At 70.3% G+C, this 57,671-nt stretch carries 48 protein-coding genes (2 of these 48 cut by a window edge); 33 read left to right on the forward strand and 15 right to left on the reverse strand.

Annotated features, from left to right (window positions below):
* From ACFY0T_RS11950 to ACFY0T_RS11975, 6 genes are all read left to right on the forward strand, one after another.
* Positions 1-297, forward strand: partial view of a carbohydrate ABC transporter permease gene (locus tag ACFY0T_RS11950; RefSeq protein WP_388867762.1) — the 3' end only. It extends 735 nt beyond the left edge of the window; the window shows 297 of its 1,032 coding nt (coding positions 736-1,032); the start codon falls outside the window, past its left edge; its stop codon occupies positions 295-297.
* Positions 294-1,184 carry a carbohydrate ABC transporter permease gene (locus ACFY0T_RS11955; RefSeq protein ID WP_388867764.1) on the forward strand — a complete coding sequence of 297 codons (891 nt, stop codon included), beginning with the start codon at positions 294-296 and terminating at the stop codon, positions 1,182-1,184. Before ACFY0T_RS11950 ends, ACFY0T_RS11955 begins: the two co-directional genes overlap by 4 nt.
* A 43-nt stretch (positions 1,185-1,227) precedes the next feature.
* Positions 1,228-3,486 carry a glycoside hydrolase family 3 N-terminal domain-containing protein gene (locus tag ACFY0T_RS11960; protein ID WP_388867767.1) on the forward strand — a complete coding sequence of 753 codons (2,259 nt, stop codon included), beginning with the start codon at positions 1,228-1,230 and terminating at the stop codon, positions 3,484-3,486.
* 195 nt (positions 3,487-3,681) lie between these two features.
* Positions 3,682-4,734 (forward strand): LacI family DNA-binding transcriptional regulator, encoded by a 1,053-nt coding sequence (locus ACFY0T_RS11965; RefSeq protein WP_388868281.1) that lies wholly within the window; start codon positions 3,682-3,684, stop codon positions 4,732-4,734.
* A gap of 120 nt (positions 4,735-4,854) precedes the next feature.
* Positions 4,855-6,219, forward strand: coding sequence for an endo-1,4-beta-xylanase (locus ACFY0T_RS11970; RefSeq protein WP_388867770.1), 1,365 nt, complete (start codon positions 4,855-4,857; stop codon positions 6,217-6,219).
* Positions 6,220-6,331: 112 nt separating this feature from the next.
* Positions 6,332-7,399, forward strand: coding sequence for an LCP family protein (locus ACFY0T_RS11975; protein ID WP_388867773.1), 1,068 nt, complete (start codon positions 6,332-6,334; stop codon positions 7,397-7,399).
* 428 nt (positions 7,400-7,827) lie between these two features.
* On the opposite strand, the gene ACFY0T_RS11980 is transcribed toward ACFY0T_RS11975, so the two are convergent.
* On the reverse strand, positions 7,828-8,538 hold the full coding sequence (locus ACFY0T_RS11980; RefSeq protein ID WP_388867775.1) for a TetR/AcrR family transcriptional regulator: 711 nt from the start codon (positions 8,536-8,538) through the stop codon (positions 7,828-7,830).
* A gap of 44 nt (positions 8,539-8,582) precedes the next feature.
* On the opposite strand from ACFY0T_RS11980, the gene ACFY0T_RS11985 reads away from it, so the two are divergent.
* From ACFY0T_RS11985 to ACFY0T_RS12000, 4 genes are all read left to right on the forward strand, one after another.
* On the forward strand, positions 8,583-10,064 hold the full coding sequence (locus ACFY0T_RS11985) for an MFS transporter (protein WP_388867778.1): 1,482 nt from the start codon (positions 8,583-8,585) through the stop codon (positions 10,062-10,064).
* Positions 10,065-10,129: 65 nt separating this feature from the next.
* The gene (locus ACFY0T_RS11990; protein ID WP_388867781.1) at positions 10,130-10,486 is read left to right on the forward strand and encodes a YciI family protein; all 357 of its coding nucleotides are present in this window, start codon (positions 10,130-10,132) and stop codon (positions 10,484-10,486) included.
* A gap of 44 nt (positions 10,487-10,530) precedes the next feature.
* Complete coding sequence (locus tag ACFY0T_RS11995; protein ID WP_388867784.1) at positions 10,531-11,796, forward strand: RNA polymerase sigma factor; 1,266 nt, start codon at positions 10,531-10,533, stop codon at positions 11,794-11,796.
* 136 nt (positions 11,797-11,932) lie between these two features.
* Positions 11,933-12,565 carry a Uma2 family endonuclease gene (locus ACFY0T_RS12000; RefSeq protein WP_388867787.1) on the forward strand — a complete coding sequence of 211 codons (633 nt, stop codon included), beginning with the start codon at positions 11,933-11,935 and terminating at the stop codon, positions 12,563-12,565.
* Here the strand turns inward: ACFY0T_RS12000 and ACFY0T_RS12005 are convergent, their stop codons facing one another.
* Positions 12,566-12,856 (reverse strand): hypothetical protein, encoded by a 291-nt coding sequence (locus ACFY0T_RS12005; protein WP_388867789.1) that lies wholly within the window; start codon positions 12,854-12,856, stop codon positions 12,566-12,568.
* Between ACFY0T_RS12005 and ACFY0T_RS12010 the strand changes: the two genes are divergently transcribed.
* Positions 12,840-14,045, forward strand: coding sequence for a cell wall-binding repeat-containing protein (locus tag ACFY0T_RS12010; RefSeq protein ID WP_388867792.1), 1,206 nt, complete (start codon positions 12,840-12,842; stop codon positions 14,043-14,045). The two genes, ACFY0T_RS12005 and ACFY0T_RS12010, sit on opposite strands and share 17 nt — an antisense overlap.
* Here the strand turns inward: ACFY0T_RS12010 and ACFY0T_RS12015 are convergent.
* On the reverse strand, positions 14,023-15,285 hold the full coding sequence (locus tag ACFY0T_RS12015) for a methyltransferase domain-containing protein (protein WP_388867794.1): 1,263 nt from the start codon (positions 15,283-15,285) through the stop codon (positions 14,023-14,025). The two genes, ACFY0T_RS12010 and ACFY0T_RS12015, sit on opposite strands and share 23 nt — an antisense overlap.
* Before the next feature lie 63 nt (positions 15,286-15,348).
* Between ACFY0T_RS12015 and ACFY0T_RS12020 the strand changes: the two genes are divergently transcribed.
* From ACFY0T_RS12020 to groL, 4 genes are all read left to right on the forward strand, one after another.
* Positions 15,349-16,338 (forward strand): polysaccharide deacetylase family protein, encoded by a 990-nt coding sequence (locus ACFY0T_RS12020; RefSeq protein ID WP_388867797.1) that lies wholly within the window; start codon positions 15,349-15,351, stop codon positions 16,336-16,338.
* A complete protein-coding gene (locus ACFY0T_RS12025) occupies positions 16,335-17,087 on the forward strand; it encodes a polysaccharide deacetylase family protein (RefSeq protein ID WP_388867800.1) in 753 nt (250 codons plus the stop codon). Before ACFY0T_RS12020 ends, ACFY0T_RS12025 begins: the two co-directional genes overlap by 4 nt.
* A gap of 283 nt (positions 17,088-17,370) precedes the next feature.
* Entirely contained in the window at positions 17,371-17,679 is a 309-nt protein-coding gene (groES, locus tag ACFY0T_RS12030) for a co-chaperone GroES (protein ID WP_388867802.1), read from the forward strand.
* A gap of 110 nt (positions 17,680-17,789) precedes the next feature.
* On the forward strand, positions 17,790-19,418 hold the full coding sequence (gene groL, locus ACFY0T_RS12035) for a chaperonin GroEL (RefSeq protein ID WP_388867805.1): 1,629 nt from the start codon (positions 17,790-17,792) through the stop codon (positions 19,416-19,418).
* A 104-nt stretch (positions 19,419-19,522) separates the two neighbouring features.
* On the opposite strand, the gene ACFY0T_RS12040 is transcribed toward groL, so the two are convergent.
* From ACFY0T_RS12040 to ACFY0T_RS12050, 3 genes are all read right to left on the reverse strand, one after another.
* Positions 19,523-20,230 carry an ester cyclase gene (locus ACFY0T_RS12040; protein ID WP_388867808.1) on the reverse strand — a complete coding sequence of 236 codons (708 nt, stop codon included), beginning with the start codon at positions 20,228-20,230 and terminating at the stop codon, positions 19,523-19,525.
* A 158-nt stretch (positions 20,231-20,388) separates the two neighbouring features.
* A complete protein-coding gene (locus ACFY0T_RS12045; RefSeq protein ID WP_388867811.1) occupies positions 20,389-21,162 on the reverse strand; it encodes an SDR family NAD(P)-dependent oxidoreductase in 774 nt (257 codons plus the stop codon).
* A 96-nt stretch (positions 21,163-21,258) separates the two neighbouring features.
* Positions 21,259-21,927, reverse strand: coding sequence for an MOSC domain-containing protein (locus tag ACFY0T_RS12050; protein WP_388867814.1), 669 nt, complete (start codon positions 21,925-21,927; stop codon positions 21,259-21,261).
* An 80-nt stretch (positions 21,928-22,007) separates the two neighbouring features.
* On the opposite strand from ACFY0T_RS12050, the gene ACFY0T_RS12055 reads away from it, so the two are divergent.
* The gene (locus ACFY0T_RS12055) at positions 22,008-22,904 is read left to right on the forward strand and encodes a LysR family transcriptional regulator (protein ID WP_388867816.1); all 897 of its coding nucleotides are present in this window, start codon (positions 22,008-22,010) and stop codon (positions 22,902-22,904) included.
* Between the two features lie 150 nt (positions 22,905-23,054).
* Here the strand turns inward: ACFY0T_RS12055 and ACFY0T_RS12060 are convergent, their stop codons facing one another.
* Positions 23,055-23,384, reverse strand: coding sequence for a WhiB family transcriptional regulator (locus ACFY0T_RS12060; RefSeq protein ID WP_388867818.1), 330 nt, complete (start codon positions 23,382-23,384; stop codon positions 23,055-23,057).
* Between the two features lie 390 nt (positions 23,385-23,774).
* Between ACFY0T_RS12060 and ACFY0T_RS12065 the strand changes: the two genes are divergently transcribed.
* The 4 genes from ACFY0T_RS12065 to ACFY0T_RS12080 all read left to right on the forward strand — a co-directional run bounded on the left by ACFY0T_RS12065 (position 23,775) and on the right by ACFY0T_RS12080 (position 28,591).
* On the forward strand, positions 23,775-24,386 hold the full coding sequence (locus tag ACFY0T_RS12065; RefSeq protein WP_003948568.1) for a response regulator transcription factor: 612 nt from the start codon (positions 23,775-23,777) through the stop codon (positions 24,384-24,386).
* A gap of 268 nt (positions 24,387-24,654) precedes the next feature.
* The gene (locus ACFY0T_RS12070; RefSeq protein WP_060901477.1) at positions 24,655-25,230 is read left to right on the forward strand and encodes a sigma-70 family RNA polymerase sigma factor; all 576 of its coding nucleotides are present in this window, start codon (positions 24,655-24,657) and stop codon (positions 25,228-25,230) included.
* Positions 25,231-25,820: 590 nt separating this feature from the next.
* Entirely contained in the window at positions 25,821-27,329 is a 1,509-nt protein-coding gene (gene guaB / locus ACFY0T_RS12075) for an IMP dehydrogenase (protein ID WP_388867822.1), read from the forward strand.
* 137 nt (positions 27,330-27,466) lie between these two features.
* Positions 27,467-28,591 (forward strand): GuaB3 family IMP dehydrogenase-related protein, encoded by a 1,125-nt coding sequence (locus ACFY0T_RS12080; RefSeq protein WP_388867825.1) that lies wholly within the window; start codon positions 27,467-27,469, stop codon positions 28,589-28,591.
* Between the two features lie 119 nt (positions 28,592-28,710).
* On the opposite strand, the gene ACFY0T_RS12085 is transcribed toward ACFY0T_RS12080, so the two are convergent.
* Positions 28,711-29,265 (reverse strand): hypothetical protein, encoded by a 555-nt coding sequence (locus ACFY0T_RS12085; RefSeq protein ID WP_388867828.1) that lies wholly within the window; start codon positions 29,263-29,265, stop codon positions 28,711-28,713.
* 162 nt (positions 29,266-29,427) lie between these two features.
* A complete protein-coding gene (locus tag ACFY0T_RS12090) occupies positions 29,428-30,636 on the reverse strand; it encodes a nucleotide sugar dehydrogenase (RefSeq protein ID WP_388867831.1) in 1,209 nt (402 codons plus the stop codon).
* A gap of 270 nt (positions 30,637-30,906) precedes the next feature.
* Between ACFY0T_RS12090 and ACFY0T_RS12095 the strand changes: the two genes are divergently transcribed.
* Entirely contained in the window at positions 30,907-32,613 is a 1,707-nt protein-coding gene (locus ACFY0T_RS12095) for a glycerol-3-phosphate dehydrogenase/oxidase (RefSeq protein WP_388867834.1), read from the forward strand.
* Between the two features lie 195 nt (positions 32,614-32,808).
* On the opposite strand, the gene ACFY0T_RS12100 is transcribed toward ACFY0T_RS12095, so the two are convergent.
* Positions 32,809-33,918, reverse strand: a complete 1,110-nt coding sequence (locus ACFY0T_RS12100; RefSeq protein ID WP_388867836.1) for a serine hydrolase domain-containing protein — start codon at positions 33,916-33,918, stop codon at positions 32,809-32,811.
* Between the two features lie 252 nt (positions 33,919-34,170).
* On the opposite strand from ACFY0T_RS12100, the gene ACFY0T_RS12105 reads away from it, so the two are divergent.
* From ACFY0T_RS12105 to ACFY0T_RS12125, 5 genes are all read left to right on the forward strand, one after another.
* Complete coding sequence (locus ACFY0T_RS12105) at positions 34,171-36,393, forward strand: serine/threonine-protein kinase (protein WP_388867839.1); 2,223 nt, start codon at positions 34,171-34,173, stop codon at positions 36,391-36,393.
* A 169-nt stretch (positions 36,394-36,562) separates the two neighbouring features.
* Entirely contained in the window at positions 36,563-39,448 is a 2,886-nt protein-coding gene (locus ACFY0T_RS12110; protein ID WP_388867842.1) for a protein kinase, read from the forward strand.
* 210 nt (positions 39,449-39,658) lie between these two features.
* On the forward strand, positions 39,659-41,395 hold the full coding sequence (locus tag ACFY0T_RS12115) for a protein kinase (protein ID WP_388868284.1): 1,737 nt from the start codon (positions 39,659-39,661) through the stop codon (positions 41,393-41,395).
* Positions 41,396-41,453: 58 nt separating this feature from the next.
* On the forward strand, positions 41,454-43,139 hold the full coding sequence (locus ACFY0T_RS12120) for a serine/threonine-protein kinase (protein ID WP_388867845.1): 1,686 nt from the start codon (positions 41,454-41,456) through the stop codon (positions 43,137-43,139).
* Between the two features lie 164 nt (positions 43,140-43,303).
* Positions 43,304-44,953 carry a serine/threonine-protein kinase gene (locus tag ACFY0T_RS12125; RefSeq protein ID WP_388867848.1) on the forward strand — a complete coding sequence of 550 codons (1,650 nt, stop codon included), beginning with the start codon at positions 43,304-43,306 and terminating at the stop codon, positions 44,951-44,953.
* Positions 44,954-45,023: 70 nt separating this feature from the next.
* Here ACFY0T_RS12125 and ACFY0T_RS12130 read toward each other — a convergent pair whose 3' ends face one another.
* Entirely contained in the window at positions 45,024-45,872 is an 849-nt protein-coding gene (locus ACFY0T_RS12130) for a hypothetical protein (RefSeq protein ID WP_388867851.1), read from the reverse strand.
* A 246-nt stretch (positions 45,873-46,118) separates the two neighbouring features.
* Between ACFY0T_RS12130 and ACFY0T_RS12135 the strand changes: the two genes are divergently transcribed.
* A complete protein-coding gene (locus ACFY0T_RS12135) occupies positions 46,119-46,568 on the forward strand; it encodes a hypothetical protein (RefSeq protein ID WP_388867854.1) in 450 nt (149 codons plus the stop codon).
* Here the strand turns inward: ACFY0T_RS12135 and ACFY0T_RS12140 are convergent, their stop codons facing one another.
* Together ACFY0T_RS12140 and ACFY0T_RS12145 are read right to left on the reverse strand one after the other, a co-directional pair.
* Complete coding sequence (locus tag ACFY0T_RS12140; protein ID WP_388867857.1) at positions 46,569-46,748, reverse strand: DUF397 domain-containing protein; 180 nt, start codon at positions 46,746-46,748, stop codon at positions 46,569-46,571.
* A 13-nt stretch (positions 46,749-46,761) separates the two neighbouring features.
* Positions 46,762-47,613, reverse strand: a complete 852-nt coding sequence (locus tag ACFY0T_RS12145; RefSeq protein WP_388867859.1) for a helix-turn-helix domain-containing protein — start codon at positions 47,611-47,613, stop codon at positions 46,762-46,764.
* A gap of 239 nt (positions 47,614-47,852) precedes the next feature.
* On the opposite strand from ACFY0T_RS12145, the gene ACFY0T_RS12150 reads away from it, so the two are divergent.
* The 4 genes from ACFY0T_RS12150 to ACFY0T_RS12165 all read left to right on the forward strand — a co-directional run bounded on the left by ACFY0T_RS12150 (position 47,853) and on the right by ACFY0T_RS12165 (position 52,652).
* Entirely contained in the window at positions 47,853-48,332 is a 480-nt protein-coding gene (locus ACFY0T_RS12150) for an ATP-binding protein (protein ID WP_388867861.1), read from the forward strand.
* 38 nt (positions 48,333-48,370) lie between these two features.
* The gene (locus tag ACFY0T_RS12155; RefSeq protein WP_388867864.1) at positions 48,371-48,952 is read left to right on the forward strand and encodes a Uma2 family endonuclease; all 582 of its coding nucleotides are present in this window, start codon (positions 48,371-48,373) and stop codon (positions 48,950-48,952) included.
* A 138-nt stretch (positions 48,953-49,090) separates the two neighbouring features.
* Positions 49,091-50,809: a succinic semialdehyde dehydrogenase gene (locus ACFY0T_RS12160; protein WP_388867867.1), complete on the forward strand. Its 1,719-nt coding sequence runs from the start codon at positions 49,091-49,093 to the stop codon at positions 50,807-50,809.
* A 37-nt stretch (positions 50,810-50,846) separates the two neighbouring features.
* On the forward strand, positions 50,847-52,652 hold the full coding sequence (locus tag ACFY0T_RS12165) for a GMC oxidoreductase (RefSeq protein WP_388867870.1): 1,806 nt from the start codon (positions 50,847-50,849) through the stop codon (positions 52,650-52,652).
* 162 nt (positions 52,653-52,814) lie between these two features.
* Here ACFY0T_RS12165 and ACFY0T_RS12170 read toward each other — a convergent pair whose 3' ends face one another.
* A complete protein-coding gene (locus ACFY0T_RS12170; protein ID WP_388867872.1) occupies positions 52,815-53,813 on the reverse strand; it encodes an LAETG motif-containing sortase-dependent surface protein in 999 nt (332 codons plus the stop codon).
* Between the two features lie 215 nt (positions 53,814-54,028).
* On the opposite strand from ACFY0T_RS12170, the gene ACFY0T_RS12175 reads away from it, so the two are divergent.
* A complete protein-coding gene (locus ACFY0T_RS12175) occupies positions 54,029-55,171 on the forward strand; it encodes a hypothetical protein (protein ID WP_388867875.1) in 1,143 nt (380 codons plus the stop codon).
* A gap of 679 nt (positions 55,172-55,850) precedes the next feature.
* Here ACFY0T_RS12175 and ACFY0T_RS12180 read toward each other — a convergent pair.
* Positions 55,851-56,135, reverse strand: coding sequence for a chorismate mutase (locus tag ACFY0T_RS12180; RefSeq protein WP_388867878.1), 285 nt, complete (start codon positions 56,133-56,135; stop codon positions 55,851-55,853).
* 449 nt (positions 56,136-56,584) lie between these two features.
* Between ACFY0T_RS12180 and guaA the strand changes: the two genes are divergently transcribed.
* Positions 56,585-57,671 carry the 5' portion of a glutamine-hydrolyzing GMP synthase gene (guaA, locus tag ACFY0T_RS12185; protein ID WP_388867881.1) on the forward strand. The gene runs 494 nt beyond the window's last position, so 1,087 of the gene's 1,581 nt are visible here — the first part of the coding sequence; its start codon is at positions 56,585-56,587; its stop codon lies beyond the right edge, outside the window.

Here is a 57,671-nt window from a genome sequence, read left to right on the forward strand (position 1 = left end):
ATCACGCTGCCGCTGCTCGCGCCGACCCTCCGAATCAGCGCGTTCCTCTCCGTTGTCTACTCCATCCAGCTCTTCGACCTGGTCTGGGTCATCACCACCGGCGGCCCTGACCACGCCTCCGAGACCATGGCGATCAGCATGGTCCAGTACGGCTTCAAGCGCTATCAGATGGGCTACGCCAGCGCCCTCAGCGTCGTGATGTTCCTGATCAGCCTGGTCTTCGCCCTCGCCTACCAGCGCTTCGTGCTGCGCCGGGACACCGAAGGAGCCATCACCACCATGCGAGGAAAACGATGAGCGCCACGACGGAGACGGAGACGCGGGAGGGCGCCGCGGCGGAGCTGCGGAAGAGCAGGCTGCGGCGCCGACGGCTGCGCAGCCTCCCCGTGTACGTGACCCTCTGGGCGGTCGGCGTCTTCATGGTCACCCCGCTGCTCTACGCCCTGATCTCCGGCTTCAAGTCCACCGACCAGCTCTCCTCCAACCCGTTCGGGCTGCCCTCGCCGTGGGTGACCTCGAACTACACCTCGCTGCTCGGCTCGGGCTCGTTCTGGCGGTCCATCGGCAGCAGCACGGTCATCGCGGTGGGCGCCACCGCGCTGACGGTGGCGACGGCCGCCCTGGCGGCGTTCGCGCTCGCCCGGTTCGCCTTCCGTGGGCGGGAGTTGATGTTCACCCTGTTCACGATGGGGCTGATGTTCCCGTTCGCGGTGGCGATCCTGCCGCTGTTCATCCTGCTGCGCACCTTCGGGCTGCTGGACAACCCGTGGGGTGTGATCCTGCCCGAGGCGGCCTTCGGACTGCCGGTGACGATCATCATCCTGCGCGGCTTCTTCCGGGAGATCCCGGGGGAGTTGGAGGAGGCGGCGACCCTCGACGGCTGCACCCGCTTCGGGTTCTTCTGGCGCATCCTGCTGCCGCTGGCCCGGCCCGCGCTGGGCACGGTCTCCGTCCTCGCGATCGTGAGCAGCTGGAACCAGTTCCTGCTGCCGCTGCTCGTCTTCAGCGAACCCACCTGGTGGACGATCCCGGTCGGCATCCAGCAGTTCCAGGGCCAGTACGCCTCCGACGTGGCCCGCATCTTCGCCTACCTGGTGCTCGCCATGGTGCCCGCCCTCGCCTTCTACGCGGTCGCCGAGCGGCAGCTGATCGGCGGCATCACGCTCGGCGCGACCAAGGGCTGACCGATCTCCGGGGACCGATCCCCCTCTCCACGTGAGGAGTTACATGACCCACCCCTGGCAGGACCCCGCTCTGCCCGCCGCCGTCCGCGCCGCCGACCTGCTCGCCCGTATGACAACCCAGGAGAAGATCGCCCAGCTCTACAGCGTCTGGCCCGGCTCGAACGAGACCCCGGGCGGGGACATGGCGCCGCTCCAGCACGCCCTGTCCGAGGAGATCGACCTGACGGAGCTACTCCCGCACGGACTGGGCCAGTTGACCCGCCCCTTCGGCACCGCGCCGGTCGATCCGTCGGAGGGCGCGGCCCGGCTCGCCTCCCTCCAGGAACGCGTACGCTCCGCGAACCGCTTCGGGCTGCCTGCCCTCGCGCACGAGGAGTGCCTCACCGGCTTCACCGCCTGGCAGGCGACGATCTTCCCGACCCCGCTCGCCTGGGGCGCGAGCTTCGACCCCGCCCTGGTGAAGGAGATGGCGTCCTCGATCGGCGCCACCATGCGCTCCGTCGGCATCCATCAGGGTCTGGCCCCCGTCCTCGACGTCGTACGGGACGCGCGCTGGGGCCGTACGGAGGAGTCGATCGGCGAGGACCCCTACCTCGTGGCGACCGTCGGCACCGCCTACGTCCAGGGGCTGGAGTCGGCGGGCGTCGTCGCCACGCTCAAGCACTTCGCCGGGTACTCGGCCTCGCGCGGCGCCCGCAACCACGCGCCCGCGTCGATCGGCCCGCGCGAACTGGCGGACGTCATCCTGCCGCCGTTCGAGATGGCCGTCCGGGAGGGCGGCGCACGCTCGGTGATGGCCGCCTACAACGACCTCGACGGTCTGCCCGCCCATGCGCACCACCCTCTCCTCACCCAACTCCTGCGAGAGGAATGGGAGTTCACCGGAACGGTCGTCGCCGACTACTTCGGCGTGTTCTTGCTGGAGTCGGCGCACGGACTCACCGACTCCCCGTCGGGAGCGGCCGCGCTCGCCCTCGCGGCGGGAGTGGACGTCGAACTCCCCGCGGTGCGCTGCTACGGTGCCGGCCCCCTCGACGAGGAACTCGTGAACCGGGCCGCCCTGCGGGTCCTCACCCAGAAGTGCGAACTCGGCCTGTTGGACCCGGACTGGGCATCGCCCGCGACCGCGTCCGCCGCGACTGCCGCCGGCTCCGCGGTCGCCCCTGTCGACCTCAACCCGCCCCATATGCAGGCGCTGGCACGCCAGTTGGCCGAGGAATCCGTCGTGCTGCTGGCCAACACCGGGGACGCGCTGCCGCTCGCGCCCGATGTGCGCCGGATCGCCGTTCTCGGCCCCCTCGCCGACGACCCGGCGGCCATGCTCGGCTGCTACACCTTCCCCCGCCATGTCCTGCTGGACTACCCCGAGGTCCCGACGGGGGTCGCGGTACCGACGCTGCTCGAAGCGCTGCGCACGGAGCTGCCGGACGTGGACTTCACGGCCGACCCGGCGGCGGGCGACGTGTGTGTGGTCGCGGTCGGCGATCGCTCGGGACTGTTCGGGCGCGGTACGTCGGGCGAGGGCTGCGACGCGGCCGACCTGGAACTGCCCGAAGATCAGGGCGAGTTGGTGGACAGGGCGCTGGCCTCCGGGACACCGGTGGTGCTGGTGCTGCTCTCCGGCCGCCCGTACGCGCTCGGGCGCTGGGCGGACCGGTGCGCGGCGGTACTGCAGGCGTTCTTCCCAGGCCAGGAGGGCGGCCCCGCGGTGGCCGGGGTCCTGTCGGGCCGCGTCAACCCGTCGGGGCGCCTCCCGGTGAGCGTGCCGCGCGATCCCGCCGGGCAGCCGTGGACGTACCTCGCCCCGCCCCTCGGGCGGCGCCATGAGGCGAGCACCCTCGACCCGACGCCGCTGTTCCCGTTCGGGCACGGAATGTCCTACACGTCGTACGCCTGGCAGCCGCCGTCTGTCGACGACAGCGCGTTCCCGACGGACGGCGAGACGACACTGCGGCTGACCGTCCGCAATACGGGGGAGCGGGCCGGTACCGAGGTCGTGCAGCTCTATCTCCACGACCCGGTGGGCAAGGTGGCGCGCCCTGTGGCCCGACTGGTCGGCTACGCACGGGTGCCGCTGGAGCCGGGGGCGTCGACGGAGGTTCACTTCACGTTCCCGGCGGACTTGGCCGCGTACACCGGCCCGGACGGCGACCGGATCGTCGAACCGGGGGAGCTGGAGCTGCGGTTGGCGGTGTCCAGCGCCGAGGGCGACATCCGGTACGCGGTGCCGGTGACGCTGACCGGAGCGGAGCGGGTGGTGGGGCGGGAGCGGCGGATGCGGTGCGAGGTGCGGTTGAAGTGAGACGGACCCTGCCCCCGGCGAGAGCGAGGCTGCTCCAGGGGGCAGGGAAGTCCCCACCCCGGGGCCGGGAGCGGCCCGAATGTTTCGAGCCGCACGACGAATCTTCTGAAAGGAATGTGGCGTCAAAGGGGGTTCGACGCGCGCAGACGCAGGGCTACGATCGCGCCCATGAATCCCGCGAAGCCGTCAAAACCCATGGGAACACAGGGAACACGCACGGCGTCGCGCTCGACCGCGCGGTCGACGCAGACCGCGACCCTCGCCGAGATCGCCCGCGAGGCCGGCGTATCGGCTCCGACTGTTTCGAAGGTGCTCAACGGCCGCGCCGACGTGGCCCCGGCGACCCGCACCCGTGTCGAGGAGCTGCTGCGCGCGTACGGCTACCGGCGGCGCAGGGCCGAGGCGACCCGTTCGCCCCTCATCGACCTGGTCTTCCACGAGCTGGAGAGCGCCTGGGCGATGGAGGTCATCCGGGGCGTCGAGAACGTCGCCCGGGACGAGGGGCTGAGCGTGGTCCTCTCCGAGAGCGCGGGCCGGCTGACCCCCGGCCGCACCTGGGCGGACCAGGTCGCGGCGCGCCGTCCGTACGGTGTGATCCTCGTGCTGTCCGGTCTCGACGAGCCCGGACGGGCGGTGCTGACCAGCAGGTCCATCCCGTTCGTGGTGATGGACCCGGCCGGCGACCCGGGCGACGACGTGCCGTCCATCGGCGCCACCAACTGGCATGGCGGGCTGGCCGCGACGCGCCATCTCGTCGAGCTGGGCCACACCCGGATCGGCGCGATCAGCGGGCCGTCGCGGATGATGTGCAGCCGCGCCCGGGTCGACGGCTATCGCGCCGCGCTGGAGACGGCGGGGCTGCCGGTCGACCCGGCGCTGATCCGACCGGGGAACTTCCACCACGACAGCGGGTATCGCGCGGGGCTGGAGCTGCTGCGCCTGCCCGACCGGCCCACCGCCGTCTTCGCGGGCAACGACCTGCAGGCCCTCGGCCTGTACGAGGCCGCGCGCGAGCTGGGGCTGCGCATTCCGGAGGACCTGAGCGTGGTCGGGTTCGACGATCTGCCGGTGGCGCGCTGGGTCGGGCCGCCGCTGACGACCGTACGGCAGCCGCTGACCGAGATGGCGGAGGCGGCGGCGAAGCTGGTGCTCGAACTGGGGCGCGCGGAGGGGGCGTCGGCGGCAACCCGAGTGGAGTTGGCGACGACTCTGGTGGTGCGGAGCAGTACGGGGGCACCCGCGGCGTGAGCCGTGGGGTGCGGGGGTCCCTGTTGGCTCGAAGTTGACGTATTGACGGGTGAGGTGTCCCGCTCCACACTCCTCCGAAGTCAATCGGTTGCACGACCGAAACTTTCGGAGGCACCCGCAATGAGAACCTCCAGAACCTCGTTACGTTCGCGCTTGACCGCCCTGTTCACGGGCGCCGCGGCAATGGGCGCGCTCCTCGCGGCCGGTACGACGGCCCACGCCGCCGACACCCCCCTCCGCGACCTCGCCACCGCCAAGGGCAAGGTCATCGGCACCGCCGTCACCGGCTCCAAGCTCACGGGCACATACGGCGACATCGCCGGAGCCCAGTTCAACTCGCTGACCCCGGGCAATGCCATGAAGTGGGGCTCCGTCGAGCCCACCCGGGGAAGTTTCAACTGGGCCGAGGCCGACCAGATCGTCGCCTTCGCGCAGGCCCACAACCAGCAGGTGCGCGGCCACACGCTGGTCTGGCACAGCCAGAACCCGAGCTGGCTGACGAACGGCACCTGGACGTCCGCCGAGCTGAGCGGCCTGCTCCAGGACCACATCACCACCGAAGTCACCCGCTACAAGGGCAAGTTGGCCGCCTGGGATGTGGTGAACGAGCCCTTCAACGAGGACGGCACCTACCGCTCGACCCTCTGGTACAACGGCCTCGGCGCCGACTACATCGCCCAGGCCCTGACCTGGGCCCACGCGGCCGACCCGAGCGCCAAGCTCTACATCAACGACTACAACGTCGAGGGGGTGGGCGCGAAGAGCACCGCCCTGTACAACCTGGTCAAGTCGCTGAAGGACCGCGGCGTCCCGATCGACGGCGTCGGCCTCCAGGCCCACCTCATCCTCGGCCAGGTCCCGTCCACATTCCAGCAGAACATCCAGCGCTTCGCCGACCTCGGCGTCGACGTCTCGATCACCGAGCTGGACATTCGTATGCAACTCCCCTCCGACAGCACCAAGTTGACGCAGCAGGCCGCCGACTACAAGGCCGTGCTCGGCGCGTGCATCGCGGTCACCCGGTGCGCCGGTGTCACCGTCTGGGGGTTCACCGACTCCGACTCCTGGATCCCGGACGTCTTCTCGGGGTACGGCGCGGCGACACCGTACGACGAGAACTACGCGCCGAAACCGGCGTACTACGCGATCGCGACCGCGCTGGGCGGGACGACGACGACGCCTCCGCCCACGGGCGCCTGCACGGCGACGTACAGCGTCACGAACCAATGGAACACGGGCTTCACGGGCCAGGTGAGGATCGCCTGTTCGGGGGCGGCGCTGTCGTCGTGGAAGGTGAACTGGACGTACGGCGCGGGCCAGCAGATCACGCAGGCATGGAACGCGACCTGTACGCAGTCCGGCGCGGCGGTGACGTGCACGAACGCGTCGTACAACGGGACGGTCCCGAGCGGCGGCTCGGTGACCTTCGGCTTCAACGCGTCATGGAGCGGGAGCAACCCGGTGCCGACCGTGACACTGGGATGAAACCCCTGGTGGAACGTGGAACGCTGAAGTCCGCCTGAGAAAGGTGAGATTTTCCGAAGGAAACCCGAGAAGAGGTTCCTGCTCGTAATAATTCGGACTTACGTTCCTCCGCGTGACTGCCGCAGACGAGTACGGGGATGAGCGCGAGGACGCCGCGAGACGCGGTGGCCGGCGGCGAGTCCTGCTGAAGGCCGCCGGCATCGCGCTCGCCGGCGTCCTCGTGCTCTCCGCCGCGGGGGCGGGCTGGGCGTACTGGCATCTGAACCAGAACATCAAGAGCGTCGACATCAACAGCGCGCTGGGCGACGACCGTCCGGCGAAGGTGGTGTCGACGCCGTCGGTGTCCGCGTCGGCCTCCGCGACCCCACTGCCGAGCGGCGCCCTGAACATCCTGGTCCTCGGCTCCGACTCGCGCAGCGGCACCGAGAACGCGACGCTCGGCGGCGGCAGCAGCTCCGGCGCCCGCTCGGACACGGCGATGGTCGTCCACATCGACGAGGGCCGTACGACGGCGATTGTGGTGAGCATTCCCCGGGACACCCTGGTGACCCGCCCGTCGTGCCCGACCTCGTCGGGAGGGACGACCTCGGTGGCGTACAACGCGATGTTCAACAGCGCGTACTCGATCGGCGGTCCGGTCTGCGCGGTGAAGACGGTCGAGTCCCTGACGAACGTGCGCATGGACCACTACATCGAGATCGACTTCTCGGGCTTCGCGAAGCTGGTGAACGCGCTGGGCGGCGTGACGGTGACCACCGACGAGGACATCGACGACGACAAGAGCCATCTGCACCTCGAGGCCGGCGAGCACCACCTCACCGGCAAGCAGGCCCTCGCCCTCGCCCGCACCCGCCACGGCATCGGCGACGGCAGCGACCTGGGCCGCATAGGCCTCCAACAGAAGCTGGTGAAGGCGCTGTTGAAGCAGATCGCGTCGACCGATCTGCTCACCAGTCCCACCGAGCTCTACCAGGTCGCGGACGCGGTCACCGGCAGCCTCACGACCGACACCGGTCTCGACTCGCTCGGCGAGCTGATGAAGCTCGGCCAGAGCCTCAAGGGCCTGTCGTCCGACGAGGTCAAGACGGTGACGATGCCGGTGGTGACGGCTCCCTCGGACCCCAACCGGGTGGTGGCGGACGAGCCGGAGGCGACTGAGCTGTGGGCGTCGCTGAAGTGAGCGGCGACGGCGGGCTCGGCGGCGCGGAGGCGAGCGACGGTGGAGTCGGTCCCGCCGCTCACCTCGCCCCTCAACTCCGGGGTGCGAACACGGCGACGGCTACGCCGGCCTGGCCGCCGGTGCCCCGAACGAGAACGACGGCAACGGCGTGGCCTGGGAACTCCGCGGCCGCCCGACCGGGATCGTCCCGGACGCGGCGCTCTCCTTCGGCGGGAAGACGATCGGGGCGCCCTGCACGAAGGCGCAGTTCGGGTTCGAGGTGAAGTAGCGCGCGGCGGCCGCCGCGCGAAGCGGCCGATACCGCACCCGGCATCGAGGCGGCGCCGGGTGGGGAGCAATCCGGCCGCGACCGCCGCTTTCAGGCGGAGAGCAACCCGCCTGCGACCGCCGCGGTCAGGCGGGGAGCAACCCGGTCACGACCGCCGCGGTCAGGCGGAGAGCAACCCGGTCACCACCGCGGCCAGTTGCTCCCGTACGTCGTACGCCTCGGTCAGCTGCTCCCACCGGTCCGCGAGCGCGGTCAGGTGGGGGAGTTCGGCCGCGTCCTCGTCGCTCAGCAGAGCGGGGAAGTACCGCTTGCGGTCCGGTTCCGCCGTACGGCGGTCGACGGCACGGCGGAAGACCAGGTCGCCGTAGACGCAGTACCAGATGGTGCGGTAGGCGCGCACCGCCTCGTCGGGGGTGAGCCCGCAGGCGACGGCGGAGGCGATGATCTCCTCGACCATCCACAGCGCGCCCTTGTCCGTGAGGTCGCCGAGGCCCAGCACCTCGACCACCCAGGGCATGCCGCGCAGCACCGCGTGCATGTGGACGGCGGTGGCGAGGACGCGCTCGCGCGGGTCGTCGGGCAGGGCGGGGCGCGGGACGGTGGCCGCCATGCCGGACAGGGTGAGCATCAGCAGCTCGTCCTTGTCGCGCACGTGGTGGTAGAGCGCCATCGGCGTCGTCCCGACCTCCTTGGCGACCCGGCGCATGGAGACGGCGTCGACGCCCTCCTCCTGGATGATCCGCCGGGCCGCGTCCACGATCTGCCGCGCCTCGATGCGCCGCGGACGCCCCACCGGCTTACGGCCCTCTGCACGGCCCTCCGCACTCCCTTTTCCTGCCACGGGCGCATTCTCTCGCGCGTCGTGCCGCATGCCGCCCCGCGGAGTTTCTGTACGCGTATAGTAATCTGCCTCGCATGGTGAACTCGCAGATACAGCAAGCCCGTTGGAGTGCCTGGTTACTGCCGGTGCTTCTCACCGTCCAGTTCCTCGTCTCGCTCGACATGTCCGTCGTGAACGTCGCGCTGCCCGACATCGGCAGCGGCCTCGGCTTCGGCGGCGAATCGCTGACCTGGGTCGTCAACGCCTACGCGCTCGCCTTCGGCGGCCTGCTGATGCTCGGCGGGCGGCTCGCCGACGTGATCGGCCGGCGGCAGGTGCTCATGGGCGGCTTCGCGGTCTTCGGCGCCGCGAGCCTCGCGGGCGGACTCGCCCAAGCGCCGGGTGAGTTGATCGCCGCACGCGCCGTGCAGGGCGTGGGCGCGGCCGGTCTCGCCCCCGTCGCGCTTGCCCTGATCACCGTCAACTACCCGGAGGGCGCGGCCCGTTCGCGGGCGCTCGGCCTGTGGGGCGCCTCCGGTGCGGTCGGCGGCGCGGTCGGGATGCTCGCGGGCGGACTGCTCACCGACTGGGTGAGCTGGCGCGCGGTGATGCTCATCAATGTGCCGGTGGTGATCGCCGCCCTCGCGATCGCCCGGCACGCCGTCTCCGCCGACCGGCGTACCGGGACGGGGGAGCGCCTCGACCTCGCAGGCGCGCTGCTCGGCACGGCCGGAACGACGGCTCTCGTCCTCGGACTCGTCCGCACCCAGGCGTACGGCTGGACGGCCGGGCAGACCCTCGCCGTACTCACCGTGGCCGCGCTGCTCCTCGGCGCCTTCGTGGTGACGGAGTCGCGGGTGCGGCGACCGCTGCTGCGGCTCGGCATTCTGGCCCGTGGACCCGTCCTCGCCGCGAACCTCTTCGCGCTGCTGATGTCGGCGGGCCAGTTCGCCGCCTTCTACTTCGCCTCGCTCTATATGCAACAGGTCCTCGGATACGGGTCCACGGCCACCGGATGCGCGTTCCTGCCGTTCTGCGTGGGCATCGTCGTCGGCTCGGCGCTCGCCACGCGCATCATCGGCCGGGTCGGCGCGCGGGCGCTGCTGGTGGCGGGCGGGCTGCTGGGCGCGGCCGGGTTCGCGTGGTTCGCGCTCGCCGTGGCGGTCGACGGCGGCTTCTGGCTCTCGGTGCTCGGACCCTCGGCGGTGGCGAGCGTCGGCGTCGGCATGTGCTTCGTACCGCTGGGCACCTCGGCCACGACGGGCGTGGCGCCGCAGGAGACCGGGATGGCGTCCGGGCTGCTCAACAGCTCGCGGCAGGTGGGCGGGGCCGTCGGCCTCGGTGTCGTGGTCACGGTCGCGGCGAGTGCGACGGGGGCAGCCGGGCCGGCGGGGCTGGTCCACGGCTTCTCGGCGGCCTTCTGGGTGGCCGCCGGCCTGCTGACCGCGGCGGCTCTCGCGGCTGCCGTGCTGTCCGGTCCACCGCCCCGACCTGCGGAAACGACTCTCGCGGAAAAAACTTCGAAGAATTCCGGAGGCGGTGTCGAAACAGGCGTCGCCCGTTCGACGCAAGGGTGAGAGGCAGGGAGAAGCCCCGCCTCCGGGACACGCCAGATACGACACACGAGATACGAGGAGTCACCATGCCGCGCTACCTGTCGCTGGTCCAGATCGACGAGAGCACCGCGCCCGCCGAGGGCCCCAGCCCCGAGCTGATGCAGCGGATGGGAGAGCTGCTGGAGGAGATCACCAAGGCGGGGGTCATGCTCGACACGGCCGGGCTGACGCCGTCCGCCCAGGGGAAGCGGGTGCACTGGGAGGGCGGCCAGCTGTCCGTGACCGACGGGCCCTTCACCGAGTCCAAGGAGGTCGTCGGCGGCTACGCGCTGATGCAGTGCAAGGACATGGCCGAGGCTCTGGAGTGGACCAAGCGGTTCCTGAAGGTGCACGAGGAGCACTGGACGGTGACCTGTGAGGTGCGGGAGATCGCCGAGGGCTGAGCGTTCCTTGGCCCGAGGCCGCGGAGGGTGTTGCATGGTGGGTTGTGACTGAACAGCCCACCGTCGACCCAGCGGGTGCCATCGAGACCGTCTTCCGGATCGAGTCGCCTCGCGTCATCGCGAGCGTCGCCCGGATCGTCCGGGACGTCGGCATCGCCGAGGAACTCGCGCAGGACGCGCTGGTCGCGGCGCTTGAGCAGTGGCCGCGGGACGGTGTGCCGGACAATCCGGGCGCCTGGCTGACGGCCACGGCCAAGCACCGCGCGATCGACCTCGTACGCCGTCGGGAACGGTATGCGCAGAAGCTGGAGGAGGTGGGGCGGGACCTGTCGGTGACCGCCCCGCATCACGTCGACGAACCCGCCGACCCGGACGACATCGACGACGACCTGCTGCGGCTCGTCTTCACCGCCTGCCACCCCGTCCTGTCCGCCGAGGCCCGCATCGCGCTCACCCTCCGCCTCCTCGGCGGCCTGACCACCCCCGAGATCGCCCGCGCCTTCCTCGCCCCGGAGGCGACGATCGCCCAGCGCATCGTGCGCGCCAAGCGGACCCTGGCGAAGAAGGGGGTCGCCTTCGAGGTCCCGTACGGCCCGGAGCGCGAAGCCCGGCTCGGGTCGGTTCTCGAAGTCATCTACCTGATTTTCAACGAGGGGTACGCGGCTACCGCGGGCGACGACCTGCTGCGCCCAGCCCTGTGCGAGGACGCGCTCCGACTCGCCCGCGTGCTGGCCGAGTTGATGCCCAAGGAGCCCGAAGTGCACGGCCTGGTCGCCCTGTTGGAACTCCAGGCCTCCCGCGCCGCCGCCCGCACCGGGCCGTCCGGCGAACCGGTTCTCCTCAAGGACCAGAACCGCCGCCGCTGGAACCGCCTGCTGATCCGCCGGGGCTTCGCCGCACTCGGCCGCGCCAACGCCGTCGCCACTGGCGGCCCCGGCCCGTACGCCCTCCAGGCCGCGATCGCCGCGTGCCACGCGCAGGCGTACGCGTACGAGGACACGGACTGGGGCCAGATCGCCACCCTGTACGGCCTGCTGGCGGCCCGAGCTCCTTCCCCCGTCATCGAGCTGAACCGTGCCGTCGCCGTGTCGATGGCGGAGGGCCCGGAACCCGCGCTCACCATCGTCGACGGCCTCGTCGCCGAACCCGCCCTGCGCGACTACCACTTGCTCCCCAGCGTGCGCGGGGATCTGCTGGCGAGGCTCGGGCGTACGGCGGAGGCGCGGGCGGAGTTCGAACGTGCGGCGTCCCTGGCCCGCAACGAGCGCGAACGCGCGATGCTGCTCACCCGGGCCCGGGAGTGCGGCTGAGAGCGGGGCGCGATCACTCGTTCGGATGATCGACGACGCTTACGGCATGCCGGGGGCTGTTCTTTCGTAGCGTCGCCGGTGTCGCTTGTGCCATAGCGGCGCCCACACCCACACTGGAAGGAGGAGGTGCTTCACGATGACCGCTCTCGCAGAAGAGGTGGCCCCGGTGGTGGCAGACAAGCCGGTTACCGAGCCGGTTTCCGATCTGGACGAGGTTCTGTGGCAGGCGTGGAAAGCCATGGATCTCCCCGAGGGCTACCGCGCCGAGATCATCGAGGGGTCCATCGAGGTGTCGCCTACCGGTCGCCGTCGTCATGGCGTGCTCATCAACCGTCTCCGCCGGGAGCTTGACGCCCATCTGGCGCGCAGCGGTTACGCGCCCCACCAGGACGTCAACATCATCCATCGCTACAAGTCCTGGATCCCCGACCTTTTCGTCGCCCCGCTCGATCTCGACGAGATCCCCGATGAGGAGGGCCTAGGTGTCGACGCCGCAGGGGTCAAGATGGTCATCGAGGTCACCTCGCCAGGACACCGGAACCTTCAGCGCGACCGTGTCCGCAAGCGTCGTGAGTACGCGCGGGCGGGAATCCCCGTGTACGTGATCGTCGACGACTTCGACGACGACGGAGCCGTCCTGGTCATGACGTCCCCCGACCCGAAGAAGGCCAAGTACACCGACGAGCACCGCGTTCCGTACGGCACCGCGGTGATCCCGGAAGGCCCGGCCAAGGGTTTCGCCATCGGCAAGACGGTCGTCGCCTCCTGATCAGCGGGGAAGCCGGCAGTCGGTTTTCCACAGCCGTACCGTCCGGTCGTCGCTCGCGGCGGCTCGCCCGCCCTCTCCCGACGGCACCAAGGTTGCCTTCCTCCGCACGGTCGACGGCCACCCCCAACTGTTCTCGATCAACACCGACGGCACCGGCGAGCGCCGCCTGATCACCGACACCGGCGAGTACGACAGCCCCTCCTGGGCGCCCGCGAGCGATCGGCTGGTCGTCCACTTCGACCGGCTCACCAGCAGCGGCCGCCAGGAGAGCAACATGGTCCTGACGGTCACCGCGGACACGGTGACCGAAGGCGTGCCCTTCCCCTACAGCGGTCGCGCGCCCGCCTGGCAGCCGCTCCGCAAGAACACCGTCGCCCGCGTCTGGGGCGCCGACGTCTACGGCAGCAACATCGCCGGGTCCCGCTGGACCTGGAGCACGGTGGGCCAGAGCGAGCGCGGCCTGATGAACGCCTCGTCCGCCGTGCTGGTCTCCCAGGACAGCCAGGCGTACGCGCTGACGGCCCCCGCGCTCGCGGGGAAGAAGCACGGCCCGGTCCTGCTGACGCCGTCGACCTCGATCTCCTCGTCCGTGCAGGCCGAGCTGAAGCGGGTACTCAAGCCGGGCGCCACGGTCTGCCTGGTCGGCGGCACATCGATCCTCAGCAGCGCCGTCGCCTCGAAGGTCACCTCGCTCGGCTTCACCCGGAAGCGGCTGGCGGGCACCTCGCGCTACTCGACCTCGGTCGCCGTCGCCAAGTCCATGACCAACGCACCGGAGTACGTGTTCCTCGCGGCCGGCACCGACTACCACTCGGCGCTCACGGCCGCGTCGGCGGCGGGCTCCCTCGGGACCTCCGGCAAGGCCACCGTCGTACCGAACGACGGCAACACGCTGACCTCGTCGGTCAAGTCGTACCTGAACAGCCTCGACCCGCGCGACACCTACATGATCCCGGTCGGCTCCTCGGCGAAGTACGCGCTCACCCACACGTCGTTCTCCAACTGGCCCTCGACGTACACCTATTACCCGGTCACGGCCTCCACCAACGAGGGCACCGCGGCCGCTCTCGCGAAGATGTGGTGGCTCGGGCCGAGCAGCGTGGCGCTCGCCTGCACCGACAGCCGGCGCGGCGGCACCACCGCGGCGTCCACGATGAACGTGTTCGGCCCGCTGCTGTGGACGGACCTCGGCACGCTCTCCGCCGACACCAAGTCCTACCTGGTCAGGGGCGCCGCGAGCATCAATGGCGTGGCGGTCATCGGCGGCACCGGCTCGGTCTCGACGACGGCGCTGAACTCCGCGGGTGCGGCGATCAGCGCGAGCAGCAGCCAGTGGACGTACGCGCCGTACTACAACGGCGCACCGGCCGCGACGAGTTCGTGCTCCTCGACCGGCTCGGGCACGGGCGCCCCGTCGGCGACGCTCCGGCCCGCCGCCGAGCCGGACCTGGGCTCGCTCAAGGCCGAGCACCGTCAGTAGGCGGTTGCGCGGGTGCCCCCACCAGCATGGTCGGGGCACCCGCCACCCGTGTCAGGAACACCGTCGCGGACGCCGGCCCCTGCGGCTTCACCTTCCGCCGCAGCTCCTCCGGCTCGACGGCCGACCCCCGCTTCTTCACCGTCAGGACGCCGACCTCGCGCTCCCGCAATAGCGCCTTCAACTTCTTCACGCTGAAGTGGAGTTGGTCGGTGATCTCGTAGGCGGAGGCGTACGGCGTCGGGCGCAGCTCGTCCGCCGTGACGTACGCGATCGTCTCGTCGATCAGCCCACCGTCCAGCTCCTCGGCCACCTCCGCGACCAGATGGGCGCGGATGACGGCGCCGTCGGGCTCGTACAAGTACCGCCCGAGGGGCCGGACTTCGGGGTCCGGCAGGCCGCGGCCGAGCAGCTCGCGCGGCCCCGGCAACAGCGTGGCCCGCACCAGGCCCGCCTCCGTGCCGAACCACAGCACCGCCTCCTTCACCTCCCCGTGGTCCGAGATCCACTCGGCCTCCGCCTCGACGGGGACCGCCTCGTGGGGGATGCCGGGGGCGATCTTCAGGGCGGCGAGTGGCGCCTTCAGGGCCGTGTCGACCGCCCAGGAGAGCGGGGGCGAGTACGCCTCGGGGTCGAAGATCCGGCCGCGGCCGCCGCGCCGTGCGGGGTCCACGAAGACCGCGTCATAGGGTGCGGTGTCCTCGTCCGTCACATCCGCCTCGCGCACCTCGATGAGGTCGGCGAGGCCGAGCGCGTCGGCGTTCGCGCGGGCGACCGCCACCGTCAGCGGGTCGCGGTCGACGGCGAGGACCCGGATCCCGGCGCGGGCCAGCGCGATCGCGTCGCCGCCGATGCCGCAGCAGAGGTCGGCGACCGAGCGGATGCCCAGCGCCCGGAACCGTTTCGCGCGGTAGGTCGCCACGCTCGTCCGCGTCGACTGCTCGACCCCGTTCGGGGTGAAGAACATCCGCTCCGCGTCCTCGGCCCCGAACTTCGCCGCCGCCCGCTGCCGCAGCCGCGCCTGCCCGAGGGCCGCCGAGACCAGCTCGGCCGGGTGCTCGCGGCGCAGCCGGGTGGCGACGGCCAGCTCCTGCGCCGGATCGGTGCCGCGCACCTCGTCGAGCAGGGCGCGGCCCTCGGGAGTGAGCAGGGAGGCGAAGGAGACGTCGTTCACCGGGCCATTGTGGGCCAGTCGGTGGACCGTGCGCGTCCGCTGGCGGTGTCGGAGCCCTGTACGTGTCATGACCTGGGAGGATCCGGCGCCATGGGACCAGTACGACAAAATGACAAATTCGGGTCGAAGGGGATGGTCCTTCGTGGTGGATCCGGCGCCCGCGGAGGTGCCGGACTCCGCACGGGTGCCGCGTTCCGCACGGGTGCCGCGTTCCGCGCGGGGGCAGGGTTCCACGCGGGCGCTGGGTTCCGCGGTGGCGTCGCCGTGCTCGCCCTCGCCGCCCTCGTCTCCAGCTGCGCCGACGACTCCGTCGGCGTACGCGGGGCCCATGGTCAGCAGGCGCTGAAGGCGCCCCCCGCCCGCGCCCTCGACTCGTACGCCAGCAGGCTCGCCCTCGCGCAGGCCCAACGGGTCGCCGCGGCCAAGCGCTGGGGGCTGGCCAAGACACCGCTGGCGGCCCCGCCGGCGCCCGTCAGGAAGCCGGTGATCAGGGCCCGCGAGGGGTTCGAGGTCGACGACCAGGAGGAGCTGGGACTGCCCCCGGTCTTCACCACCGTCCCCACCAAGGACAAGGTCGTCTTCCTCACCATCGACGACGGCGAGGAGAAGGACCCGACGTTCCTGCGGATGATGAGCGATCTGAGGATCCCGTACACCGCGTTCCTCAGCAATTATCTGATCAAGGACAACTACCCGTACTTCCGGAAGATGCGCGACCGGGGCGTCACGCTCAACAACCACACCCTCCACCACCCCTACCTGCCCGGACTCTCCTATGAGGAACAGAAGCACGAGATCTGCGGCATGCAGAAGGTGATGAAGCGGCAGTTCGGCAAGCGTCCGACGGTCTTCCGGCCGCCCTACGGCAACTACAACCGGGACACCCTGCGCGCCGCCAAGTCCTGTGGCATCAAGTACGCGCCGATCTGGGACGAGGAGGTCTTCGTCGACCACTGGGAGTACCGCGAGTGGGACCGCGACCTGCACCCCGGCGACATCGTCCTCACCCACTTCCGGGGCCGGAACGACTGGAAGGGCACCATGCCCGACATGGTCCGGCGCTTCATGAAGAAGGTGACCGACGAGGGGTACGCGGTGGCCCGCCTGGAGGACTACCTGTGAGGGTGCGGGCGCTGGCCGCCGGGGTGCTCGCCGCCGCTCTGCTGAGCGGCTGCGCGCAGTCCGTCGACCCGATCGAGCGGCTGGGCAAGAAGGCGGCGCAGAAGGTACGGCCGCACGAGCCGCCGTACCGCCGCTGGGGGCTCGCCGCCCCGCTCGCCCGGGCGCCGAAACCGCCCGCCCGCACCACCCCCCGCACCGCGGGGCCAGGGCTGCCGCCCGTCGTGGACCACGTCCCCACCCGCGACAAGGTGGTCTTCCTGACGTACGACGACGGCGCCGAACGTGATCCGCGGTTCGTCGACATGGTCCGTGAACTGCGGCTGCCGGTCAGTATGTTCCTCACGGACAGTGTCGTCGGGCCGGGGTACGGGCACTTCGCCCAGCTGCGCGCGGTCGGCGCCGGCGTGCAGAACCACACCCTCGACCACGCCTCCCTGCGCGGCCTGCCGTACGTCGGCCAGCGCGCCGAGATCTGCGGCCAGCAGGACAAGCTCAAGAAGCGCTTCGGCATCCGGCCCCGGCTGCTGCGACCCCCGTACGGCACGTACGACAGCACGACGCTGCGCGCGGCGGCCGACTGCGGGGTCGCGGCGGTCGTCCTGGGGCGGGAGGCCGACACGCGCCGGCTGCGGGCCGGCGAGATCCTGACCCTCCCCGACGAGCCGGGCCTCACGGGGGCGACAACCCGGCTGCTGCGGCGCGTGCAGCGACAGGGGTTCGGGTTGGGGCGCCTGGAGGACTACCTCTAGCTCAGCCCGTCTCAGGCCGATACGGGGATCTGGGGGCGGAGCCTGGTGACGACTCCCAGGCGCGGCGACAGCCACCCCGGACGGTGAGAAACCCGCGGCGCGCCGCGGGCTTCTGGCACTCCGCTTGACCGAGTGCTAATCGCAGTCATAGTCTCGGCCCTGGCACTCCCCCCTGGAGAGTGCCAATAGCGACGGGCAGGTCCGGCACCCGCGACGACGGATCGACCTGGTCGCCACCTCAGACAGTTAACCCCGTGAGATCTCCGAAGGGGGAGGTCGGATCGTGACGACCGCCAGCTCCAAGGTTGCCATCAAGCCGCTCGAGGACCGCATTGTGGTCCAGCCGCTGGACGCCGAGCAGACCACGGCCTCTGGCCTGGTCATTCCGGACACCGCCAAGGAGAAGCCCCAGGAGGGCGTCGTCCTGGCCGTGGGCCCGGGCCGTTTCGAAGACGGAAAGCGCGTCGAGCTCGACGTGGCCGTCGGCGATGTCGTGCTCTACAGCAAGTACGGCGGCACCGAGGTGAAGTACAACGGCGAGGAGTACCTCGTCCTCTCGGCTCGCGACGTGCTCGCGATCGTCGAGAAGTAATTCACCCAGAATTGCAGTGAGCTGCGCCCCTGGCCCCCGCGACCTATGAAGCCGGGCGCCGGGGGCGCAGTTCGTTCTCCCAAGTTTTCCGAGAGGGCTGAACCGCTCCTATGGCGAAGATCCTGAAGTTCGACGAGGACGCCCGTCGCGCCCTTGAGCGCGGCGTCAACAAGCTTGCCGACACGGTCAAGGTGACGATCGGCCCCAAGGGCCGCAACGTCGTCATCGACAAGAAGTTCGGCGCCCCCACCATCACCAACGACGGTGTGACCATCGCCCGCGAGGTCGAGGTCGAGGACCCGTACGAGAACCTCGGTGCCCAGCTGGTGAAGGAGGTGGCGACCAAGACCAACGACATCGCGGGTGACGGTACGACCACCGCCACCGTGCTCGCCCAGGCGCTCGTGCGCGAGGGCCTGAAGAACGTCGCCGCGGGTGCCTCCCCGGCGCTGCTGAAGAAGGGCATCGACGCGGCGGTCAAGGCCGTCTCGGACGAGCTCCTCGCCACCGCGCGCCCGATCGACGAGAAGTCCGACATCGCCGCCGTCGCCGGTCTGTCCGCCCAGGACCCGCAGGTCGGCGAGCTCATCGCCGAGGCGATGGACAAGGTCGGCAAGGACGGTGTCATCACCGTCGAGGAGTCCAACACCTTCGGTCTGGAGCTGGACTTCACCGAGGGCATGGCCTTCGACAAGGGCTACCTGTCGCCGTACTTCGTGACGGACCAGGAGCGCATGGAGGCCGTCCTCGAGGACCCGTACATCCTCATCCACCAGGGCAAGATCAGCTCCATCCAGGACCTGCTGCCGCTGCTGGAGAAGGTCATCCAGTCCAACGCCTCCAAGCCGCTGCTGATCATCGCCGAGGACGTCGAGGGCGAGGCCCTGTCGACCCTGGTCGTCAACAAGATCCGCGGCACGTTCAACGCCGTCGCCGTGAAGGCCCCCGGCTTCGGTGACCGCCGCAAGGCCATGCTCGGCGACATCGCCACCCTCACCGGCGGTCAGGTCATCGCCGAGGAGGTCGGCCTCAAGCTCGACCAGGTCGGCCTGGACGTGCTGGGCTCCGCCCGCCGTGTGACCGTCACCAAGGACGACACCACCATCGTCGACGGTGGCGGCAGCTCCGAGGAGGTCCTCGGCCGCGTCAACCAGATCAAGGCCGAGATCGAGAACACCGACTCCGACTGGGACCGCGAGAAGCTCCAGGAGCGCCTCGCGAAGCTGGCCGGCGGCGTGTGCGTGATCAAGGTCGGCGCCGCCACCGAGGTCGAGCTCAAGGAGAAGAAGCACCGTCTGGAGGACGCCATCTCCGCGACCCGCGCCGCGGTCGAGGAGGGCATCGTCTCCGGTGGTGGCTCCGCGCTCGTCCACGCCGTGAAGGTCCTCGAGGGCAACCTCGGCAAGACCGGCGACGAGGCCACGGGTGTCGCGGTCGTCCGCAAGGCCGCCGTCGAGCCGCTGCGCTGGATCGCCGAGAACGCCGGCCTGGAGGGTTACGTCATCACCTCCAAGGTCGCCGAGCTCGACAAGGGTCAGGGCTTCAACGCCGCCACCGGCGAGTACGGCGACCTGGTCAAGGCCGGCGTCATCGACCCGGTCAAGGTCACCCGCTCCGCCCTGGAGAACGCCGCCTCCATCGCCTCCCTGCTCCTCACGACCGAGACCCTGGTCGTCGAGAAGCCGGCCGAGGAGGAGGCCGACGCCGGTCACGGCCACGGCCACGGGCACTCCCACTGAGGCATGACAGCCGCTGAGGCATGACGGCCACTGAGGCCTGACAGCCAGAAGAAGCCCCCGCTCCCGGTCAGGGAGCGGGGGCTTCTCCATGGGTGGGTACTACGTCACGTCTCCAGCGCGTCGAGCGCACCGAGTTGGGCCATCAGCCCCAGCCGGTCGTACTGCCACCAGCCCTCGACGATCTTCCCTTCCTCCTGGCAGCGGAAGATGGTCGAGCCGGTCATGGAGACCTGCCGCCCGGTCGCGGGAATCCCCATGAAGTCGCCCTTGTGGGTGCCGCTCCACGTCCATCGCGTAGAGACACGGTCGCCCTGGGCGATCTGGTCGTCGATGGTGAAGGCGAAGTCGAACCCGCCGCGCCACATCTCTATCTCGCGGCGCATCGCGTCGAGACCGATGGTGTCCTGCTCGTTGGCGGGATCGTGGTCGTGGTAGTTCTCCGCGATCAGGTCGTTGAGCGGTGGCAGCTCACCCTTGGTGGCCACCGTCTCGTAGAACCTGCGGATGTTGGCCGCGTAGAGCTGCTCGTCGCGGACCACTTCCAGGTCCGTGAACGTCGGCCTCTCGTCGCAGAGCGCCACCATCTCCCGGAAGATCTTGTCGGTCTCGGGAAGATTCGAGTTCCGCATCGCCTCTTCGTACGACGGGAACTCCACGATTTCCACGAAGTGGGTCGCGTCGGACCGGTCCTTGCCGATCACACTGTGCGTCGCGGTCCGCTTGCCCCTGGTCTGTTCCACCCATGAATCCATCAGCCGGTTCATCTCGTCGAACCGACTGGTCTTGCAGTCGATGAGCTGTACGAATGTCATGGCGTCGCCTCCGGCCCCCTGGGTCCGGTTGAACACCCTCATTTTCCCACCGGAGGGGCGACACCACCTACTTCACGTGTACGTCACAGCGGCCTGCGCCGAGGGTCGTACTTCCGTGTTCAACTTCCGCCCTCGGCTTCCGCTTTCCACTCCCGCGTTCACTGGGGGCCGTACTTCCGACCCGTCTTCGACGTGATCCCGCCCAGCAGCGCCCGCGGCGTCACCTTCACCACGCCCATCAGCGCCTTGTAGCGCGGGTCCGGAATCGACAGCGACTTGCCGCGCGCCAGATCCGCGAGCGCCGCCGCGACCAGCTTGTCCGCGTCGAGCCACATCCACTTCGGGATGTTGTCCGTGCCCATCCCGGCCCGCTGATGGAACTCGGTCCGTACGAAACCGGGGCACAGCGCCATCAGCCGTACGCCGCTGCCCGCCAGGTCCTTCGCCGCGCCCTGGGTGAACTGCACGACCCACGCCTTGGACGCCCCGTACGTACCGCGCGGCACGAACGCGGCCACCGACGCGACATTGACGACCCCGCCGCGGCCGCGCTCCCTCATGGCCTCGGTCGCCGCAGACGTCAGCCGGAGCACCGCCTCGCAGTGCACCTTGAGCATCTTCAGCTCGTCGGCCATCGATACGTCGAGATAGCGGCCCTTGTTGCCGAAGCCCGCGTTGTTGACCAGTAGGTCGACCGGGTTCTTGCGGTCGCCGAGGCGCGTGGCCACCGCCTCGATGCCGTGGTCGGTGGCCAGGTCCGCCGTCAGCACCTCCGCCTCGATGCCGTGCCGGTCGTGCAGTTCGGTGGCCTGCTCGGCCAGTCGCTTCGTATCGCGCGCCACCAGCACGAGGTTGTGCCCGTCAGCCGCCAGACGCCGCGCGAAGGCGGCACCGATGCCCGCGGTCGATCCCGTAATCAGAGCCGTTGTCATGGCGCAAGGTTAGTGACCTGACCAGGGGGCCGGCGCCCTCGCCACCCAACGCCCGGCCTTGCTCCACGAGTTCTCCGTACGGCGATTGACCAGGTCCTAGGCGCCGTACTTCGCCACGTACTTCTCCGCCTTCGCCAGCGACTCCGGATGCAGCGCCGCACCCGCCGCCAACAGCCGTGGCAGCAGCGCCTGTTCGGTCGTGACGGCACGGAACTGGAGAGCGACCGTGACGTCGTGGTCCGGCCGGTGCACGATCTCGATCGGGTCCCCGGAGCGGATCTCGCCGGGTTCGATCACCCGCAGATACGCGCCGGGCGCGCCCCGCTCCGTGAACCGCTTCACCCAGCCCTTCTCGCCGACGTGCCCCTGGAAGGTGCGGCAGGGTATGCGCCCACAGGTGACCTCCAGGACGACCTCGGAGCCGACGCGCCAGCGCTCGCCGATCCGCGCGCCGGAGACGTCGAGCCCCTCCGTCGTGAGGTTCTCGCCGAACACGCCGTTCGGCAGCGTCCGGCCGAGCTCGCGCTCCCAGCCGTCGAGGTCCTCGCGCGCGACCGCGTACACGGCCTGGTCGTCCCCGCCGTGATGGCGCATGTCGCACACCGCGTCCCCGGCGAGCCCGCTCGCGCCGACCCCCTTGGGCCCGGGGGCCGTCACCCGAACGGGCCCCTCCACCGGCTGCTTGTCGATGCCGGTCACGCCCTCCGGCTGGTCCGTGTACTCGACGGCCCGCGCACGGCCCAGGTTCAGGGAAAGAAGCTTCATGGCACCCACGCTAGGCGGCTCGGGGCAAAGCGTCGACGCAATATTCGCCGTCATCCCCAAGACCCGCTTATGCTCGGAGGGTGATCGAGGCCCGTCATCTCCGCGTCCTGCGCGCCGTCGCCGCCACCGGCTCCTTCTCGGCGGCGGGGCGTGAACTGGGCTGCACCCAGCCCGCCGTCAGCCAGCAGATGAAGGCCCTGGAGTCGTCCGTCGGCACGCCGCTGCTGATCCGCACGGGCCGCGAGATGCGTCTGACTCAGGCGGGCGAGGCCCTGGTCAAGCACGCGGCGAGCATCCTGTCCGGCCTGACGGCCGCAGAGGAGGAGGTCGCCGCGATCGCGGGCCTGCGCGCGGGCCGGGTCCGGCTCGTCTCCTTCCCCAGCGGCAGCTCCACGCTCGTCCCGACGGCCCTCGCCGCACTGCGCGCCGCGCACCCCGGCACCCGCGTCTCCTTGGAGGAAGCCGAACCGTCGGAGTCCGTGGAGAAGCTCCGGGCCGGCGACTGCGACATCGCCCTGGCGTTCCGGTACGAGGGCGCGGCGGGCGTCGAGGAGTGGGACGACCTGGTTGTACGGCCCTTGTTGACGGATCGTCTCGTCGGGCTCGTGCCCGAACGGCACCGCCTCGCCCGCGCGGAGTCGGTCGCGATCGGCGAGTTCGCCGGAGAGTCGTGGATCGCGGGCTGCCCGCGCTGCCGCGGACAACTGGTCGAGGTCTGCCGCGGCGCCGGCTTCGAGCCCCGTATCGACTTCGCCACCGACGACTACCCGGCCGTGGTCGGCCTGGTCGGTGCGGGTCTCGGGGTCGCCGTCCTTCCGGAGCTCGCCATCGAGTCCGTACGTCCCAAGGGGGCCCGCACGGTGGCGGTGGAGCCCGCGGTGCGGCGGGAGATCGTCGCGCTCACGCTCCCGGATCTGGCCCAGGTGCCGGCGGTGGCGGCGACGCTGGACCGGCTGGCGCGGGCGGCGGCTCGGTAGCGGCGTTCCTGGGGCGGCGTCCCTGCGGTGGCTCTCCTGCGAGGGCGGCCCGGCAGCGGCGTCCCCGTAGCGGCAACCCTCTGGCCGGGGAAGGGCCCTGCGGCAGCAAAAGGGCACGCGTGTGCGTGCCCGACGTGCAGAAACGTTCCTTCAGCTGTTCGAGGCGGAACTGCCTCCGGTGGTCGACGCCGAGACCAGCCGGTTGCGCGCCCGCCCCATCAGCTCTTCGCGCTCGTCCTCGGTCAATCCGCCCCACACGCCGTACGGCTCACGCACCGCCAGCGCGTGCGCCGCGCACTCCGCGCGTACCGGGCACCTCATGCAGACCTCCTTGGCCGAGTTCTCACGAGCGCTCCGTGCCGCACCGCGCTCGCCCTCCGGGTGGAAGAAGAGCGAGCTGTCGACCCCGCGGCAGGCCGCGAGGAGCTGCCAGTCCCAGAGGTCCGCGTTCGGACCGGGAAGGCGGGAGAAATCTGCCATTGCGTGTCCCCTTGTTGCCGTTCTGGGCTGCTCTCTGCCCACCGACCGTACATCTACGATCTAAGGAGATGAAAATATGACTCATTGCGAATCTAGCCGCAGACACCAGCAAAGGGGAAGAAAACAGGCTAAATGGGGCATAGCTTGTGATGAAACATTGAGGGTCCGTCGTGCATGTCTCCACCGTGTCCGCACCCTCACGTACAGTGCCGATGACGACTGACTGCCCCGTAACTCTTTCGAGTGACCGTCGTTGAGAGTGCGGAGGCGGTTGAAGCAACAAGCGCTCGGGCAGGCGGCATGATCCGTCGGCGAGTGTCGACCGCACAGGTGACGATTCGTACCAGCCTGGAGGCTCAAGGTGACGCGCATCAGCTGCGGAGGGCGGCCATGACATCCGTCCTCGTCTGCGACGACTCCCCGCTTGCCCGAGAGGCGCTCCGCCGCGCGGTGGCCACCGTGCCCGGCGTCGAGCGTGTGACGACGGCGGCCAACGGCGAGGAAGTCCTCCGCCGCTGGGGTGCCGACCGTTCGGACCTGATTCTGATGGACGTACGCATGCCCGGATTGGGCGGCGTGGAGACGGTCAGGCGGCTGCTGTCCGCCGACCCCGGTGCGCGCATCATCATGCTCACCGTCGCCGAGGACCTGGACGGTGTGGCGCTCGCCGTTGCCGCCGGTGCCCGCGGCTATCTGCACAAGGACGCCTCACGCGCCGAGCTGCGCGCGACCGTCACGCAGGCGCTCGCCGACCCCACCTGGCGGCTCGCCCCGCGCAGACTGCGCTCGGCCGAGATGGGCGCCGCGCCCACGCTCACCGCGCGTGAGATCCAGGTGCTGGAAGGCATGAGCCACGGCCGTTCGAACGCGGAGATCGGCCGTGAGCTGTTCCTCTCCGAGGACACCGTCAAGACACATGCCCGGCGGCTGTTCAAGAAGCTCGGCGCCTCGGACCGAGCGCATGCTGTCGCGCTCGGATTCCGGTGGGGCCTGGTTCGCTAAGTGAGCCGCCATGAGGGTATGACGGAAGTAGTCCCTGCCCGCCGTCCGGCGGGTGGGGCCGGGCCCTCAGAGAGAGCCTCTTCGGTGCCCGATCCCCGTTTCCCGGCGGATGCCGCATCCTTGAGGTGTGGAGTCTCTCGGGGACGATTCGGTCGAGCGGAAGGGGAGGGCGCAGGAGATGAGTTCCGGCGCACCTGCTCATAACGCTTCGGTGCACAACTACGGACGCGGTGCCACGGACCGGACGGCGCCAAGGCACCATGGACCGATGCGCGACGACGAGACGACGGTGATCGGTGCGCTCGTCCATCGCGCGGTCGACGGCGACGAGCAGGCCACACACGACCTGCTCGCCCACGTGCACCCACTGGCGTTGCGCTACTGCCGCACCCGTCTGTCCCGACTTCCGGGTGACGCGCGGCACTTCGTGGAGGACCTGGCGCAGGAGGTCTGCGTCGCGGTGCTCCTGGCGCTGCCCCGCTACAAGGACACCGGGCGTCCCTTCGAGGCGTTCGTCTTCGCCATCGCCGCGCACAAGGTCGCCGACCTGCAGCGCGCCGCGATGCGCCACCCCGGCTCGACGGCCGTCCCCTCGGACGAGATGCCCGAGCGCCCGGACGATTCGCTGGGCCCCGAGGAGCGCGCCCTGCTCAGCAGCGATGCCGAGTGGGCCAAGAAACTCCTGGCCAACCTCCCCGAAAACCAGCGCGAGCTCCTGCTGCTCCGCATCGCGGTGGGCCTCACGGCCGAGGAGACGGGCCAGATGTTGGGAATGTCACCAGGGGCCGTTCGAGTGGCCCAGCACAGGGCCCTGAGCAGGCTCAGGGCGCTGGCAGAGCAGTAGCGGGAGCCTCCGGGGGCGGTACGCCCTTCGGGGGTGTTGCCGTTTCTGGGGGTGACCTCTCCGGGGCCTGCATCCTGTCTGTGGTCGCTGTTCCATCAGGACGGTTTCCTCGCCGGGACCAGGGCGGTTTCTGCGCCGGGACGGCAATCTCTTTCCGCCGCAACGGCGAGAAGCCGGACAGCGCAGTCCGGCGGTGCCGGGCAGGGCCCAGCCCAGGACGGTTTTCGTTGCCCGCCGCAGCGGCGGGCAAGCGGGACGGCGCGGTGCGGCGGGCGCAGCCCAGCCGGATCTTTTGCCCGCCGTGACGGCGAGAAGTGAGACGGTGGAGTTCGGCGGTGCCAAGCACTGCTCACCCCGGAAGGCTGGTTTTCTCCACCGCGGCGAAGAAAAGCCGGCCGACGAAGACCGCCCCACACGGAGCGGCCCCCAGCCGGGTCCTGGCGCCTCCCGGGCGCGGGGATGAACGGGGACAACACCAGCCCCGTACGAACATACGAAGCCGAACCGCACCCTCAACCGTGGAATGAGAGAGCCATGCTTCCCGTTAGCATGGACATCCGCACCGATCAAGGCCATTTGGGGAAGGTGTCATGACTGCCAACGTCGACGGAGTGCCCGCCAAATTCGCGACACTCGGGCTGACCTACGACGACGTGCTGCTGCTGCCGGGCGCGTCGGACATGGCGCCCGACCAGATCGACACCGCCTCGTACATCTCGAAGAACGTACGGGTGAACATCCCGCTGCTGTCCGCCGCCATGGACAAGGTCACCGAGTCCCGGATGGCGATCGCGATGGCCCGCCAGGGCGGCGTCGGCGTACTGCACCGCAACCTGTCCATCGAGGACCAGGCCAACCAGGTCGACCTGGTGAAGCGCTCCGAGTCCGGCATGGTCACCGACCCGATCACGATCCACCCGGACGCCACGCTCGCCGAGGCCGACGCGCTGTGCGGCAAGTTCCGCATCAGCGGCGTCCCGGTCACCGATGGCAACCACCGGCTGCTCGGCATCGTCACCAACCGTGACATGGCCTTCGAGACCGACCGTTCGCGCCAGGTGCGCGAGGTCATGACGCCGATGCCCCTGGTCACCGGCAAGGTCGGCATCTCGGGCCATGACGCCATGGAGCTGCTGCGCCGCCACAAGATCGAGAAGCTTCCGCTGGTCGACGACGCGGGCGTCCTCAAGGGCCTCATCACGGTCAAGGACTTCGTGAAGGCCGAGAAGTACCCGAACGCGGCCAAGGACGGCGAGGGGCGCCTGCTGGTCGGTGCGGCGGTCGGCGTGGCCGGTGACGCCTTCGAGCGCGCCCAGGCCCTCATCGAGGCGGGCGTCGACTTCATCGTCGTCGACACCGCGCACGGCCACTCCCGTCTGGTCGGCGACATGGTCGCCAAGATCAAGTCGAACTCCTCGGGCGTCGACGTCATCGGCGGCAACATCGCCACCCGTGCGGGCGCCCAGGCGCTCATCGACGCGGGCGTCGACGGCATCAAGGTCGGCGTCGGCCCCGGCTCCATCTGCACGACCCGCGTGGTCGCCGGCATCGGCGTACCGCAGGTAACGGCCATCTACGAAGCGTCGCTCGCCGCCAAGGAGGCCGGTGTCCCGGTCATCGGCGACGGTGGCCTCCAGTACTCCGGCGACATCGCGAAGGCCCTGGTCGCCGGCGCCGACACGGTGATGCTGGGCTCGCTGCTCGCGGGCTGCGAGGAGTCCCCGGGCGAGCTGATGTTCATCAACGGCAAGCAGTTCAAGTCGTACCGCGGCATGGGTTCCCTGGGCGCCATGCAGTCCCGTGGCGAGCAGCGCTCCTTCTCCAAGGACCGCTACTTCCAGGAGGGCGTCGCCTCCGACGAGAAGCTCGTGCCCGAGGGCATCGAGGGCCAGGTGCCCTACCGCGGCCCGCTCTCCGCGGTCGTCCACCAGCTGGTCGGCGGTCTGCGCCAGTCGATGTTCTACGTCGGCGGACGCACCGTTCCCGAGCTGCAGGAGCGCGGCCAGTTCGTCCGGATCACCTCGGCGGGCCTCAAGGAGAGCCACCCGCACGACATCCAGATGACGGTCGAGGCGCCGAACTACAGCCGTAACAAGTAGCGGGTGAATGGGCTCCACGCGCGCGTGGAGCACGCGGATGTGCGGTTGAGGGCGGTCCCGGAGGTTCCGGGGCCGCCCTTGTCGTAGGCGTCGGGGATACTGGGAGGCGCAGAAGCGAAGAGGGAAAGGCCACACACGTGACTGAGATCGAGATCGGGCGCGGCAAGCGCGGCCGCCGGGCGTACGCCTTCGACGACATCGCCGTCGTCCCGAGCCGCCGTACGCGAGACCCGAAGGAGGTCTCGATCGCCTGGCAGATCGACGCCTACCGCTTCGAGCTGCCCTTCCTGGCCGCTCCGATGGACTCGGTCGTCTCCCCGGCCACCGCGATCCGCATCGGCGAGCTGGGCGGCCTGGGCGTCCTCAACCTCGAAGGCCTGTGGACGAGGTACGAGGACCCGCAGCCGCTGCTCGACGAGATCGCCGAGCTGGACGCGGACACCGCGACCCGCCGCCTCCAGGAGATCTACGCGGCTCCCATCAAGGAGGAGCTGATCGGGCAGCGCATCAAGGAGGTGCGCGACTCCGGCGTCGTCACCGCCGCGGCCCTGTCCCCGCAGCGCACGGCGCAGTTCTCCAAGGCCGTCGTCGACGCGGGCGTGGACATCTTCGTCATCCGCGGTACGACGGTGTCGGCCGAGCACGTCTCCGGCGCGCACGAGCCGCTGAACTTGAAGCAGTTCATCTACGAGCTGGACGTCCCGGTGATCGTCGGCGGCTGCGCCACGTACACCGCCGCCCTGCACCTGATGCGCACCGGCGCGGCCGGTGTCCTCGTCGGCTTCGGCGGCGGCGCCGCGCACACCACGCGCAACGTCCTGGGCATTCAGGTCCCGATGGCCACGGCCGTCGCGGACGTCGCCGCGGCCCGCCGCGACTACATGGACGAGTCCGGCGGTCGGTACGTGCACGTGATCGCGGACGGCGGCGTCGGCTGGTCCGGCGACCTCCCCAAGGCGATCGCCTGCGGCGCCGACTCCGTGATGATGGGCTCCCCGCTGGCCCGCGCCACCGACGCGCCCGGCAAGGGCCACCACTGGGGCATGGAGGCGGTGAACGAGGAGCTGCCGCGCGGCAAGAAGGTCGACCTCGGCACCGTCGGCACCATCGAGGAGGTCCTCACCGGCCCCTCGCACACCCCTGACGGCTCCATGAACTTCTTCGGCGCCCTCCGCCGCGCCATGGCCACCACCGGCTACAGCGAGCTCAAGGAGTTCCAGCGCGTCGAGGTGACGGTCGCGGACTCCCAGCACAAGCGCTGACCCGTACGGCAGGCTCGTACGACAAGCTGGTGCGAGAGCCCGCACGGCGGCTCGTACGTACGACGTGAAGGGCCCGTCCACCGCGTGGTGGACGGGCCCTTTCGCGTACCGCTTTCCGGTTACTGACCGGCCTTCCGGGTGCTCGAGAACGCCACGTACGCGGCGATCGCGAAGAAGACGAAGGTCAGCGGGTCGGCCTCGGCCTTCCATGCCTCCTGGACCACGTCGAAGTGGTCGAAGAACACCTCGCTGAAGCCGACGCCGACTTCCTTGGCGCCGATCATGGCCTCACCGATCAGCTGGCCGAGGTAGACCGAGCCCACCGACAGGATGACGCTGACGATCGGCAGGATCTGGTTGCGGCCGCCGAAGCGGCCCGCGGCGAGGCCGATCAGGAAGCCGACGCCGACGGCGGCCCAGCCGATCTCGTGCTTGGTGAGGCCGATGATGGCCCCGTAGACGCCCGCCGAGACCAGGGCGGCACCGATAGCGGCGGCGAGGCCGAGCCCGAGGTTGTCGCGCACCGGAGCGGCCGGGGCGACCGGGGCCACCGGGAAGCCCGGCTGGGGCGCGCCCTGCGGAGCGCCCTGCTGCGGGGCGGACGGCTGGCCGGGCTCGCCGGCGTACGGGTTGCCGACCGGCGGACCGGACGGAGGCGGAGTCGACTGACTCATGTGGTTCCCCCCAGGGACGTGAGCGCACAGGTGTGTACGCCAGGGATGTAAGCGGATGCAAGCGCACATTGGTAAACGCCCGGGACGCGGGCGCACTTGTGTGCGAGGGCTGCCGCACATTAGCAGGCCGGGGTGACAATCCGTGAGGAGATTTGGCGGAGGTCAGAGCCGGTGCGCCGCCCCGGTCGGGGTCGCCCCCCGCGTGTCCAGCAGGAGTTGGGCCTTCACGGACAGTCCTTGCAGGTCGTACGTGCGGTGCTGCTGGAGCAGGATCGTGAGGTCGGCGTCGGCCGCGGCCTCGTAGAGGGAGTCCGCGCGCGGGACGGGCCGGCCAAGAACGCGCCAGGCCGGGACATGCGGGTCGTGGTAGCTGACGGACGCGCCGAGTTCCATCAGGCGCAGCGCGATCTCGTGGGCGGGGGAGCCCTGCTGGTCGGCGAGATCGGGCTTGTAGGTGACGCCGAGGAGGAGCACGCGCGCGGCGCGGGCCGATTTCCCGTGCTCGTTGAGAAGCGTGGCGGCACGCTGGATGACGTACTGCGGCATATGGCTGTTGACCTGCTGGGCCAGTTCGACCATCCGCAGCGAGCGGGACGTGTGGCCGGTCAGGTCCTGGGGGATGCCGTGGCCGCCGACACCGGGGCCCGGCCGGAACGCCTGGAACCCGAACGGCTTGGTCTCGGCGCAGCGGATGACGTCCCACAGGTCGACGCCCAGGTCGTGGCAGAGCACGGCCATCTCGTTGACCAGGGCGATGTTGACGTGCCGGTAGTTGGTCTCCAGGAGCTGCACGGTTTCGGCTTCTCGTGGTCCACGCGCGCGTACCACCTTGTCGGTCAGGCGCCCGTAGAAGGCGGCGGCCGACTCGGTGCAGGCGGGGGTCAGACCGCCGATGACCTTCGGAGTGTTGGCGGGACCGAAGTCGCGGTTGCCGGGATCGACCCGGCTGGGCGAGTAGGCGAGGTGGAAATCGCGCCCCGCGCGCAGCCCGGAGCCCTCTTCGAGGAGCGGGCGGAGGAATTCCTCCGTGGTGCCGGGGTGCACGGGCGATTCCAGGATCACCGTGGTGTGCGGGCGCAGCCGCGCGGCCAGGGTGCGGGCGGCCGCCTCCACCTGGCTCAGGTCGAGGCCGTCGTCCGCGCCCCGTGGGGCCGGCGCGCAGATGACCGCGGTGCGTACCCGGCCGAGCTCGGCCGGGTTGGTGGTCGGCCGGAAACCCCCCGAGAGCATCCGGCGCAGTTCGGCGGGGGTGAGGGAACCGCCTTCCGGCCCCGTTTTGTAGCCGAGCGTGGGGATGCCGGCGGCGACGGCGGCCTGGGCCAGGGGCAGGCCGAGATGACCGAGTCCGATGACGGCGAGATCTGCGGGCATGGCGTGGGCCGTCCTTCCCAGTAACCGAAGCGGGACAGGTGCGCAAGCCCTGTGGACAGGATGGGCGAGCGCAATGTCAGACTAGGAGTAAATATGACCGATTTGCGGGATTGTCCGACCGTGATTCCTTGCGCGTCGCCGAGAGTTGTCCACAGGCTGAGGGGGGACGGTGGCCGAAGGCGGGCAACACGGTCAGACTTTGAGTAGGGGGATGCGAGCCGAGTCCATCCGGACAGATGCGGCCGGCGCGACAGACAGCGGGAGGCAGCGGTGAGGACAGCGACACTGGGGCCGGCGGAGCGCGCCGAGTCACTGGCGGGAATGGCCGAGCGTGAGCTGGATGTGCTGGTCGTCGGCGCGGGCGTGGTCGGTGCGGGCACAGCACTGGACTCCGCGACACGCGGCCTGTCCACGGGCCTGGTCGAGGCGCGTGACTGGGCATCGGGCACATCGAGCAGGTCCAGCAAGCTGATACACGGTGGCCTGCGCTATCTGGAGATGCTCGACTTCGCGCTGGTGCGCGAGGCCCTGAAGGAGCGCGGACTGCTCCTCGAACGGCTCGCACCACACCTCGTCAAACCCGTCCCGTTCCTCTACCCGCTCCAGCACAAGGGCTGGGAGCGGTTGTACGCGGGCTCGGGCGTCGCGCTCTACGACGCCATGTCGATGGCGCGCGGCCACGGACGCGGACTGCCCACACACCGTCATCTGAGCCGCCACCACGCCCTGCGCGTCGCCCCCGCCTTGAAGAAGGACGCACTGGTCGGCGCCTTGCAGTACTACGACGCACAGATGGACGACGCCCGCTATGTGGCCACTTTGGTGCGCACGGCGGCGGCGTACGGCGCGAAGGTCGCCAACCGCGCCCGCGTGACCGGCTTCCTGCGCGAGGGCGAACGCGTGGTCGGCGCCAGGGTGCAGGACGTCGAAGGAGGCGGGGAGTACGAGATCCGCGCCAAGCAGGTCGTCAACGCCACGGGCGTGTGGACCGACGACACCCAGGCGATGGTGGGGGAGCGGGGCCAGTTCCACGTACGGGCGTCCAAGGGCATCCACCTGGTCGTGCCGAAGGACCGGATCAACTCCTCCACGGGCCTGATCCTGCGCACCGAGAAGTCCGTGCTGTTCGTGATCCCCTGGGGACGGCACTGGATCATCGGCACCACGGACACCGACTGGGACCTCGACAAGGCACACCCGGCGGCGTCCAGCGCGGACATCGACTATCTGCTGGAGCATGTGAACTCGGTGCTCGCGGTGCCGCTCACCCGAGACGACGTACAAGGCGTGTACGCGGGTCTGCGGCCGCTGCTCGCCGGCGAGTCCGACGCCACCAGCAAGCTGTCGCGCGAGCACACCGTGGCCCATCCGGTGCCGGGACTCGTCGTCGTGGCGGGCGGCAAGTACACGACCTACCGGGTGATGGCCAAGGACGCGGTGGACGAGGCGGTGCACGGCCTCGACCAGCGGGTCGCCGACTGTGTCACCGAGGACGTCCCCCTGCTCGGCGCCGAGGGGTACCGGGCGCTGTGGAACGCGCGAGCGCGGACCGCGCAGCGCACCGGGCTCCATGTGGTGCGCGTGGAGCACCTGTTGAACCGGTACGGGGCGCTTGCCGAGGAACTGCTCGACCTCATCGCCGACAACCCCTCCCTGGGCGAGCCCCTGCCCGCCGCCGAGGACTACCTCAAGGCCGAGATCGTCTACGCCGCCTCGCACGAGGGCGCCCGTCACCTGGACGACGTACTGACCCGGCGCACCCGCATATCGATCGAGACCTTCGACCGCGGCACGCGCAGCGCCCGTGAGGCCGCCGAGCTGATGGCGCCGGTCCTCGGCTGGGACAAGGACCATATCGAGCGCGAGGTGGAGCACTACGAGAAGCGGGTCGAGGCCGAGCGGGAGTCGCAGCGCCAGCCGGACGACCTGACGGCGGACGCGGCGCGGCTGGGGGCGCCGGACATCGTGCCGCTCTGACCGGTCTGACCACTTAGCTGGTTCGGCCGCTCTGGCTGATCTGGCCCGTCTGGCCCGTCTGACCCGTCTGACCCGTCTGACCCGTCTGACCCGTCTGGCCGGTCCGGCGGGTTTGGCCGGTTTGGTCGAGAGGCCCTGTGAATGTCACTCGAACGGGTGTCGTGAGCTGGGATCTTCGCTCGGAGCCCGTCCGTTCTACGAGGTGCGGGGGCAGAACTCGGCGGCGAGCAGGGCGGGTTCGAGGTCCGGGTCTGTCACCCCGTCCGTGTTCACCCGGAAGGTGAGGACACGACGACCGTCGACGGTGGCCGCGGTGCGCACGTAGCTGCCGGTTATACGGCCGTTGTGCCCCCACACCGTGGTGCCGCACGGCAGCTTCACCGGGAACAGGCCCATGCCGTACGAGCCGTGTGCGGCGCGGGTGTTGAGCATCTCGCGCATCCAGCGCGAGGGCAGCAGGTCGCCGCCGAGCAGGGCCGCGTAGAAGCGGTCGAGGTCGGCGAGCGTGCTGATGAGCTCACCCGCCGCGCCGGCCACGCGCGGGTCGAGTTCGGTGGCGTCCGAGCCGTCGGCGGCGTACGCGCGACCGTGCGGCGAGGGAAGTGAGGTGCGGGCGCCGGGGAAAGAGGTGCCCGTCAGACGGAGAGGAGTGATGATGCGGCGCTCGGCCTCGATGGCGTACGAGTGGCCGGTGACCTGCTCGACGACCATGCCGAGCAAAACGTAGTTGGTGTTCGAGTAGGCGAAGCGGCCGCGGTCGGCCGGGGGATGGGTGAGTGCGATGCGTACGGCCTGAAGTGGGGTCAGGGGGACGGTGCCCTTGGTGTCGGCGGTGAAGTCGTAGAGGCCGCTGGTGTGGGTGAGCAGGGCGCGCAGGGTCAGACGGCGACCGTCGTTGCCCTCGCCGCGCACCAGGCCGGGAAGGTGGTCGTCCACGGAGTCGGACAGGGACAGCCGGTGCTCGGCCGCGAGTTGCAGGACCACCGTCGCGATGAACGTCTTGGTGATGCTGCCCGCGCGGAAGTGGTCGGAGCGAGCCATTCCGGTACCGGCGTCGGCGAAGCGTGAGCCTGACGCGTCGCGGGCCAGCAGGGAGGCGGCAGGGGCCTTGCCGCGGGTGACGAGGAGGGCGAGGGCGGCGTCCATGGCCGCGGCTGCGGGGCTGGCGGCTGCGGCCGGGGCGGCGGGGCCTTGCGTCGCGGAGCCTTGCCCCGTGGGGCCTTGAGAGGCGGCCGGGGCCAGGCCGAGCAGCACCAGGGACAGGGGTATGGCCAGAAGTGTCCGAGGTGTCCGGGGCGGAGGCATCGGCGGTCCTTCCTTGTCGCGGCCCATCATGCGGGATGGAGTTGTGCGGGCCGCGGGCGGTCCCCCGCGTGAGGGACGTCCCGGGTGACGGCTGGTTGTCGCCTGAGGAGCGCCCTGGGCATGGCGTACTTGTCGGGAGAGGGGCACTCTGGGCGTGGAGTACATGTCGGGCAGCGGGCACCCTGGGCGCTGAGCGCTTGTCGGGTGAGGGACAATGGAGGCTCTGTCAGGGCGGGTTGCATGAGGGGACGCATGTCGGAGGCGGAGCGGGCGGGAGCATCCCGTCAGGACAAGAGCGAACGTCTCCTCGCCGGGCGCTACCGGCTGGGGGATGTTCTCGGCCGCGGCGGCATGGGCACGGTGTGGCGGGCCAAGGACGAGACCCTGGGCCGTACGGTCGCTGTCAAGGAGCTGCGGTTCCCGTCGAGCATCGACGAGGAAGAGAAGCGGCGGCTGATCACGCGCACGCTGCGTGAGGCCAAGGCGATCGCGCGGATCCGCAACAACGGCGCGGTGACGGTCTTCGACGTGGTCGACGAGGACAACAGGCCGTGGATCGTGATGGAGCTCATCGAGGGCAAGTCGCTCGCCGAGGTCATCCGCGAGGACGGCCTGCTCACGCCGAAGCGCGCCGCGGAGGTGGGCCTGGCGATCCTCGACGTGCTGCGTTCGGCGCACCGCGAGGGCATCCTGCACCGGGACGTGAAGCCGTCGAACGTGCTGATCTCCGACGACGGCCGGGTCGTGCTGACCGACTTCGGCATCGCGCAGGTCGAGGGCGACCCGTCCATCACCTCGACCGGCATGCTCGTCGGCGCGCCCTCGTACATCTCGCCGGAGCGGGCGCGCGGTCACAAGCCGGGCCCCGCGGCCGACCTGTGGTCGCTGGGCGGTCTGTTGTATGCGTCGGTGGAGGGTGTGCCTCCGTACGACAAGGGTTCCGCGATCGCGACGCTCACCGCGGTGATGACCGAGCCGGTGGAGCAGCCGAAGAACGCGGGGCCGCTGGAGAACGTGATTTACGGGCTGCTTGCCAAGGACCCCGAGCAGCGGCTGGATGACGCGGGCGCCCGGGCGATGCTCAACGAGGTGCTGCACGCGCCCGAGCCCAAGGAGACGGTGCCGGAGCCTGCGGACGCGACGAAGGTTGTGGCGTTGCCGCCGGTGCCGGACGAGGGGCCGGGACAGGGGAGTTCCGGCGTTACCGGGGCCAAGCGGGGCGAGGAGGCGTCGGATCGTTTGCGCGGGGCGCTGCGTTCCGTGCGGAAGGCTGCCTCGGCGGCCGGGGCTGCCACGGCGGCGGCCACCGCGGCGGCGACGGCGCGCGCGAAGGCTGTTGGCACGGAGGCCTCCGGGTCGTCAGGGTCCTCCGAGGCCTCCAGGGCGGCGGGAAGTGAGGGCGCGGCTTCCGCGAGTCCGGGGGCTTCCACAGCTGCGTCACCTTCGGCACCTTCGTCGGCGCCGTCGCCTTCCTCGGCCTCGCTGAAGAAGGCTTTCGGTGCCGGTGCGGCTTCTGCCGGGAAGGCGGGGGTTCGTGACAGTGCGTCGGTGAACTCCAGTTCGGCGGGTGGAGCGGGCTCTGCGGGTGCCACGGGTGCCACCGGAGCCGCGGGATCCGCGGGTGCGGCCGGGATGGCGGGCCAGGTCTCGGGGTCGGGGTGGCCGGTGGCTCCTGAGCGGCCGCCGCGGCCGGCGCCTCGGGCGCCGTTGACGGATGTGGTGCCGCGGCGGACGTTGGTGATCATCGCGGTGGTCGTGGCGCTGGCCGTGCTCGGCACCGTGCTGGCGCTCACGCTCGGCGGGGACGACGGGTCGAAGGACAACAAGAGCGGCGACACCAAGGCGGCCGCGTCCAGCGGGGCGACTGCGGGCAGCGGAAGCGGCAGCAAGGACAAGAGCGGCGGCGCCCACACGGACAGTGGCGACAAGTCGGGTTCCACGGCGGGTTCGGGCCTGGAGGAGACCGCGAGCGCCACGTCGAGCGCGAGCGCCAGTGCGAGCGCGTCGAGTGGTGGTGACAGTGGCGGCAAGAAGTCGGGCTCCACGGCCGTGTCGACGTACAAGGGCGGTCAGGGGTTCTCGATCGGGCTGCCGAAGGGGTGGAAGTACCAGTCCACGGACTCCGCGGGAGCACGGTTCACGGGTCCCGACGGGCAGAGGCTGCTGATCGGCTGGACGACGACGCCGAAGGACGACCCGGTCGCGGACTGGAAGAACCAGGAGCGGGGCATGACGCGCTCGCAGTACCAGCGGGTGCGCATAGAGGAGGTGGACTACCGAGGCTGGAACACGGCCGACTGGGAGTTCACCTACGTGGAGGGCGGCACGAAGTACCGGTCGATCGACCGTGGGTTCGTCGTCAACTCGCATCAGGGATACGCGCTGATGTACTCGGCGAAAGCGGACGAGTGGGGCAGCGATCTGCGCAAGAGCACGTGGAAGACGCTGACTACGACGTTCCAGCCGAAGTCGTGACGTACCGCTCGCCGATGTGACGTTCCGCCACGGATGGGGGCCGTGAGATCTCGCATCACCGCTTGCGGGTTGTCTCCGGCACGTATCGTGAGTGGTTGCGGACCGTACGAAGCCATAACGGAACGCAAGGCGAACGGAATTGACCAACCGGTCGGCCGGGGGAGGCGTCGTGGACGACTATGCGGGACGGGTACTCGCCGACCGCTACCGCCTGCCGCTGCCGCCGTCGGACGAGTACGAACTCGCGGAGACCCGGGCCTTCGACACCTACAGCGGGCAGGAAGTCCTCGTACGGCAGGTGCCGTTGCCGGAGGTCGTCGAGGCCGAGGTGCTCGACGCGGACGGATTGCCCGAGGGGTTCGTGGCGCGGGACGGCGGGGTGCGGCGGGCGTCCGCGCGGACCACGCGCAGGCCCACCGAACCGGCCGTGCGGCGGGCGATCGAGGCCGCGCAGGCCGCCGCGCAGATCCCCGACCATCCCCGACTCGACCAGGTCTTCGACGTGTTCGCCGAGGGCGGGTCGCTGTGGATAGTGAGCGAGTTGGTGCCGGCGAGGCCGCTGGCCGCGCTGCTCGCCGAGAAGCCGCTGAGCCCCTATCGGGCCGCCGAGGTCGCCTCCGACGTCCTCACCGCGCTGCGGGTGCTGCACGCGCACGGGTGGGTGCACCGGAACATCACCGTGCGCACGGTGCTCGTCTGCGACGACGGCCGCGTCATGCTGACCGGCCTGGCGGCCGGGGCCGCGGAGGAGGCGCTGTGCGGGTACGACCCGGTGCCGGCCCGGGAGGACTTCGAGACTGAGCCCGGGACCGGGCACGCGGCCACCGCCGGGGCCGGCTCCGGCGTCGGCAACGGGCAGGCGGGACGCGGCGGTTCGCCCGGCACGGGGGGCAGGGGTGCCCCGCGTGGTGGCGGGGCCATGACGCCCCGTACGCCCGGCGGGACCAGTGGCCCCGGGGGCCGTGGTCCGGGTGGGGCGGCTGGATTCGGCGGTGCAGGTTCGCCGGGCGTGGCCGTGGCGGCCACGACACCCGGCGCCGACCCCGAAGCCGCGCGGCGGGCCGCGATCGAGGCTCGGGCGGAGCGGGGGACGCCCGTTCCGGGGATGCCTGTTCCGGGTGCGCCCGCAGGGGGCGCGGCGGGCGCAGGCCGACGTGCGCTGGAAGCGGGCGGATCGGGTGGAGCAGGAGGCTCGGGAGGCGCGGGAGGACCCGGGGGCGACATCCGTGCGGCGCGCGCCGGGGCCATCGCCGCGTACCGCGCCGGAGCGCGTGCCGCCGCCCGCGTACAGGAAGAGCAACGGAGCAACCAGGTCGCGCTGCCCGCGCCCCGCCCCTCCGCGCAAGCCGGTCACGGCGCCGACTCCTCGGAGCCTCCGGCCCAGGCCCCGGGACACGTCGGCCCGCCCCAAGTCGCCGGCTACAGCGGCCCACCCCAGCTCCCCGGCCACAGCGTGGAGCAGCGCCCCCACACCGCGCCTCCGGGCCAGATAGCCGACCCGTACGGGGTCGGGGGCGGCGCCGGATGGCATGGCGCCCAGCCGCGTACCGGGACCTCTGGCGGGGGCCACGGTCAAGGGCGCACCGCGCTTCCCGGAGGCGCGAACGGCGCGGCAGCCACGGGGAATGGCACCCAAACCCCCAACAATGCCCAAACCCGCAACAGTGCTCAAGCCCGCCACAACGCCCAAATGCCCGGCAACACGTACATGCACAGCAACACCGAAGGCCAGACAGGTCGTTGGGACGAGCTCGTCGCCGGGGCGGCGCCGCGCCGGGGGCCGGCTACCGCGCTCGCCGCGGAGCGGGCCCGGCAGGCGCGGATGGCTGTGGTCGGTCCCGTGACCGAGCGGTGGGCGCCGGAGCAGGCCGGGCCGGTGCACGAGAACTGGCAGTTGGCGCCGCCGATCGGGCCCGCCACCGACCTGTGGGCGCTGGGCGCGCTGCTCTTCCGTGCCGTACAGGGACACGCGCCCTACCCGGAGGAGAACACCGCCGAGCTGGTGCAGTTGGTGTGCGCGGAGCCGCCCGCCTTCGCCGAGGAGTGCGGGCCGCTCCGGCCGGTCGTGGAGTCGTTGCTGCGCCAGGATCCCACCGAGCGGCTCGACTTCGAGGAACTGCGCGGCTGGCTGCGCTCCCTCGTACGGTCCGCGCCCGAGCCCGAAGCCGGCGCGCATGTCGTCGCGGCGCCCCCCGTCGACCCGAGCCGGCTGCCGATCGTGCGGCGCCGCGGCGAGCTCGTCCGCAGGCGTCGCGCCGGGCTGCCCGCGACCAGCCCGCACGCCCGCCACAAGCGAGCGAAGCAGGAGAAGTCCGCCAAACCCCGCCGCCTGGGCCGGAATCTGCTCCTGCTGGTCCTGCTCCTGCTGGCCGCGGCGATCGCGTACGCCATGGTCTTCATGCCGAAGGCCGAACCGAGCAGCGGCAGCGGTACGGACGGTGAACGGACCGGTGCCGCCGGAGACGTCAGCCCCGCCCCCGACGCGGGCGGGGACGCGAAGGCGAGCAGCGAGCCGCGGCCCGACCAGACCTCCCCGGACGAGGACAAGAGTCCCTCGGGTTCCTCCAGTTCGACGAAGTCGCAGACCACCGACCCGGACGTCGCCCAGGGGTTCAAGCTCCGCAAGGATCCCGAGGGCTTCCGCGTCGCCGTGGCCAACGGCTGGGACCGTACGCCGAAGAACGGCAGTGGCCAGGTCGTGTACGCGCAGGGGGACTTCGAGCTCATCGTCGTACCCGGCCGGGACAGCACGGCGACGTACGGCGGCGACCCGATGACGTATCAGCGGGAGAACGAGAAGGAGTTGCAGCCGTTCCGGGACTCGACCTGGGCCACGTCCAGCGGGATGCGGCGGATCGACGTGGGCGGACGGACCATGGCCGAGGGGCAGTTCACCTGGCAGGACTCCGCGGGGCGCTCGCTCTACGTACGCAACCTCGCGATCGTCGTCGGCGGCCGCTATCACGTGGTGCAGGTGCGCGGTCCGGAGGCCGAACGGGACGAGGTGACACGGCTGTACGAGCAGGCGTCGGCGACGTATCAGGTCACCGGCTGAGGCGTATGACGTCAACGGCTGAGCCGTACAGGGCCACCGGTGGAGCGACGTCGCGTACTCATCAGGCCCTGAACACCGGATGGTTCCCTCCCGTACACGGAAGGGAGAACCGTCACAGTGCGGTCTCCGTACGACCCCGCCGGTTCCCTGCGCGGGGACCGCTCTTTAGTCTGACCCCTGTCAAGACCATTGCGGGGAAACGTGAATCAGATGCAGGGCCTGCTCCTCGCGGGCCGCTACCGGCTTGTCGACATCATCGGCAGCGGTGGCATGGGCCGGGTGTGGCGCGCACACGACGAGGTGCTGCACCGCGCGGTGGCGGTCAAGGAGCTGACCGCCGCGCTCTATGTCGCCGAGGGCGATCTGGCTCGGCTGCTCGCCCGTACCCACTCCGAGGCGCGGGCCGCTGCCCGGATCAACCACTCGGCCGTCGTCACCGTGCACGACGTCCTGGAGCACGACAACCGGCCGTGGATCGTCATGGAGCTGGTCGAGGGCAACTCGCTGGCCGACGCGGTCAAGGAGCAGGGGCGCGTCGAACCGGCCGAGGCGGCACGGATCGGACTGTGGGTGCTGCGCGCGCTGCGAGCCGCGCACGCCGCCGGCGTGCTGCACCGTGACGTGAAGCCCGGGAACGTGCTCCTGTCCGCCGACCGGCGCGTACTGCTCACCGACTTCGGGATCGCGCAGGTGGAGGGTGATACGACCATCACGCGCACCGGCGAGATCGTCGGCTCGGTCGACTATCTGGCGCCCGAGCGGGTGCGCGGCCACGATCCCGGGCCCGCCTCCGACCTGTGGGCCCTCGGCGCCACGCTGTACACGGCGGTGGAGGGGCGGTCGCCGTTCCGGCGCACCTCGCCGCTGACCACCATGCAGGCCGTGGTCGACGAGCCCCCCGCGCCGCCGCAGCACGCCGGTCCGCTGGAGCCCGTCATCGCCGCGCTGCTGTGCAAGGATCCCGCCGTACGCCCCAGCGCGTCGGAGGCCGAGCACATGCTCGCCGAGGCGGCGGAGGGGCGGCGACCGAGGTCGGCGCAGTCGTATGTGCCGACGCAACACATGGATACGGAAGTGTCGCAGGGCCCGGGCCAGGGACAGGGCCAGGGGCACTGGCCGACCGCACATGTGCCCGCGCCCCACGGTGGCCAGGGTGTGCCCCATGGCGGCCAGAGCGTGCCCTACGGTGGTCAGGGCATGCCCCACGGCGGCCCCGGCGCGACCATGCCCCAGCCCCAGCCCACCGCCGGCTCCGCTCCCAAGAAGCGGAGCCGTGGCCGCACGATCGCGCTCGTCGTGGTCATGGCCGCGCTCGTCGGCGGTGGCAGCGCCGCGGTGATGAGGTACGCGGACGACTGGCGGAAGGACGCCTCCGCGTCCAGTTCCAGCACCAGCACGAGCCCCAGTACCAAGGACACGAGCAGCGAGAAGGACGAGCAGAGCGGGAAGGGCGAGAAGAGCGGGCAGCCGACCGCCGCCGGAGCCGTCCCCGACAACTGGGTGCGCGTCGACGACGTCGAGGGCTTCAGCCTCGCCCTGCCCAGCAAGAGCTGGAAGCGGCAGGCCAACGGCACCCAGGTCGACTACACGCCAGACGGCGGCGAGCACTTCGTACGCATCGCGGTGGACGACTCGCCCGACTTCGACAACCCGTACATGCACCAGCTGGACCTGGAGCAGCAGTTGACGAAGCTGCAGGCCTACAAGCGGGTGAGTCTGCAGGCCAACACCTTCCGGGACTGCCACGGTTCCCTGTGGGACTTCACCTGGACCGCGCTGCCGAAGCAGACGCCGTTCCCGGGGCCGCGCCGGGCGATCGAGCAGACGTATCTCGCCCGTGACGGCGTCGAGTACGCGATCTACATGTCGGCACCCGCGGCGGACTGGGACACCGCGCGTCAGCAGTTCGACGCGATCCTGCGCGGCTGGCGTCCCAAGGCCGGATAACAGCCACCGCGAGCGTCGGGCCCGGAGGGTCTCCGTCCGGTGCGGCATGATGGGGCCCATGGGGACCGAGGGGGAGAACGTCCGTGTGATCGCCGGCCGTTACCGGCTGGAGGCCAGGATCGGGCGGGGCGGCATGGGCGTCGTATGGCGCGCCACCGACCAGCTGCTCGGCCGCCGCGTCGCGGTGAAGGAACTCGCCCTCGACGACACGCTCTCGGAGGACGAGGCCCGGCAGCAGCGCGACCGCACCCTGCGCGAGGCCCGCGCCGTCGCACAGCTGCGGCACCCGCACATCATCGTCGTGCACGACGTGGTCGAGGACGACGAACGCCCGTACATCGTCATGGAGTTGATCGACGGCGGTTCGCTAGCCGAGCGGATCTCCCGCGCCGGACCGGTCGACGCGCGCGAGGCCGCCCGCATCGGCATCGACCTGCTGGGCGCGCTGCGCCGCGCGCACGACGCGGGCGTCCTGCACCGGGACCTCAAGCCGGCCAACGTCCTGATGGAGGCGGGCACCGACCGCGTCGTCCTCACCGACTTCGGCATCGCCCAGGTCGCGGGCGCGACGACGCTCACCGAGAGCGGGGCGTTCGTCGGCTCGCCCGAATACACCGCGCCCGAGCGGATGTCCGGGGCCAGAACGGGGCCCGAGTCCGACCTGTGGTCGCTCGGCGCGCTGCTGTGCACCGTCCTGAGCGGTGAGTCGCCGTTCCACCGGGACTCGTTGGGCGGCATCCTGCACGCGGTCGTCGTCGACGAGGTACGTCCGCCCGCGCAGGCCGCGCCGCTGCTGCCCGTCGTACGGGGGCTGCTGGAGCGCGATCCCGAGCGGCGGCTCGACGCGGCGGAGGCGGAGCGGATGCTGCGCGCCTTCCGGGACACCGGACGTATGCCACGGCGGGACATGGGGCGTACGCCACGGCTGACGACCCCCCGGCCGGCGGCCCCGTACACGCCCACGCAACGGGACGTAGCGAGGCCGGAGCCCGTGTCCTCGCCGCAGCCACCTCCTGTGGCTGCGGCGGAGCGGCCGCCGAAGCAGTCCACGCGGGGCATCCTCGTCGCCGCCGCGCTGGTCGCCGCGATGGCCGGGGCGGGGGTGTCGGCGGCGGCGCTGCTGATGAACGACGGCGGGGGCGGCACGCCCTCACCGTCGCATACGGCGAGGACGTCGAGTACGTCGAGTACGTCGAGTACGGGGCCGAGTTTGCCGTCGCGCACATCGGAGCCGGCGCCCGCCAGCCCCGCTCCCACAGTCACCGTGACCCGGCAGCAGACGCCGACCGCCGCCGATCGCAAGGCGCCCTCGGGTTACCGCATTGCGCCGGATCCGAACGGTTTCTCGCTCGCCGTGCCCGATGACTTCACCCGGGATCCGCAGGGGGAGCGGGTCTTCTACATGTCACCGGGGCAGACCTTCCGCCTCGGCATCAAGATCGCCGATCCCGAAACGGGCGGCCCCCTCGCGGTGATGCGGCGGGCGGACGCCAAGGGGCCCTCCACCAACCCGGGTTACCGCGACGGCACCGTCACGAGCACCACGCACAACGGACAGCCCGCAGCGCTCTGGGAGTTCACCTGGAACGGCTTCACCGAGGCGGAGGGCGCACGGCACACGTACGACCTGTGCTGGGAGGAGGGCGGCCGGATGTACGACGTGTGGGTCTCGGCGCCGGTCGGGAAGGTGACGGAGGCGAAGGAGTACTTCGACGTGGCGGTGGACACGTTCGTGGCGTCGTGAGTGGAGGCGTGCGCGGCGTGGTGAGTGGAGGCGTGCGTGGCGTCGTGAATGGGGACGTTCGTACGGACATAAACGGCGCATAAGTGGCGAGGTGCGTCACGGGTCTGTGACCGGAAAGCGATCGGGCTGGAAGCCGAAGCGCTTGCCGCGATAGAGATGGACCTATGAGCAACAACGGGGGAGCCCCTTACGGGTCCGACGAGCCAACCAGTTTCGGTCTGCAACCGCCGCGGCCGGGTGTGCCCGCGCAGCAGTCGGGCGTTCCGTACCCGGGCAATCCGTATGCGGCCCCCACCCAGGTCGTCCCCGAGCAGCAGGCGCAGGACCCGGGCACCGGACGGCTGATCGCGGGCCGTTACCGGCTCCTCTCCAAGCTCGGCCACGGCGGCATGGGCACGGTCTGGCGGGCCAAGGACGAGACGGTGGACCGTGAGGTCGCAGTCAAGGAGCCGCGCGTTCCGGACCACCTTCCCGAGCGCGAACGTGCCAACGCCTACGAGCGGATGCGTCGCGAGGCGCGCGCGGCGGCGCGGCTCGACCACCCGGCGGTCGTGAACGTCCACGATGTCGCGGTCGTGGACGGACAGCCCTGGATCGTCATGGAGCTGGTGCAGGGCCGCTCGCTGGGCGACGCCCTCCAGGAGGGCACGCTCGGCGTCCGCGAGGCCGCGCGCATCGGCCTGGAGGTCCTCGGCGCTCTGGAGGCCGCGCACGCGGCGGGCATCCTGCACCGCGACGTCAAGCCCGACAACGTCCTGCTCGGCCGCCACGACCGCGTCGTCCTCACCGACTTCGGCATCGCCCAGATCGAGGGCGAGACCAATCTGACGGACACCGGCGGCTTTGTCGGCTCGCCCGAATACATCGCCCCGGAGCGGGTGTTGGGCCAGCGTCCCGGCCCGGCCTCCGACCTCTGGTCGCTCGGCGTGGTCCTGTACACGGCCACGGAAGGTGTCTCCCCCTTCCGGCGCAGCAACACGCCCGCCACGCTCCAGTCGGTCCTCAACTCCACGCCCGCGCCGCCCGCCACCGCCAGCGGCCCGCTCGCGGAGGTGATCAACGGCCTGCTCGACAAGGACCCGTCCCGCCGTCCCGGCGCGGCACAGGTCCGCCGTCTCCTGGAGGAGGCCGCGAAGCCTCCGGCCCCGGCACCGACCCAGGTCGTGCAGATCGCGGGACCGGGCGGCAAGGGCCTGCGGGTCGGCCGCAAGGCCCTGTTCGGCCTCGGCGCGGTGGTCGTCGCGGCGGCCGTGGCGGCGTACCTGGTGATCGCGGACCCGTTCGCGGGACCGCTGCCGGACGGCTGGAAGAAGCGGCAGGAGAAGGATGTCGCCGCGACGCTGGCGGTGCCCGCGGACTACCAGAGATCCACGCCGGACCGGACGTCGGACAAGGGTCACTGGGTCACGTACACCGACTGGAGCGGCAGCATCTGGATCGGCCTGACACTGGCCAAGAAGTCCGAGGACACGAGCAAGGAAATCCAGGACTCCGCGCGAGCCGAAATGTACGCCGACAACGGCAAGTTCAAGGACAGCGGCGCGTACGACCTGGGTATGCCCGAGGGCCCGAGGACGGCCCCGGAGGACGACTCGACGTACCACGGCAAGGAGGCCGCCGAGAACACGGTGGTCTACACGACCACCGACAGCCAGAACCCCCGCCCCCGCGAACTGAAGATCTTCTACTACAAGTCGCACGCGGGCAACATGTACAAGCTCACGATCAGCTACCCGGGCAAGGGCGACTTCACGGCGCGGGGCCGTGAAGTCGCCAAGGCGGCGATCGCGAACTTGGACATCGACAAGCCGTAAGAGGCTTGTCTGAAGGGGCTTCTTCAAGAGGCCCCTTCATTACGGCCCGGAAGGGCTCAGGGCTCAGGGCTCAGGCGAGCTTGGCGGCCTGGGCCTTGATGATCTCGGCGGGGATCTCGTAGTCACCGGCCCCGGCGCCGTCCTCGCCGGAGAAGGCCGCCAGGCTGAACGCGTAGTACGTGGCGACCGTGCTGCCATGGCGTACGACTTCGCAGTGCACCACGACGTCGTCGCCGTCCGCGTCTCCGGTCACCGCGAACGCCAGTGACTCGTCACCGGTCCCGGACGCCTTCTCCGCCGCGACCTTGGTGAACTTCTGGGTGTCGTCCTTCGTGCCGCCCTTCGGCGTGGCCGTGAACCCGCTCGCGCAGCCCTTGATCGCGTCGGAGACCGAGGACATGGTCTTCTGGGCGCCCTCACCCTCGTACGACGAGAGCGAGACGATCGTCACCGTCTGGCCGAGGGCGTCGGTGATCGACTTCATCGCGTCCTCGAACTCCTCGTCCGTCATGTCCTCCAGGCTCTTGCTGGAGGACGCGCTGGGCGAGGCCGAAACCTCCTGTGAGGCCATGCGGTTGACGTACGAGGCCGAGTCGCCGGGCGCGAACCCGGTGAGGACGTAGGCGAGCGGTGCGCACTTCTCGTCCACGACCGTCACGTCTTCCTTGGAGGACGCGAACCCCTTGCTCTGGTCGGCCGGTCCGACCTTGTACCCGTCGACGTCACCCGTCGCGATGATGCGCTTCGTCAACTCCGCGCTGCTCAGGGCCTTCGCGGCGGCCGTCGACTTGTCCGAGCCTGCGGCCTTGTCGTCATCCTTCGAGCCAGAGCCGCTGTCGGAGCAGCCGGTGGCCAGGGTGAGCGAAAGGGCCGACGCCACCGCGGCGATACCGACACGCGACAGCGAGAGTCTCTTCATTTTGATGATGATCCTTCTATGGGGCTTGAGGTGAAAGGACTATGAGGGAGAGGTCAAGGAATCGTCAAGTTCCCAGGTCCGGAGCGCCCGACTTGATCGGATCCGCACCTCATGATCTGTGGATCACCTATGAGGCCACCGGGAGTGCACCAGTGCTGTCCGTGGCTGTTGTTGAGGTCCGGCTCACCGCAACTCGGCCTGCGCGAGGGCCCCCTTGGCGCGCTTCAGGGAGATGGATGGCCTCATATGACCTACGGAAGCCGCCCGGGCCGCCTTCCGGGCTTCATGAACGACCCCAGTGACGAAGACGGGTGCCAGGTCGTCCAGTTGGACCACGCAGAAAGCCGCGAGCTGGAGGCCGTCAACCTGAACAGATTCCCGCCCACCATCAGCGCGGGCCTCGACTGGGACTCCGCCGCCTACACCGACCGCCGCTGGTGGAAGGACGAGGACGACTGGGCGACGATCGCGGAGGACCCGCTCGCCGGCTACGTGGCCGAGGGCGGACGCGTCGCCCTCTTCTGGGGGGACCTCAGGTTGCCGACCGTGACCATACCCGCGGCTGTGGCGGTGCGGCACGCATCGGAACTGCCACGCATGGAGCCACTCTTCTGGATCTACCCGCTCGACGGTTCGGTGCTCATCGAGTGCCTGATGGATGGCCAGGTTACGGTCGCGACCATTCCGGCTCGCTGATCAGTTGGGTCGGCGGATTCTGGATATCAGGGCGTCGAGTGCGCGGGGGGCGGTGGTGAGGATGATCTCCGGTTCGTCGCTTTCGCGAAGAAGGATCGTTCCGGTGGGGGTGGTGGCGAGGTAGACGCAGGATGAGCCCGACTCGCTGTACGTGGATTTCTGCCAGGTGAGTTCGGTCATGGTGTATCTGTCCTCAGGTGTTCTCGGCGATGTGGTGGATGAGATCTCGCGATGCCCCAGGCTTGAGGGTCGCTTGCTCCATACGGTCCAGCACCAGCCGGTACGTCTCCAACTTCGCTGTGGCGTCGACAAGTTCGCTGCCATGGCTCGTGTCCAGGTGAGCGGTGTCGAGGGCTGTCACGGGGCCGTGGGCGTAGTCGAGGCCATGACCTGCGGTCGGGAAGGAGGTCCCGTCGAAGGGGATGACGCGAAGCGTGACGTTCGGCTGTTCGCTCATTTCGATGAGGTGCCGGAGCTGGGCCCGGGTCACCGCGCGGCCGCCGAACTGCATGCGCAGGGCGGCTTCGTGGACGATCGCGGTGTACGGCACCGACCGCTCCCGGAACAGGACTACCTGGCGCTTGATGCGGTGTGAGACGCGGTGCTCGATCTCGTGCGGGCGCAGCGCCGGGACCGCTTCACCGAAGAGAGCCCGGGCATGGTCGGGGGTCTGTAGGAGGCCTGGGATGTTGATGACCTGAGCGACGCGCAGCGCGGTGGCGTGGTGCTCCATCTCAGCAAGGTCCAGGTGCGGTGACGGCAGGAGATCGCGGTACTCCTCCCACCAGCCGCGGGTACGGTCGGCCGCCATGGCGGCGAGCGCGTCGACCAGGGGCTGGTCGGGGCAGCCGTAGATGCGCGCGAGGGTGCGCACGCGATCGGCGCTCACGCCGAAGCGGTTGGCCTCGATGTTGCTCATCTGGCCCTGCGTCGTACCCAGGGCGCGAGCTGCCTCGGCGGCGGTCATGCCAGCACGCTCGCGCAATCGACGCAGCTCGACGCCGATGCGGAGGCGACGCCCTGACGGTGCGCTCCTTGGTGTCATGCCCTCGCTCCGTTCCGTACACCTGGCGTGGTGGTCACCCACACGAGGTAAATCCCTGAAGGTTTTGCATTCACCGGCAAAACCTTCAGGGATTGCAGTCTACGGTGAAACCCAAGCCGCTCAACTGGCCCCGCCAGTAAGCCGGAAGCGCACCGCGCTGCCGCCAATGCTCGCGATATGCCACCGCCCGGCCGGGCCCGTCGAGCGAACACAAGTCCCCCCACCCGCAGGAGGCGTTCATGGTCACCGTATCCCCGTCGAAGTCCGAAGCGTCCGCATCTTGGGTGTACGCCCTCCAGTTACCGCACGATCGACTCGCCCCGCGCATCGCCCGCGCTACCCTGCGCGCAGTCCTCGCCGGACACGACCTTCGCCAACTCACTGGCACCGCCGAATTGTTGACCTCCGAGCTCGTCACCAATGCCTACCGGTACTCCACCGGCCCCGCGACCCTGCGACTGCGCGGCCTGGGGCGAGGCCGCCTCCGGGTCAGCGTCTGGGACGCGAACCCGCACATCCCGCCCCCCTTCGACAAGAACCCGGGCCCCGTCCGCGCCGTCCCGGCCGAGGCTGACGGCGGACGCGGCTTGTTCCTCGTATGCCATTACGCGGACGCGTGGGGCGGCTACCCGCTCGGCGACGACCTCTTCGGGCGGGGCGGGAAGCTGTTGTGGTGTGAGCTGGGTCCGCAGATGGTTCACCGAGAGGCTGCGGCGTGAGGGTGCCTGAGTGGCAGGGGAGCGAGCGCCCGACGGCCATGGATGCTCATCCGACCGGAGCCTTCGAGGACATGCTCGGGATCGTCGAGGAGCTGGACACGCCTGACGGCTACAAGGCCGAACTCATTCGAGGAAAGGTTGTTGATTCGTCGTGGCCGGAGCTGCGCCACATGAGGCCGTTACGGTCGCTGCGGCGACAGCTGGAGCGTCATACTCCCGATGGGCACGACGCCGACGTGACACCGTTCCTCTTCAGCTTCCCCGCGGCGGAGTGCGCCTTCGGCCCCGACCTCCACGTAGCCGACGAAGCCGCCTTCGAAGCCGAAGGTCGCCACGCCGACGGTGCCGCCCTCTCCCTGGTCGCCGAGCTGACCTCCGACTCGTCCAAGGACGCCGACTGGCTCGACAAGCTGGACACCTATGGGCGGGTCGTGCCCGTCTACCTTGTGCTGGACATGCAGGTGGAGGAGATCACCGCGTTCTGGGACCCGTCTGCGAAGGGGTACCGGTCGCGGACCACCGTCCCCTTCGGGAAGCCCCTCCACATTCCCGCACCTTTTGACTTCGAGCTGGAGACCTCCGGGTTCACCGTCCCTCAGGACAGTGACGTCCAGGAGTGATCAACCCGTGATCGTCGGACGAACAACGCCCTGATCAGCGTATTCGTTGCCAGCGATCACTGGCACCGTGTGAGCACTCCGTGAAAGCCGATTACCGACGGGTACCCAAAGGGCGCGGGCGGGCATACCCTGCGGCTCATGACGGACTCGCAGGCCGCGGAGCAGGCCACGGAAACGACCAGCGCGGAAACGAGCGGCGCGGAAGAGGCCGGTACGGCCGAGACCGGCGCGGAAGAGACCGCTACGGCGGCGGTGACCGGTGCCGTCGCAAGCGGTACCAACCCCCTCGCCCCCGCCCCCACCGGCGCCCGCACCGCCGTCGACGTCGTCACGCCCGAGCTGGTCGCGCAGCTCACGAAGGGTGTCGTCGGCTCCGGACGGACCGCCAACCACACGCCGTTCACCGGCGAGAAGCTGGCGGACCTGCCCGAGTCCACCCCCGAGGATGTCGCGACCGCCTTCGAGCGGGCCCGAGCCGCCCAGGTCGCCTGGGGAGCGACCCCCGTACGGCAGCGTGCCGCCGTCCTCCTCCGCTTCCACGACCTCGTGCTCGCCCGTCAGGCCGAGGTGCTGGACCTGATCCAGCTGGAGACCGGCAAGGCCCGCCTGCACGCGCACGAAGAGGTGCAGGCCGTCGTCGTGGCCGCGCGGCACTACGGGCGCAAGGCACCGTCGTACCTGCGTCCCAAGCGGCACACCGGCGCCGTCCCCACCCTCACCAAGGTCACCGAACTCCGCCACCCGCGCGGCGTCGTCGGCCAGATCGCGCCCTGGAACTACCCCCTGGAACTGTCCGTCGGCGACGCGCTCCCCGCCTTCGTCGCGGGCAACGCGGTCGTGATGAAGCCCGACACGGAGACGTGCCTGACCGCCCTGTGGGCGCGTGATCTGCTCATTGAGGCCGGGCTGCCCGCCGAGGTCTTCCAGGTCGTCATCGGCGAGGGTCCCGTCGTCGGGCCCGAGGTCGTCAAGCACGCCGACTACGTCTCCTTCACGGGGTCGACGAGGACCGGAAGGGAAGTTGCCCAGGGCGCGGCCGCCCGCCTCGTCGGCGTCTCCCTCGAACTCGGCGGCAAGAACGCCATGGTGGTCCTCGAGGACGCCGACCTCGACAAGGCCGCCCAGGGCGCAGTCCGTGCCTGCTTCTCCTCCGCCGGCCAGCTCTGCATCTCCATCGAGCGGTTGTACGTCCATGAGTCCATCGCCGACGCGTTCACCGAGCGCTTCGCCGCGCGGACCAAGGCCATGCGGCTCGGCACGTCCCTCGCGTACGGGGCCGACATGGGCTCGCTCGTCGGGGAGCGGCAGTTGGAGACCGTGACGCGGCACGTGGAGGAGGCCGTCGCGAAGGGGGCCAAGGTCGTCGCCGGTGGCGTCGCCCGGCCCGACATCGGGCCCTACTTCTACGAGCCCACCATCCTCGACGGGGTGGAAGCCCCCATGGCCGTCTGCGCCGAGGAGACCTTCGGGCCGGTTGTCTCCCTCTACCGGTTCAAGACCGAGGACGAGGTCGTCGAACTCGCCAACTCCACGCCGTACGGCCTCAATTCGTCCGTCTGGACGAAGGACGGCCGGCGCGGGCGCGCGGTCGCCGCCCGGCTGCGTACCGGCACCGTCAACGTCAACGAGGGCTACGCACCCGCGTACGGCAGCGTCCAGTCGCCCATGGGCGGCATGAAGGACTCCGGCCTCGGCCGCCGCCACGGCTCCGAGGGCATCCTCAAGTACACCGAGGCGCAGACGGTCGCCCAGCAGCGGCTGCTGCCGATGGCGCCGTCGCTCGGCATGGACGACGAGGGGTACGCGGCCTTCATGAGCCGAAGCCTGCGGGTCATGAAGGCCTTGCGGCTCCGCTAGGACGCCTCACAACAGTTCTCAACGAGGAGAGCAGCACGTGTCACAGGAGAACTCTGTCCACAACCCGGATGACGACGCGTACGACTACGACGTCATCGTCGTCGGCTCCGGCTTCGGCGGGTCGGTGACCGCCCTCCGGCTCACCGAAAAGGGCTACCGCGTAGGCGTGTTGGAGGCAGGACGTCGCTTCACCCGCGACGCGCTCCCCAAGAACTCCTGGGACATCAAGAACTACCTCTGGGCGCCGAAACTCGGCATGTACGGCATCCAGCGCATCCATCTGCTGGGCAATGTGATGGTCCTGGCGGGAGCGGGCGTCGGCGGCGGTTCCCTCAACTACGCCAACACCCTCTACGTACCCCCGAAGCCCTTCTTCGAGGACCCACAGTGGAAGGACATCACCGACTGGGAAGGGGAGTTGAAGCCGTACTACGACCAGGCCCGGCGCATGCTGGGCGTGCGGCTCAACCCGACCATGACGCCGTCGGACGTCCATCTCAAGGCGGCCGCCGAGCGGATGGGCGTCGGCGACACCTTCCATATGGCGCCGGTGGGCGTGTTCTTCGGCGACGGCGAGGACGCGGACGGGGCGGTGAAGGCCAAGTCCGGCGAGGAGGTCGCCGACCCGTACTTCGGCGGCGCCGGCCCCTCCCGCAAGGCCTGCACCGAGTGCGGCGAGTGCATGACCGGCTGCCGGCACGGCGCGAAGAACACCCTCAACGAGAACTACCTCTACCTCGCCGAGAAGGCGGGCGCCGTCGTCCACCCCATGACGACCGTCGTGTCCGTCACGGACGACTCGCAGGGCGGGTACGCCGTCCAGACCCTCCCCACGGACGAGAAGCGCAAGGGACAGGGGCGGACCTTCAAGGCGCGCCGAGTCGTCCTCGCGGCCGGTACCTACGGCACACAGACCCTGCTGCACCGGATGAAGGCGGGCGGCCAACTCCCTTATCTCTCCGAGAAGTTGGGCGAGCTGACCCGCACCAACTCCGAGGCGCTGGTGGGCGCGCAGACCGACAACCGCCGCTACCGCAAGGCCACGGGCGAGCCGAAGGTCGACTTCACGCGCGGTGTCGCCATCACGTCGTCCATCCACCCCGACGAGAACACCCACATCGAGCCGGTCCGTTACGGCAAGGGGTCCAACTCGATGGGCGGCCTGTCCATCCTCCAAGTCCCATACGCAGAGGGCTCGTCGAGGGTCCTGGGCTGGCTGGCCAACGCGGCGAAGCACCCGCTCCTGGTGGCCCGCTCGCTCTCCAACCGCCGCTGGTCCGAGAGGACCATCATCGGGTTGGTGATGCAGTCGCTCGACAACTCACTGACCACCTACCTGAAGCCGAAGGGCGCGGGGAAGGGACTGTTGACGGCTCGTCAAGGACATGGCGCGCCCAACCCCAAGCAGATCAAGGCGGCTTCGGAGGGCGCCTCCGCGATCGCCGCCGAGATCAACGGCTTCGCGGGCAGCAACGTGGGCGAGCTGATGGGGACGCCGCTCACCGCGCACTTCCTGGGCGGCTGCCCGATCGGCGCCAGTGCCGAGGACGGCGTGATCGACCCGTACCACCGGCTCTACGGCCACCCGGGCATCTCCGTCGTCGACGGCGCCGCGGTCTCGGCGAACCTCGGCGTCAACCCGTCGCTCACCATCACCGCACAGGCCGAGCGCGCGATGTCGTACTGGCCCAACAAGGGCGAGGCCGACCCGCGTCCGGCGCCGGGCGCGGCGTACGAGCGCCTGAAGCCGGTGGAGCCGCGGCACCCCGCCGTCCCCGCGGACGCGTTCGGCGCGCTGAAGCTGCCGTTCCTGGGGATGCCGACGGTGCCGCCGAAGTCGTAAGCCACCCTCTGGCACGGAAAGCAAGCCACCCTCCGGAACCACCCTCTGGCACGGAAGGTAAGCCACCCTCCTGAACAGACAGAAGGACCTGCACCCCCCTCCGAGCGCAGGTCCTTCTTCTTGTACGAGGCGTGATGCCTGCGTGGACTGTGTCCGACCGCCTTACGCGGTGGCGTCACCCGAGTTGCGGCGACGGACCACGAAGACCGCACCGGCACCGGCGACAACGGCGATACCGCCGACGAGGCCGATCATCGGCAGGGCGGAGCTGGAGCCCGTCTCGGCGAGGCTGCCGTCCACCTCCGGCGTGTTGCTCTTGTCGGCGGGCTTGTCCGAGACCGGAGCCTTGCCGCCTTCCTGCGGCTTGGTGCCGTCGGTGGGCGTGCCGGCGGCGACGATCTGGAACTTGTACGCCACCTCGCCGAAGCCCGTGCACTCGCCGTCGGCGTCGCCGTAGATGCTGGCGCCGAGGGAGAAGCCGGCGCCGACCGGGGCGCTGGACTTCACGTTGATACGGAGCGGGATGTTGACCTCGTAGTCGGGCTTGAGCTCGTCGGTGTAGCCGACGAAGCCGACCGCGTAACCCTCGGAGTCGACGTCCTCCCAGACCTTGTCGTCCGGGTTGTAGGCCTGGAGCTGGACCTGCTTGCTCTTGAAGATGTCCTCGCCCGCCTTGTCGGGGGAGGCACCGGCGAAGAAGCCCAGGTCGTTCAGGGTGGACTCGGAGTTGTTGGCCACGTTCAGGGAGAACTTGTGCCAGCCGCTGCCCGCCGCGATCTTGCCGGGCAGGCCCGTGATGGACACGTCGACCTTGGAGTCCTCGCACTCGGACGGCTCCGGGTCGGGCGACTCGGACTCCTCGGGCGCGGAGGTGCTCGGCGCCGGGGAGGTCGGGGTGGCGGACGTGGAGGTGGGGTCGCTCGGGGCCGGAGTCTCGGTGGCCGTCTCGGTCGGAGTCGGGGTCGCCGACTCGGCCGGAGTCTCGGTGGCCGTCTCGGTCGGAGTCGGGGTCGCCGACTCGGCCGGAGTCTCGGTGACCGTCTCGGTCGCGGTCGGGGTGGGGCTCTCGTCCGTCGCGAACGCGGCCGGCGCCGACAGCAGCGCCAGCGGGGCTATGGCAGCCGTCGCGGCCGCAGCGGCCATGGCACGGCGAAGCTTCATGAAGACCTCGGAAAGTCCGGGTGCACCGCGACGTAGCGGCGCTCGTATGGGTGAGGCCTCCGCGTGTGGGGCGCGGGTGTGGCCGTTGGTTCTGCAGGTGTGACCGGTGAAACCTGAGAAGGGTTGTGCTCCCCTTCACGGAATTCTTATGTGACCTGCATCACATTCAAGTCCGGCTTGTGGACAGCCTTTCGAGCCCCATAGAACTGACCCTCGTGTCTGACAAGCAGCCAGAGGAAACAGGGGAACCCGCCGTCCCTGACGACGTGTGGGAGCGGTTCGCCCGCGACAGTGAACGCGACATCCGGAGGTCGGCCCCGAAGGAGCCGTCCGCGCGGGCGCGCATGGTCACGGAGCGGCTGCGGCAACAGGAGGCGCGAGGCGCGCGGCCCGAGGGCTGGCGCACGGGCCCCGCAGGGAGAGAGGGGAACGGGCGCGCGGCCCGGCGCCGTCGCCTGTGGGCGATCATCGGCGTACCGCTCGCGCTCGCGGTGGCGGTCGTGGCGATGAAGCCGTCCCTGCTGCCCGGCGATCCCTTCGGCACGTCGTCCGACGCCCCCGCGACCGCCGCCTCGCTGCCGCCGGAAACGGCGCCGCCGACCGCGCCGCCCTCCTCCGTGGACTCCGACACACCCACCCTGGACAGGCCGTTCGCCGGATCGCCCGCCGAGGGCTGGGCCGACGGCGCGGCCGGCATCGTCGTACCGAAGGCCACGCCGGTCGGCTCGCTCACCCGGGCCCAGGTGGCCACCGCCCTGCGGCAGACGAGGGCCCTTCTCGTCGACGCGAACCTCAACCCGGCGACTCTGCGCGGCGATCGCCCCGAGGCCGCGCTCGCCACCCTCGACCCCAAGCAGCCCAAGATGCTCGATGACGCGAAGGGCTGGCTGCGCGAGCCGGGCAAGGGACACGATCCGCTGTCGCTCTTCAGCCGGTTCGCCCCCGACGAGACACGGTTGGTCGGAGACGTGGTCAAGACACGTGGCCGGATGACGTTCAAGGCGGGCGAGCACGCTTCCGTCGCCATCCACGTCGACTACACCTTCGTCTACCCGGTGGCCCCCGCCGACCAGGGCTCGACCGAGGTCACCCGCACGATCGTGCGCCGCGTCCTCGACGTGGAGGTCGCCGACCCGAGGAAGTACCAGGCCACCCCCGGCACGTTGTGGATCCTCCGGTACGACCAGGATCTGGCCAACTCCGCCTGCGACGTCTACGACGGCTTCCTGCATCCGCGGTTCGCCTCGTCCGCCCCCACGGGCGAGCCCCCGACGGGCCCCACCACCGACCCGTACGACCGGAGCCGCGACATCGAGAACTCCGCCACGGACTCCTGCGGCACGGTGTCCCGCACCTGAGCGATGACGCACTGCCGCCGTCGCTGACGTGACGGGCAGGGCGAAGGGCCCCGCGGGACGGAGCCGCGGGGCCCTTCTTCGTCAGCACCGACGTCAGGGCAGCGCCGGTGCCTGGGGCGGCGCCGGGGGGTTGCGCCGCTGGTCCGGGTGACCACCGGGTCGTGCGCCCCGGCGCACTTGGGGCGCGCACGTGGTGTCGACCATTGGCGGTCAGGGAGAACAGAAACGGATGCGGTTGTCTGCTGGGGGGACTCGCCAGTCGTCTGCTGTGGGACTCGCTGAGGGACTCGGGGCCGTTCTCTCCAGGCGGGCTGTTCTCGCATCGTGCTGGATGGGCAACGGCCTCCGCAACCGCCTGGACCACCTCGGAACAGATTCCGCCGGTCGGCCCCGGGCGTCCCCGGAGCCGACCGTTCTCTTGAGTGACCGGGCTGCTGTCCCCTGCCGTCCGGTCACACCCCTGGGGCGAGGTCCCACGACGCACGGCACGATCCGTACGTCTCATCGCTCCAGGGGAGCCACGCGTGGTTCTTTCGAGCCCGCCCCTGGCTGACACGGACACCGGGACCAACGAAGCCCGCGGCGGGGCGGTCACGCGCCGTACGGGTGAGAGGAGATGCGTACGTGCGTACGCCGCGTACGGGGTCAGGTACGGGTTGTACGGGGGTTCCGAGCGGCTTCAGACGCGGCCGCGGCACAGCTCCAGCAGCGTCATCGCCAGCGACGTACCCGGCTTGCCCAGAGCGTCCCTGTAGTGGCCGAGGATCTCCATCTCGCGCGAGAGGTTCACCCGGCGGCCGCCGGAGGAGATCCGGGCCTCCTGGATCACCGCCGAGACCGCCATCCGTTCCTGGACGAGACCGATGATCCGGTCGTCGAGGGCGTCGATGCGCTCACGGGCGTCGGTGATCACGTCGGCGGCCTCGTCGGTGCGGGCGCCGGTCTTGTCGAGTACGTCGGCCATGGTGGGGCTCCTTGGTGGAAGAGGTGCCCCGGAGCGGCAGGGCCCGGAAACGGCAGACGCCCCGGGCCTTGTCGGCCCGGGGCGCCTGGGAAGTCGCTTGTCAGTTGCTCAAGCAGCACGACCATGGCAGCCGGTGGGCCGGTTGCCATAGGTAAACACGAAGGTCTGGTGCGTGAGCATGCGAGCAGTATGCCCGTGCGGGCGGACGGGGTCCAAGCGGGTTCGGATACTGAGATGCGGGGCTGTGCCCCGTAAGGGGCGCGGGGAACTGCGCGACAAGCCCCCACGCACCCGCAGCCAAAAGGCAACCCGAGGGGGGTCTGGGGCGCAGCCCCAGGTACGGGACGGGTAGGGGCGGAGGGGGCGAAAAACGGCCGTAGGCGCCCCCGCCCCAGCCCCCGGTAGAATCGGCAGCACACACACCCTTGCTCACCGCCGGAAGGCAAACCGTGCCAGAAGCGTCCCCCGCCGCCCCCGACACCGTCCTGGTCGTCGACTTCGGTGCGCAGTACGCCCAGCTCATCGCCCGTCGCGTCCGCGAGGCCCGGGTCTACAGCGAGATCGTGCCGAGCACCATGCCGGTCGCGGAGATGCTCGCCAAGAACCCGGCGGCGATCGTCCTCTCCGGCGGCCCCTCGTCGGTGTACGCGGAAGGCGCCCCCCGCCTCGACCGCGAGATCTTCGAGTCCGGTGTCCCCGTCTTCGGCATGTGCTACGGCTTCCAGCTGATGGCCACGACCCTCGGCGGCACGGTCGACAACACCGGCGCCCGCGAGTACGGCCGTACGCCGCTGCACGTCTCGAAGCCCGGCTCCACGCTCTTCGAGGGCACCCCGGACGAGCAGTCGGTGTGGATGTCACACGGAGACGCCTGCTCCGCCGCCCCCGAGGGCTTCACCGTCACGGGCTCCACGGACGTCGTCCCGGTCGCGGCCTTCGAGAACGACGAGAAGAAGCTGTACGGCGTCCAGTACCACCCGGAGGTCATGCACTCCACGCACGGCCAGCAGGTGCTGGAGCACTTCCTGTACCGGGGCGCGGGCCTCAAGCCGAACTGGACGACCGGCAACGTCATCGACGAGCAGGTCGCGCTGATCCGCGAGCAGGTCGGCACCAAGCGCGCCATCTGCGGTCTCTCCGGCGGCGTGGACTCCGCCGTCGCCGCCGCCCTCGTACAGAAGGCCATCGGCTCCCAGCTGACCTGTGTGTACGTCGACCACGGTCTGATGCGCAAGGACGAGACCCAGCAGGTCGAGAAGGACTTCGTGGCCGCGACCGGCGTCCAGCTGAAGGTCGTGGACGCGGAGGAGCGCTTCCTCGCCGCGCTGGCCGGGGTCTCCGACCCCGAGGAGAAGCGGAAGATCATCGGCCGGGAGTTCATCCGGGTCTTCGAGCAGGCGCAGGCGGAGATCATCGCCGAGGCCGCGGAGGGCGAGGACGTCGCCTTCCTGGTGCAGGGCACGCTCTACCCGGACGTGGTCGAGTCCGGTGGCGGCACCGGCACGGCCAACATCAAGTCCCACCACAACGTGGGCG

It is taken from the genome of Streptomyces sp. NPDC001530 (assembly GCF_042894545.1).
Lineage (GTDB): Bacteria > Actinomycetota > Actinomycetes > Streptomycetales > Streptomycetaceae > Streptomyces.

Bases quoted from the DNA above. Each gene is read 5' to 3' on its own strand.
- ACFY0T_RS12150 (WP_388867861.1), top strand. From the start codon at position 47,853: ATGGTCACCGTATCCCCGTCGAAGTCCGAAGCGTCCGCATCTTGGGTG.
- ACFY0T_RS12115 (WP_388868284.1), top strand. From the start codon at position 39,659: ATGCAGGGCCTGCTCCTCGCGGGCCGCTACCGGCTTGTCGACATCATC.
- groL (WP_388867805.1), top strand. From the start codon at position 17,790: ATGGCGAAGATCCTGAAGTTCGACGAGGACGCCCGTCGCGCCCTTGAG.
- ACFY0T_RS12045 (WP_388867811.1), bottom strand. From the start codon at position 21,162: ATGACAACGGCTCTGATTACGGGATCGACCGCGGGCATCGGTGCCGCC.
- ACFY0T_RS12170 (WP_388867872.1), bottom strand. From the start codon at position 53,813: ATGAAGCTTCGCCGTGCCATGGCCGCTGCGGCCGCGACGGCTGCCATA.
- ACFY0T_RS12160 (WP_388867867.1), top strand. From the start codon at position 49,091: ATGACGGACTCGCAGGCCGCGGAGCAGGCCACGGAAACGACCAGCGCG.
- ACFY0T_RS12105 (WP_388867839.1), top strand. From the start codon at position 34,171: ATGTCGGAGGCGGAGCGGGCGGGAGCATCCCGTCAGGACAAGAGCGAA.
- guaB (WP_388867822.1), top strand. From the start codon at position 25,821: ATGACTGCCAACGTCGACGGAGTGCCCGCCAAATTCGCGACACTCGGG.
- ACFY0T_RS12065 (WP_003948568.1), top strand. From the start codon at position 23,775: ATGACATCCGTCCTCGTCTGCGACGACTCCCCGCTTGCCCGAGAGGCG.
- ACFY0T_RS11960 (WP_388867767.1), top strand. From the start codon at position 1,228: ATGACCCACCCCTGGCAGGACCCCGCTCTGCCCGCCGCCGTCCGCGCC.
- ACFY0T_RS11985 (WP_388867778.1), top strand. From the start codon at position 8,583: ATGGTGAACTCGCAGATACAGCAAGCCCGTTGGAGTGCCTGGTTACTG.
- ACFY0T_RS12015 (WP_388867794.1), bottom strand. From the start codon at position 15,285: ATGACACGTACAGGGCTCCGACACCGCCAGCGGACGCGCACGGTCCAC.
- ACFY0T_RS12155 (WP_388867864.1), top strand. From the start codon at position 48,371: ATGGATGCTCATCCGACCGGAGCCTTCGAGGACATGCTCGGGATCGTC.
- ACFY0T_RS11955 (WP_388867764.1), top strand. From the start codon at position 294: ATGAGCGCCACGACGGAGACGGAGACGCGGGAGGGCGCCGCGGCGGAG.
- ACFY0T_RS11965 (WP_388868281.1), top strand. From the start codon at position 3,682: ATGGGAACACAGGGAACACGCACGGCGTCGCGCTCGACCGCGCGGTCG.
- ACFY0T_RS12000 (WP_388867787.1), top strand. From the start codon at position 11,933: ATGACCGCTCTCGCAGAAGAGGTGGCCCCGGTGGTGGCAGACAAGCCG.
- ACFY0T_RS12135 (WP_388867854.1), top strand. From the start codon at position 46,119: ATGACCTACGGAAGCCGCCCGGGCCGCCTTCCGGGCTTCATGAACGAC.
- ACFY0T_RS11970 (WP_388867770.1), top strand. From the start codon at position 4,855: ATGAGAACCTCCAGAACCTCGTTACGTTCGCGCTTGACCGCCCTGTTC.
- ACFY0T_RS12060 (WP_388867818.1), bottom strand. From the start codon at position 23,384: ATGGCAGATTTCTCCCGCCTTCCCGGTCCGAACGCGGACCTCTGGGAC.
- ACFY0T_RS12020 (WP_388867797.1), top strand. From the start codon at position 15,349: ATGGTCCTTCGTGGTGGATCCGGCGCCCGCGGAGGTGCCGGACTCCGC.
- ACFY0T_RS12125 (WP_388867848.1), top strand. From the start codon at position 43,304: ATGAGCAACAACGGGGGAGCCCCTTACGGGTCCGACGAGCCAACCAGT.
- ACFY0T_RS12180 (WP_388867878.1), bottom strand. From the start codon at position 56,135: ATGGCCGACGTACTCGACAAGACCGGCGCCCGCACCGACGAGGCCGCC.
- ACFY0T_RS12130 (WP_388867851.1), bottom strand. From the start codon at position 45,872: ATGAAGAGACTCTCGCTGTCGCGTGTCGGTATCGCCGCGGTGGCGTCG.
- ACFY0T_RS12120 (WP_388867845.1), top strand. From the start codon at position 41,454: ATGGGGACCGAGGGGGAGAACGTCCGTGTGATCGCCGGCCGTTACCGG.
- ACFY0T_RS12010 (WP_388867792.1), top strand. From the start codon at position 12,840: ATGGTCCTGACGGTCACCGCGGACACGGTGACCGAAGGCGTGCCCTTC.
- ACFY0T_RS12050 (WP_388867814.1), bottom strand. From the start codon at position 21,927: ATGAAGCTTCTTTCCCTGAACCTGGGCCGTGCGCGGGCCGTCGAGTAC.
- ACFY0T_RS11990 (WP_388867781.1), top strand. From the start codon at position 10,130: ATGCCGCGCTACCTGTCGCTGGTCCAGATCGACGAGAGCACCGCGCCC.
- ACFY0T_RS12085 (WP_388867828.1), bottom strand. From the start codon at position 29,265: ATGAGTCAGTCGACTCCGCCTCCGTCCGGTCCGCCGGTCGGCAACCCG.
- ACFY0T_RS12090 (WP_388867831.1), bottom strand. From the start codon at position 30,636: ATGCCCGCAGATCTCGCCGTCATCGGACTCGGTCATCTCGGCCTGCCC.
- ACFY0T_RS12140 (WP_388867857.1), bottom strand. From the start codon at position 46,748: ATGACCGAACTCACCTGGCAGAAATCCACGTACAGCGAGTCGGGCTCA.
- ACFY0T_RS12040 (WP_388867808.1), bottom strand. From the start codon at position 20,230: ATGACATTCGTACAGCTCATCGACTGCAAGACCAGTCGGTTCGACGAG.
- ACFY0T_RS12100 (WP_388867836.1), bottom strand. From the start codon at position 33,918: ATGCCTCCGCCCCGGACACCTCGGACACTTCTGGCCATACCCCTGTCC.
- ACFY0T_RS11980 (WP_388867775.1), bottom strand. From the start codon at position 8,538: ATGCGGCACGACGCGCGAGAGAATGCGCCCGTGGCAGGAAAAGGGAGT.
- ACFY0T_RS12145 (WP_388867859.1), bottom strand. From the start codon at position 47,613: ATGACACCAAGGAGCGCACCGTCAGGGCGTCGCCTCCGCATCGGCGTC.
- ACFY0T_RS12070 (WP_060901477.1), top strand. From the start codon at position 24,655: ATGCGCGACGACGAGACGACGGTGATCGGTGCGCTCGTCCATCGCGCG.